The following is a 56196-nucleotide window of genomic DNA, read 5'->3' on the forward strand; positions in this document are numbered from 1 at the left end:
TCCGGCGTGGCCCACCACATGGCCGGCGACGAGAAGGACGCCATCGAGTACGTCAAGCAGCTGCTGTCGTACCTGCCGTCCAACAACCTCTCCGACCCGCCCGCCTTCCCCGAGGAGGCGGACCTGGAGGTCACGGACGAGGACCGCGAGCTGGACGTGATCGTCCCGGACTCGGCGAACCAGCCGTACGACATGCACACCGTCATCGAGCACGCCCTCGACGACGCCGAGTTCTTCGAGACGCAGCCGCTGTTCGCGCCGAACATCCTCACCGGCTTCGGCCGCGTCGAGGGCCGCCCGGTCGGCATCGTCGCCAACCAGCCTATGCAGTTCGCCGGCTGCCTGGACATCACCGCGTCCGAGAAGGCCGCCCGCTTCGTGCGCACCTGCGACGCCTTCAACGTCCCCGTCATCACCTTCGTGGACGTCCCCGGCTTCCTGCCCGGCGTCGACCAGGAGCACGACGGCATCATCCGCCGCGGCGCCAAGCTGATCTTCGCCTACGCCGAGGCCACCGTCCCCCTGATCACGGTCATCACCCGCAAGGCCTTCGGCGGCGCCTACGACGTCATGGGCTCCAAGCACCTGGGCGCCGACCTGAACCTCGCCTGGCCCACCGCCCAGATCGCCGTCATGGGCGCCCAGGGCGCGGTCAACATCCTGCACCGCCGCACCATCACCGAAGCCGGTGACGACGCCGAGGCCACCCGGGCCCGCCTGATCCAGGAGTACGAGGACGCCCTCCTCAACCCCTACACGGCGGCCGAGCGCGGCTACGTCGACGCGGTGATCATGCCGTCCGACACCCGCCGCCACATCGTCCGCGGCCTGCGTCAGCTGCGTACGAAGCGGGAATCCCTCCCCCGAAGAAGCACGGCAACATCCCCCTGTAAGGAGCCGCTGTGATCAAGGTCGTACGGGGCAACCCCACCCCGGAGGAGCTGGCCGCCGCCCTGGCGGTGGTCCGCGCCCGCGCCGCGACGGCAGCCGCCGAGCCGTCCGGCGCCGAGCCCCCGCGCGCCGCGTGGTCCGACCCGTCCCGCATCGCGTCCCACCGGCTCCCTCATCCGGGCCCGGCGTCCTGGGGCCGCACTTACTGGCCGGCCTGAGCGCAGCCAACCCAGGGGCGCGGGGAACCGCGCACAGCACCGCAACCCCGCGCCCCCAAATAAGTACCCGTACTCAAGCGCCGCCCCCAGCCAAGCCCCACGCTAGTGGCATGCTGTGGTCCGACCCCGAGAACGAGCCGCCCGAGGAACTGCGCGACATGCAGGACATGCTGCGGCGGCTCAGCGTTTTCCTGGCGCTGGCCATGGTTCTCGCGATGATCGTGATCGGCCTGGGGTGAACCGCCCCGTCCGGGTGACTAACCTGATCCCATGACTGCTCAGCGCCGCAGGCGACTCGTCCTCGCCTCCCAGTCCCCGGCCCGGCTCGGCCTGCTCCGCCAGGCCGGGCTCGCCCCCGAGGTGCTCGTGAGCGGCGTCGACGAGGACGCCGTCACGGCGCCCACCCCCGCCGAGCTGGCCCTCGCCCTCGCCGAGGCCAAGGCCTCCGTCGTGGCCGCGAAGCCCGAGGTGCACGGCGCCCTGGTGATCGGCTGCGACTCGGTGCTCGACCTGGACGGCCAGGCGCTCGGCAAGCCGGCGGACGCCGAGGAGGCCACCGCCCGCTGGAAGGCGATGCGCGGCCGGGCGGGCACGCTGCAGACCGGCCACTGCGTCTGGGACACCGCCTCCGGCCGCCACGTCTCGGCCACCGCCTCCACCGTCGTCCGCTTCGGCGAGCCGACCGACGAGGAGGTCGCGGCCTACGTGGCCTCCGGCGAGCCCCTCTACGTCGCCGGGGCGTTCACCCTGGACGGCCGCTCGGCCCCGTTCATCGACGGCATCGAGGGCGACCACGGGAACGTGATCGGCATCAGCCTGCCCCTCGTACGCCGACTGCTCGCCGAACTCGGGGTCGGGATCACGGAGTTGTGGGCGCCGGCGGAGGGCTGACGGGGGAGCCGTCGCCACCCTTGCCGTCCTCGGGCCGCTGCCCGGCCGCGGGTTCCTCGCGAGCGTCGTAGGTCATCAGCAGCAGCACGATGAGGGCGAGGGTGAGGATCATGAACAGGAAGGCGTGCCAGCCGACCAGCCCCCAGGTGAAGGCACCCAGCACCCCGTGCACCACGGCCGCGCTGATCAGCAGGACCCGGCCGAGGCCGGCGGGCGCCCGGTCGCGCAACGCCACGAGCAGGGCCACCAGCCCGCACAGCGCGAAGTAGAGCCCGAAGACGACACCGCCGATCTTCGAGGACACGGACATCATGTCCGGGTCGAGACCGGCCAGGGACATGTCCTGCCGGTCGACGACGATCCCGAGGAACCAGTTCAGCGCCGCGACGCCGACCGCCTCCACGAAGAGCACGACCGCCACGATCCACGCCACCGGCCTGCGCACTGACACCGGTCCCCACCCACTTTCGACCGCTGCCCGCACAGGACAGCTGTTACCCCAAGTACGTTCGAGACACCCGGAACGTTACTAACGGGTAAACCTCGCGACAAGAGGTCTGCCGCGAGCAAAGAATCATTGGGCCATTCGTAGGGACTCCACAAAGAAACGGAGTGGCCCGCAGCACCCTCTTACAGAGACCTTGCCCACATCGGAAAGCTAGGGTTTCCCCGAGTAGTCCTGCGTATCGCGGTACGACAAGGACTTTCGCGGGTCGAGCGAGCCTCGAATCACGCTCCGTGTGGGCAAGCTCACCATTGGGGACGGGTCGAAGTGCCGTGTCGGCAGTCCCTAAACTCGGCTTGTTTCAAGGAGGGAGCCTCAATCGTGCGCAAGGTGCTCATCGCCAATCGTGGCGAAATCGCTGTCCGTGTGGCCCGGGCCTGCCGGGACGCGGGGATCGCGAGCGTGGCCGTCTACGCGGACCCGGACCGGGACGCTCTGCATGTCCGCGCCGCTGATGAGGCGTTCGCCCTGGGTGGTGACACCCCCGGCACCAGTTACCTGGACATCGCCAAGGTCCTCAGGGCCGCGCGTGAGTCGGGCGCGGACGCCATCCACCCCGGCTACGGATTCCTTTCCGAGAACGCCGAGTTCGCCCAGGCGGTCCTGGACGCGGGCCTGATCTGGATCGGCCCGCCCCCGCACGCCATCCGTGACCTGGGCGACAAGGTCGCCGCCCGCCACATCGCCCAGCGGGCCGGCGCCCCGCTGGTCGCCGGCACCCCCGACCCGGTCTCCGGCGCGGAGGAGGTCGTGGCCTTCGCCAAGGAGCACGGCCTGCCCATCGCGATCAAGGCGGCCTTCGGCGGCGGCGGCCGCGGCCTCAAGGTCGCCCGCACCCTGGAAGAGGTCCCCGAACTCTACGACTCCGCCGTGCGTGAGGCGGTGGCCGCGTTCGGCCGCGGGGAGTGCTTCGTCGAGCGCTACCTCGACAAGCCCCGCCACGTGGAGACCCAGTGCCTGGCCGACACCCACGGCAACGTGGTCGTCGTCTCCACCCGCGACTGCTCCCTCCAGCGCCGCCACCAGAAACTGGTGGAGGAGGCGCCGGCCCCGTTCCTGTCCCAGGCGCAGGTCGACGAGCTGTACGCGGCCTCCAAGGCGATCCTGAAGGAGGCCGGCTACGTCGGCGCCGGCACGGTGGAGTTCCTCGTCGGCACCGACGGCACGATCTCCTTCCTGGAGGTCAACACCCGCCTCCAGGTCGAACACCCGGTCACCGAGGAGGTGGCCGGCATCGACCTGGTCCGGGAGATGTTCCGCATCGCCGACGGTGAAGAACTCGGCTACGGCGACCCGGTCCTGCGCGGCCACTCCTTCGAGTTCCGTATCAACGGCGAGGACCCCGGCCGGGGCTTCCTCCCCGCCCCCGGCACCGTCACCCTCTTCGACCCCCCGGCCGGCCCGGGCGTGCGCCTGGACGCCGGCGTCGAGTCCGGGTCGGTCATCGGCCCGGCGTGGGACTCACTGCTGGCGAAGCTGATCGTGACCGGCCGTACCCGCGCCGAGGCCCTCCAGCGTGCCTCCCGCGCGCTGGAGGAGTTCACCGTGGAGGGCATGGCCACCGCGATCCCCTTCCACCGGACGGTGGTCCAGGACCCGGCCTTCGCGCCGGAACTGACCGGCTCCACCGACCCGTTCACGGTCCACACCCGGTGGATCGAGACGGAGTTCGTCAACGAGATCAAGCCCTTCGCCGCCCCCGCGGACACCGAGGCGGACGACGAGATCGGCCGGGAGACGGTCGTCGTCGAGGTCGGCGGCAAGCGCCTGGAGGTCTCCCTCCCCTCCAGCCTCGGCATGAGCCTGGCCCGCACCGGTCTCGCGGCCGGCGCCAAGCCCAAGCGCCGCGCGGCGAAGAAGTCCGGGCCCGCCGCGTCCGGTGACACCCTCGCCTCCCCGATGCAGGGCACCATCGTGAAGATCGCGGTGGAGGAAGGCCAGGAGGTCCAGGAAGGCGACCTGATCGTCGTCCTGGAGGCCATGAAGATGGAACAGCCCCTCAACGCCCACAAGTCCGGCACCGTCAAGGGCCTGGGCGCCGAAGTCGGCGCCTCCGTCACCTCCGGCGCCGCCATCTGCGACATCAAGGACTGAGCGAGCGCACGCGACGTCCGGGGCGCCCGGTGGACCACGACGGTCCGCCGGGCGCCCCGCCGTTGGTGCCGGGGACGCGACGGACCGTGCGGTGGCTCAGCGTCGGCGCAGATCCGCGACGCGTGCCCGTTCCGTCCCGGCGTTCTGCTCACCCAGGGCCGTGGCCGACCGCAGGCCCGCCGCCGCGCCCGGGACCTGACGGCGCGGCCCCGGAAGCGGCACGTCCCGACGCTGCTGACGCGCCGGGACGGCATCATTTCCGGAGGCCCCTGAGGCCCCCGGGCCCCCTGATCCGGTCGTCGTCGCACCCCCCGACGCGCCGGTCACGGCGATCTGCACGCCCTGGTCGGCCAGGGCCTGGAGCTCGGTGGCGGCACGGTCGTCGTGTGCGGGCGGCTCGTCCGTGACCAGGCGGGTGATGACGTCCGTGGGCACGGTCTGGAACATGGTGTCCGTGCCCAGCTTGGAGTGGTCGGCGAGGACGACGACCTCGGCGGCGGCCTGCACCAGCGCGCGGTCGACGGACGCCGACAGCATGTTGGACGTGGACAGGCCCCGCTCCGCCGTCAGCCCGCTCCCGGACAGGAAGGCCTTGGAGACGCGCAGCCCTTGCAGGGACTGTTCGGCACCGGAGCCGACGAGGGCGTAGTTGGACCCCCGGAGGGTGCCACCGGTCATCACGACCTCGACCCGGTTGGCGTGGGCGAGGGCCTGGGCAACCAGCAGCGAGTTGGTGACGACGGTCAGCCCGGGCACCCGCGCGAGCCGGCGCGCCAGCTCCTGCGTCGTGGTACCCGCCCCGACCACGATGGCCTCGCCCTCTTCGACGAAGCCCGCGGCGAGGTCGGCGATGGCCGTCTTCTCGGCGGTCGCGAGATGGGACTTCTGCGGAAAGCCGGACTCTCGCGTGAACCCGCCCGGCAATACCGCACCGCCGTGCCGGCGGTCGAGGAGTCCTTCTGCCTCCAGTGCGCGCACGTCCCGCCGTACGGTCACTTCGGAGGTCTGGACGACGCGGGCGAGCTCACGGAGCGACACGGCCCCGTTCGCTCGCACCATTTCGAGGATCAATTGGCGACGTTCTGCAGCGAACACGAAACTGACAGTAACCCCAACGACCGTCTGCTTTCAGCAGTATGCGCCGAATAACAGAAGTTGTTCGCACGCCAGAGCCGGAAGTGGTATACGGGCCTACCCAGTCCGCCTATGCCGCCCGCAAGCTCCGCAACTCCCCGTGACCAGCGGGGAGTCGATTCCAGCCGCAGACAAGAGCGGAGCGCTAGCCCTCTCCGCCGGCCTTCCGCGTGTGCAACTGCCGCGCCACCTCCGCGATCGACCCCGAAAGGGAGGGATACACGGTGAAGGCGTTCGCGATCTGTTCGACCGTCAGGTTGTTGTCGACCGCGATCGAGATGGGATGGATGAGCTCCGAGGCGCGCGGCGCCACGACCACACCACCCACGACGATCTCGGTACCCGGCCGGCAGAAGATCTTGACGAACCCGTCCCGGATGCCCTGCATCTTGGCGCGCGGGTTCCGCAGCAGCGGCAGCTTCACCACGCGGGCGTCGATCTTGCCGGCGTCGACGTCGGCCTGTGAGTACCCGACGGTGGCGATCTCGGGGTCGGTGAAGACGTTGGACGAGACGGTCTTCAGGTTCAGCGGGGTGACCGCGTCCCCGAGGAAGTGGTACATGGCGATGCGCCCCTGCATGGCGGCGACCGAGGCGAGCGCGAAGATACCGGTCACGTCACCGGCGGCGTACACGCCGGGCGCGGAGGTCCGTGAGACCCGGTCGGTCCGGATGTGCCCGGAGTCCTTGAGCTTGACCCCGGCCTCCTCCAGCCCCATCCCGTCGGTGTTGGGGATGGCGCCCACGGCCACCAGACAGTGCGAGCCGGTGATGACGCGTCCGTCGGCGAGCGTCACCTCCACCCGGTCCCCGACACGCTTGGCGGACTGGGCCCGCGACCGCGACATGACGTTCATGCCGCGCCGCCGGAAGACGTCCTCCAGCACGGCGGCGGCGTCCGGGTCCTCGCCGGGCAGCACCCGGTCCCGCGACGACACGAGCGTGACCCGCGACCCGAGGGCCTGGTAGGCGCCGGCGAACTCGGCACCGGTCACACCCGACCCCACCACGATGAGCTCCTCGGGCAGCTCATCCAAGTCGTACACCTGGGTCCAGTTCAGGATGCGCTCCCCGTCGGGCCGCGCGTCCGGCAGCTCCCGCGGATGCCCACCGGTCGCGATCAGCACCGCGTCCGCGGTGAGCGTCTCCTCGCTCCCGTCGGCGGCGCGCACCACGACCTTCCGTGACCCGTCGAGCGCCTGCATGCCCTCCAGCCGCCCGCGCCCGCGCATGACCCGCGCACCTGCACGCGTCACGGAGGCGGTGATGTCGTGCGACTGCGCCAGCGCGAGCCGCTTCACACGCCGATTGACCTTCCCCAGGTCCACGCCGACCACCCGGGCGGCCTGCTCCATGGGCGGGGTGTCGTCGGCGACGATGATCCCCAGCTCTTCGTAAGACGAATCGAAGGTGGTCATCACCTCGGCCGTGGCGATGAGGGTCTTGGACGGCACGCAGTCGGTCAGCACCGACGCCCCGCCCAGACCGTCGCAGTCGACGACGGTCACCTCCGCGCCGAGCTGTGCGGCCACCAGCGCCGCTTCGTATCCGCCGGGTCCGCCGCCAATGATCACGATCCGAGTCACGTACTCCATTGTCCCGCACCCTTCAATCTGGGGCCGCCCGGGGGCACGTCTGTTACAAGAGCGACTCCCGGGAGCCCTGCCGTACCCTCTCCCCCATGTCGCTCTACGCCGCTTACGCCGGCAACCTCGACGCGCGGTTGATGACCCGCCGCGCACCGCACTCGCCGCTGCGCGCCACCGGCTGGCTGAACGGGTGGCGGCTGACCTTCGGGGGCGAGCACATGGGCTGGGAGGGCGCGCTCGCGACCCTCGTCGAGGACCCGATCTCCCAGGTCTTCGTGGCCCTGTACGACATCGCCCCGATGGACGAGGACTCGCTCGACCGCTGGGAGGGCGTGGGTCTGGACATATACCGCCGCACCCGCGTCCGCGTCCACACCCTGGAGGGCGAGGAGAACGCCTGGACGTACGTCCTGAACGCCTACGAGGGCGGCCTGCCCTCCGCCCGCTACCTGGGCGAGGTGGCGGACGCCGCGGAATCGGCCGGCGCGCCGCACGACTACGTCATGGAACTACGCAAGCGCCCCTGCTGAGCCACAAGCCACAGCCCCTCGTCAAAAACAACAAAACAACAATCGCAATCCCGTGAGCTCTGTCATCTACGCGCGTAGGCGTAAACCGGCTACCCTCTTCGGCGTGAACGCATCTCTTCTTCCGGACGACATCCAGGGCGACCCCTACGCCGCCGCCGACGCCGCCGCGGCCCGCCTGCGCGAACTCACCGGCGCCGAGTCCCACGACGTAGCCCTCGTGATGGGCTCCGGCTGGGCACCGGCCGTGGACGCCCTGGGCGCCCCCGAGACCGATCTCCAGGTCACCGACCTGCCGGGCTTCCCCAAGCCCGCAGTGGAGGGACACGGCGGCAAGGTCCGCTCGTACTCCATCGGCGACAAGCGCGCGCTGGTCTTCCTGGGCCGCACCCACTACTACGAGGGTCACGGCGTGGCCGCCGTCTCCCACGGCGTCCGCACGGCCGTCGCCGCCGGCGCCAAGACGATCATCCTGACCAACGGCTGCGGTGGCCTGCGCGAGGGCATGCGCCCCGGCCAGCCGGTGCTGATCAGCGACCACATCAACCTCACAGCCACCTCCCCCATCGTCGGCGCCAACTTCGTCGACCTCACCGACCTCTACTCCCCCCGCCTGCGCGCCCTGTGCAAGGAGGTCGACCCCACGCTGGAGGAGGGCGTCTACGCCCAGTTCCCCGGCCCGCACTACGAGACGCCGGCCGAGATCCGCATGGCCCGCGTCATCGGGGCCGACCTGGTGGGCATGTCGACGGTCCTGGAGGCGATCGCCGCCCGCGAGGCCGGCGCGGAGGTCCTGGGCATCTCCCTGGTGACCAACCTCGCGGCGGGCATGACGGGCGAACCCCTCAACCACGAGGAGGTCCTGCAGGCAGGCCGCGACTCCGCCGCGCGGATGGGTTCGCTGCTGACGCAGGTGCTGGGGCGGCTGTAGCCCGGGGCGCCGGGTGGGGGCGGCGCTCCTTCGGCACCCGGCGTGAGTGCGGGCCGGGGGTGGGTCGCGCGGCCCGGCGCTGCGGGGTGCCGCTGCGCCCACCCGTGCCGCCCCAGCGGCACGACTGCCCGCAGCTGCGCGGGGCGGGGCGGGGCGGGAAGCCGCGAACGGCGAGAAGGGACGTGTCGGGGGGTGTCCGCCCGCAGCGGTTGGCGCGTCAACGGACAGCACTTCCGTGGCCAACCGATTCCGCGCCGTTCCGAGGACGGACACCCCCCGGCGCGGCCCGACCCACCCCACCACCGCACGCGCTACCCGCACCCCCACCCACCCCGCACAGGCCGCCGCAGGCACCCCGCACGACCACACACGAGAGGCTGACCGACGTGCACGACGACCTCCTCGCACGGGCCAGGGCATGGCTGGCCGAGGACCCCGACCCGGACACCCGCGCCGAGCTCGCCAAGCTCATCGACGCCGAGGACCACGCCGAGCTCACCGCACGCTTCTCCGGCACCCTCCAGTTCGGCACCGCCGGCCTGCGCGGCGAACTCGGCGCCGGTCCCATGCGCATGAACCGCGCCGTCGTCATCCGCGCCGCCGCCGGCCTCGCCGGGTACCTGAAGAAGCAGGGCCATACCGACGGCCTCGTCGTCATCGGCTACGACGCCCGCCACAAGTCGCAGGACTTCGCCCGCGACACCGCCGCCGTCATGACCGGCGCCGGCCTCAGGGCGGCCGTCCTCCCCCGCCCCCTCCCCACCCCCGTCCTCGCCTTCGCCATACGGCACCTCGGCGCCGTCGCCGGCGTGGAGGTCACCGCCAGCCACAACCCGCCCCGCGACAACGGCTACAAGGTCTACCTCGGCGACGGCTCCCAGATCGTGCCCCCCGCCGACGCCGAGATCGCAGCGGAGATCGACGCCGTACGCACCCTGGACGACGTCCCCCGCCCCGAAACCGGCTGGCAGACCCTCGACGACACCGTCCTCGACGCCTACCTCGCCCGCACGGACGCGGTCCTCTCCGAGGGCTCCCCCCGCACCGCCCGCACCGTGTACACGGCGATGCACGGCGTCGGCAAGGACCCCCTCCTCGCCGCCTTCGCCCGCGCCGGCTTCCCGGAGCCCGCCCTCGTCACCGAGCAGGCCGACCCCGACCCGGACTTCCCCACCGTCGCCTTCCCCAACCCGGAAGAGCCCGGCGCGATGGACCTCGCCTTCGCGAAGGCCCGCGAGACCGACCCCGACCTGATCATCGCCAACGACCCGGACGCCGACCGCCTCGCCGTCGCCGTACAGGACGGCACCGACTGGCGCATGCTCCGCGGCGACGAGGTCGGCGCCCTCCTCGCCGCCCACCTGGTCACCCGCGGAGCGCACGGCACGTTCGCGGAGTCGATCGTCTCCTCCTCCCTCCTCGGCCGCATCGCCGAGAAGGCGCATCTCCCGTTCGAGGAGACCCTCACCGGCTTCAAGTGGATCGCCCGCGTCGAGGGCCTGCGCTACGGCTACGAGGAGGCCCTCGGCTACTGCGTCGACCCCGAGGGCGTACGCGACAAGGACGGCATCACCGCGGCCCTCCTGATCACGGAACTGGCCTCGTCCCTCAAGGAGGAGGGCCGCACCCTCCTCGACCTCCTCGACGACATCGCGGTCGAGCACGGCCTGCACGCCACCGACCAGCTCTCGGTCCGCGTCGAGGACCTCTCCCTCATCGCCGCCGCGATGCACCGCCTGCGCGAACAGCCCCCCACCCGCCTCGCGGGCCTCGCCGTCACGAAGGCCGAGGACCTCACCCGGGGCACGGACACGCTGCCGCCCACGGACGGCCTGCGCTACACCCTCGACGGCGCCCGGGTGATCGTCCGCCCGAGCGGTACGGAGCCCAAGCTGAAGTGCTACCTGGAGGTGGTCGTCCCGGTCACGGCACACGTCGACCTTCCCGAGGCCCGCGCGAAGGCGACGGACCTGTTGACGGCCCTCAAGCGGGACCTGTCGACGGCAGCGGGCATCTGAGGCAAGGCCGACCACCCGAACCCGAGGCCGACCGAACCCGACGCTGCCCACCCGAACCCGATGGGGTGCCCCCACCCGGAGGCACCCCATCGGGTGATTTCCCCCTGCCCGTTGACCCGCCGTCCCCTCCCGAAGCGGCCCCCCGGGCAACGGTGGACCGGAAAACGCACCGCCGGTACACGCAAGCACCGCCGGTACGCGCACCGCCGAGCCACCAGGGAGCCGCCGCCGTGTCCTCGACCGCCCCCAAGACCACCCCCAGCGGACACATCCCCGGCACCCGGCGCCCCCGGCCCCCCGCGACCACCACCCCACCCCCGCAGAGCAACGCCCGCGCCCACGCCCGGCGCGTCCTGCGCGCCGCACGCCGTGCCGCACGCCACGCCGCCCCCGCCCTCGGCGCCTATCTCGCCGTACGCCTCACGGGTCTGCTCGTGCTCGTGATCTGGGCCCCCCGCCGGCACCAGGACCTCTGGGTGAACCTCGCCGCGCAGTGGGACTCCGACTGGTACCTCGCCATCGCCGACCACGGCTACGACGACGAGCTCGGCACCGCGCACAACACCAACAACCTGGCCTTCTTCCCGCTCTACCCGGTGCTGGTGAAGGCCGTGGCGGTGCTCACCCCGGGCTCACGCGCGTCGACCGGCCTCGGCCTCGCGGTCGTCGCCTCGCTCCTCGCGGCGTGGGGCATCTTCGCGGTCGGCGACCACCTGCACGGCCGCCGCGCCGGCGTGCTCCTCACCACGCTGTGGGCGGCGTTCCCGGTCGGCGCGGTGCAGTGGATGGGCTACACGGAGTCGCTGTTCACGGCGTGCGCGGCCTGGTCGCTGTACGCGGTGCTCACGGGTCGCTGGCTGTGTGCGGCGGCCTTCGCCACGCTCGCCGGGCTGACCCGCCCGACCGGCGTCGCGGTGGCGGCGGCGGTCACCATGACGGCGCTGCTGCACCTGGTCCGCCACCGCGCCCTCGTCCCGCGCGTCCTCGCGGCCGCGCTCCTCGCGCCGCTCGGCTGGTGCGCGTACCTCGGCTGGGTGGGCCTGCGCCTGGGCCGCTGGGACGGCTACTTCGCCGTACAGCGGCTCTGGTACAACGAGCTGGACGGCGGCCTGCGGACGCTGCACCAGATCCGGTGGCTGCTGTGGCGCGACCCGACACCACAGCTGTTCCTGGTGATGGTGACACTCACGCTGATCGCGTCGGTGGTCCTCTTCGGCCTGTCGGCGTGGGACCGCCAGCCCGCCGCTCTGCTGGTCTTCACGGGCGTCATGCTGGCGATCGTCCTGGGCAGTGGCGGCGTGTACTTCTCCCGGGCCCGCTTCCTGCTCCCGGCCTTCCCCCTGCTCCTGCCGCTGGCCCTGCACCTGTCCCGCGCCTCCCGGCGCCACCGCGCCCTGGTGCTGACGGCGGCGGTACTGGGCTCCACGTACTGCGGGGCGTACATGCTCCTGATCTGGTCGGCCGCACCCTGACACACCCGGCGTCCGACCCCACGCACGGACCGGACTGGAACAGACCAGACGAGACCAGACCAGGACCGGAAGGGACCAGACCAGGCCAGACCAGCACCGGAAGGGACCAAACCAGACCAGACCGGACCGTCAGCCCGTCGCCAGCAGCACCGCGAGCAGCACAGCCCCCGCCGCCACCGGCGCGACGACCTCGTACGCCCAGCGCACCGTCACCTCGCCCTGCGACGTGTTGGCGGGCCCCCGCGCCTCCCGCATCTCGCGCAGTTCGTCCATGACCTTGTCGGTCTCCGCCCGCACCGGCCCGTCCGCCGCCGCGGCGGCCCCGGCACCACCCGCGCCGGCCCGCGCACCGCCCCCGCCGAGACCTCCGAGCACGCCACCGCGCCCCCGGCCGCCCCCGGAGGCCCGCCGCGCCTCCTGCCGAGCCGCCTTCTTGCGGCCACGCAGCGAGACGGGGATGGACCACAGCTGGTACTTGTCGCCGGACTCCGTGAAGACCTCGTTGGAGTAGCCGGACCGGAACGAGGCGACCTGTCCCCAGGGCAGCACGATCACGCGGAAGGGATTGCGCACCCGCAGCCGGTCGTCGTTCGCGAAGACGGCGGGCCGCACGGTGTAGGCGGCGATGAGCGGCACGAGGAACAGCAGCGCCGCGAGCGCCATCCAGGGAGTGCGGCCCTCGCCCGCGACCAGGGCGTCGATGCCGAGCCACAGGGCGAGCGCGAGCAGCAGCACGCCGCCGGCGAGGCCCGCGGGCGAGCGGTAGATCCGGTCCTTGGACACGGGTACCGACGGCTGCGGCGAGGGTGACTGGGGCTCCGGGGTCGTCATGGTGCCGATTGTGCCCGACGGCCCCGGGGACGCTCATAGGCGGTGCCGGTCCGCAGAATGAGCGCACGGGACTGTACAGCCGCTACGCGCGTAGATATGCTCGCCTGGTGACCATGCCCACCACTGCATCCGCTGTTCCCGCACACGGACTCGCCGACGTCACCGCGTCCGACAGCACGCTGCGCCGCTTCCTCCACGGGCTGCCCGGCGTCGACACGGTCGGCCTGGAGGCGCGCGCCGCCTCGCTCGGCACCCGTTCCATCAAGACCACCGCGAAGGCGTACGCCATCGACCTCGCCATCTCGATGGTCGACCTGACGACGCTGGAAGGCGCGGACACCCCGGGCAAGGTCCGGGCGCTCGGCGCGAAGGCGGTCCGCCCCGACCCGACGGACCGTACGACCCCCGCCACGGCGGCCGTCTGCGTCTACCCCGACATGGTGCCCGCCGCCAAGGAGGCCGTCGCCGGTTCCGACGTGAAGGTCGCCTCGGTCGCCACGGCCTTCCCGGCGGGCCGCGCCTCGCTCGCCGTCAAGCTGGCCGACGTGCGCGAGGCCGTGACGGCGGGCGCGGACGAGGTCGACATGGTCATCGACCGCGGGGCGTTCCTCGCGGGCGACTACATGAAGGTGTACGACGAGATCACCGCCGTACGCGAGGCCTGCGGAAAAGCGGCCCGCCTCAAGGTCATCTTCGAGACCGGCGAACTGTCGACGTACGACAACATCCGCCGCGCGAGCTGGCTCGGCATGCTGGCCGGGGCCGACTTCATCAAGACGTCCACCGGCAAGGTCGCGGTCAACGCCACGCCCGCCAACACCCTCCTCATGCTGGAGGCGGTCCGCGACTTCCGCGCGCAGACCGGCGTCCAGGTCGGCGTGAAGCCGGCCGGCGGCATCCGCACCACCAAGGACGCGATCAAGTTCCTCGTCCTGGTCAACGAGACCGCGGGCGGGGACTGGCTGGACAACCACTGGTTCCGCTTCGGCGCCTCCTCGCTCCTGAACGACCTGCTGATGCAGCGTCAGAAGCTGGCCACGGGCCGTTACAGCGGCCCCGACTACGTGACGGTGGACTGATCACCATGGCACCTGTTTTCGAGTACGCACCCGCACCCGAGTCCCGCGGGGTCGTCGACATCGCGCCCTCGTACGGCCTGTTCATCGACGGCGAGTTCACCGAAGCCGCCGACGGCAAGGTCTTCAAGACGGTCTCCCCCTCGACCGAGGAGGTCCTCTCCGAGGTCGCCGAGGCGGGCCAGGCGGACGTCGACCGCGCCGTCGCGGCCGCCCGCAAGGCGTTCGAGAAGTGGTCGGCGCTCCCCGGCTCCGAGCGCGCGAAGTACCTCTTCCGCATCGCCCGCATCATCCAGGAACGCAGCCGCGAGCTGGCCGTCCTGGAGACCCTGGACAACGGCAAGCCGATCAAGGAGACCCGCGACGCGGACCTCCCCCTGGTCGCCGCGCACTTCTTCTACTACGCGGGCTGGGCCGACAAGCTCGACCACGCGGGCTACGGAGCGAACCCGAAGCCCCTGGGCGTCGCGGGCCAGGTCATCCCCTGGAACTTCCCCCTCCTGATGCTGGCGTGGAAGATCGCCCCGGCGCTGGCGACCGGCAACACGGTCGTCCTCAAGCCCGCCGAGACGACCCCCCTCTCCGCCCTCTTCTTCGCGGACATCTGCCGTCAGGCGGGCCTGCCCAAGGGCGTCGTCAACATCATCACCGGCGCCGGCCGCGCGGGCGCCGCGCTGGTCGCCCACCCCGACGTGAACAAGGTCGCCTTCACCGGCTCCACGGCCGTCGGCAAGCAGATCGCGCGGACGGTCGCGGGCACCCGCAAGAAGCTGACGCTCGAACTGGGCGGCAAGGGCGCCAACATCGTCTTCGACGACGCCCCGATCGACCAGGCCGTCGAGGGCATCGTCAACGGCATCTTCTTCAACCAGGGCCAGGTCTGCTGCGCGGGCTCCCGGCTGCTGGTCCAGGAGTCGATCCACGACGAGCTGCTGGACTCCCTCAAGCGCAGGCTCTCCACCCTGCGCCTGGGCGACCCGCTGGACAAGAACACCGACATCGGCGCGATCAACTCCGCCGAGCAGCTGGCCCGCATCACCGCGCTGGCAGACCAGGGCGAGGCGGAGGGCGCCGAGCGCTGGTCCCCGTCCTGCGACATCCCGGACAGCGGCTACTGGTTCGCCCCGACGCTCTTCACGAACGTCACCCAGGCGCACACGGTGGCCCGCGACGAGATCTTCGGCCCCGTCCTGTCCGTCCTCACCTTCCGTACGCCCGACGAGGCGGTCGCCAAGGCCAACAACACGCCGTACGGCCTCTCCGCGGGCATCTGGACGGAGAAGGGCTCGCGCATCCTGGCGGTCGCGAACAAGCTCCGCGCGGGTGTGATCTGGTCCAACACGTTCAACAAGTTCGACCCGACGTCGCCGTTCGGCGGCTACAAGGAGTCGGGCTTCGGCCGCGAGGGCGGCCGCCACGGCCTGGAGGCGTACCTCGATGTCTGAGCGACTCAATGTGCTGAAGACCTACAAGCTGTACGTCGGCGGGAAGTTCCCGCGTTCCGAGAGCGGCCGGGTGTACGAGGTGACCGACGCAAAGGGCAAGTGGCTGGCGAACGCCCCGCTCTCCTCCCGCAAGGACGCCCGTGACGCGGTGGTCGCCGCGCGCAAGGCGTTCGGCGGCTGGTCCGGCGCGACGGCGTACAACCGCGGCCAGATCCTCTACCGGATCGCCGAGATGCTGGAGGGCCGCCGCGACCAGTACGTCGCGGAGGTCGCCGACGCCGAGGGCCTGTCGAAGTCGAAGGCGGCGGCGCAGGTCGACGCCGCGATCGACCGCTGGGTCTGGTACGCGGGCTGGACCGACAAGATCGCCCAGGTGGTCGGCGGCGGCAACCCGGTCGCGGGCCCCTTCTTCAACCTCTCCTCCCCGGAGCCGACGGGCGTGGTCGCCGTCCTCGCCCCGCAGGAGTCATCGCTCCTCGGCCTGGTCTCGGTCGTCGCCCCGGTCATCGCGACCGGCAACACGGCGGTCGTGATCGCGAGCGAGAAGTCCCCGCTGCCGGCCCTCTCACTCGGCGAGGTGCTGGCCACCTCCGACCTCCCCGGCGGCGTGGTCAACGTCCTGTCCGGCCGTACGGCCGAGATCGCCACCCCCCTCGCCTCCCACCAGGACGTCAACGCGATCGACCTCGCGGGCGCCGACGAGGTGCTGGCGAAGGAACTGGAGATCGCCGCGGCCGACAACCTCAAGCGCGTCCTGCGTCCACAGCCTGTGGACGACGTGGACTGGTCGGCGGCTCCCGGCACCGACCGCATGACGGCGTTCCTGGAGACCAAGACGGTCTGGCACCCGACGGGCGCGCTGGGCGCGTCCGGCTCGTCGTACTGAGCCGCCACGGGTACGGGCACACCCGCGCCGCACCCACGGGACGAGCCGCGTCTTCCCTCCGTCCGGGGAAGGCGCGGCTCTCGGCATGCGGTCACCGGACCGTCAGCGCACCAGCTCCGTCACCTGCCCCACCACCGGCACGGCACCCAGGGACTGCGCCTGGGCCACCGGCCCGGTCAGGGCGGTGGACGCCAGCGGCTGGAAGTCGGCGACCTTCGTGCCGACGCCGTTGTCCAGCGGGTCGACGCCGGTGCCGGCCAGCGGGTTGGGCTTGAGGTCGGCGACCGGGCCGGTGACGTAGCCGACCATGCCGGTCACCGCCTGGAGACCCGCCTGCGGATCGATGTTGCCCATCGAGGTGGGGCGGGTCTGCGCCAGGCCGGCGATCGTCTCGCCACCGTCCGCGGAGGCCGCCCCCGCTCCTGCTGCCAGGGCGGCTCCGGTGGTCGCGAGGGCGACCAGGGCGCGCTGTGCGTGCGGGGTGCGGGGGGACGCGTGTCGGGCCATCGCTGCTGCCACCTCTTGGTGTGGGTTGCTACGGACTACCGTGCTAACAGTACGGACCGTGATCAGGTCACCGCGTACGGTGACCCAGGTGTGACGCGTGCTGCAAAGTCTCCCCCGAGGGGTCGTGAGGCGGCCGTTCGATGCCTCAGACTGGTGTCCCGTGAGCTCCCATCCGCCCATACCGACGCGAGTCGTGCTGCTCTGCGGCCCTTCCGGCTCCGGCAAGTCCCTCCTCGCCGCCCACTCCGGCCTTCCGGTGCTGCGGCTCGACGACTTCTACAAGGAGGGCACCGACCCGACGCTGCCGCTGGTGCCGCAGAGCTCCGACATCGACTGGGACCACCCCGGCTCGTGGGACGCGGACACGGCCGTCGCCGCCATCGCGGAGCTGTGCCGCACCGGCCGTACGCGGGTGCCCGCCTACGACCTCGCGCTCAGTGCCCGCACCGGCGAGGAGGCGGTCGACATCGGGCGGACCCCGCTGTTCCTCGCGGAGGGCATCTTCGCCGCCGAAATCGTGGCACGCTGCCGGGAGCTGGGCGTTCTCGCCGACGCGCTGTGCCTGAGCCGGGGCCCGCTGACGACCTTCCGCCGCCGCTTCCTGCGGGACCTGCGGGAGGGCCGCAAGTCCGTGCCGTTCCTGGTGCGCCGCGGCTGGCGGCTGATGCGGCAGGAGCGGTCGGTCATCGCCCGTCAGACGGCCCTGGGCGCCCACGCCTGCGACCGGGACGAGGCGATGGGCCGTCTGGCCGCCGCGGCGGCGGGCCGGTGCGCCACGGCGCGTACGGCCGCGTGACGCGCGCCCGCACACAGACCCGCGGACAGAGCAGCCCGTACACAGAGAAGCGGGACTGGACGGACCCCCCGGCCCTCCAGTCCCGCTCTCCTTGTGCTCCCCCGTGCTTCCCCCGTTGTCCCCCCGTGTCCCCCGTTGGGTCCCCCGTGGTGCTTCCCCGTGAGTAAGAGCCCGGCACCCTCCCCCTGATACACCCCGGCTCCTACTTTTTTTCGCGGGCCCCCCGGCCCGCCGTCCTTCAGGCGACCAACTCGCCGAAGGCGTCCTCCCGGTCACGGCCGAAGCTGAGGACCTCGTCCTCGCGCAGCCGGCGGAGCGACCGCCAGATGCTGGACTTCACCGTGCCGACACTGATGTCGAGGATCTCCGCGATCTCCGGGTCCGTGCGGCCCTCGTAGTAGCGAAGGACCAGCATGGTGCGCTGGAGTTCGGGCAGCCGGGCCAGCGCCTGCCACAGGACCGTGCGCAGTTCGGTGCCGCGCATCGCGTCCGTGTCGCCGGCCGTCTCCGGCAGTTCCTCGGTCGGGTACTCGTTGAGCTTGCGGCGCCGCCAGGCACTGATGTGCAGGTTGGTCATGGTGCGGCGGAGGTAACCGCCGACCGCCGCCTTGTCACTGATCCGGTCCCACGCCCGGTACGTCGAGAACAGTGCGCTCTGCAGCAGGTCCTCGGCCTCGAAGCGGTCGCCGGTGAGGTGGTAGGCGGTGGCGTACAGGGAGGCGCGGCGCTCCTGGACGTAGGCGGTGAACTCCGCCTCCGACAGCGAAGCGCGCGCCCCCGAGCCCTCCCCGTACGTCGTTCCCCCGTACGTCGTTCCCCCGTACGTCGTTCCCCCGTGCGCCGACCCCCCGCGCGTCTCCCCCTGACGCGTGTCGACCACCGCGATGTACGCGGTGTGCTGACGCCCGGTGCCGCGAGCGCACCCCCGCCCGCTCACGGCACCGGACTTCTCGGAACCCCGGTGTGTGTGCACGTCGTGCAGACGCGTGACCACTGCGCTGGTGCTGGTGCCCTTCAGCGTGTTCATCTCGCGCCCCCCGTCGTGGACTTCCGGTGCTCGGCCTGCTGTGCTGCGACTTGCCGTACTGCGTGTACCGCGACTCGCTGTGTTGCCTGTGACGAAAAGCTTGCCGCGGCGACTTCATGGCCGTGTCCGCCGACTGTCACAGACCTGTCACAGGGGTCCGTCACGGCTGGACCACCGTTCCTTCACAGGGTCCGGCGGCGTGGCGGGGCCCCATCCGGACCCACAGGTCGAACCCCACCCCCTCCATGGGCCAGAATGAGCCCGTGCCTTCCCTGTTGCTGATCGAGGACGACGACGCCATCCGTACGGCCCTGGAGCTCTCCCTGACCCGCCAGGGCCACCGGGTGGCCACCGCTGCCAGCGGTGAGGACGGTCTGAAGCTGTTGCGCGAGCAGCGGCCGGACCTGATCGTGCTGGACGTGATGCTGCCCGGCATCGACGGTTTCGAGGTGTGCCGTCGCATCCGGCGCACCGACCAGCTGCCGATCATCCTGCTGACCGCGCGCAACGACGACATCGACGTGGTCGTCGGTCTCGAGTCGGGCGCCGACGACTACGTCGTCAAACCCGTCCAGGGCCGGGTCCTTGACGCCCGTATCCGGGCCGTGCTGCGGCGCGGGGAGCGGGAGTCGACCGACTCGGCGAGCTTCGGCGGCCTGGTCATCGACCGGTCGGCGATGACCGTGACGAAGAACGGCGAGGATCTCCAGCTCACGCCGACCGAGCTGCGGCTGCTGCTCGAACTGAGCCGGCGGCCGGGGCAGGCGCTGTCCCGGCAGCAGTTGCTGCGGCTGGTGTGGGAGCACGACTACCTCGGTGACTCCCGGCTGGTGGACGCCTGCGTGCAGCGGCTGCGCGCGAAGGTCGAGGACGTGCCGTCGTCCCCGACCTTGATTCGCACCGTGCGCGGAGTCGGCTACCGACTGGATCCGCCTCATTGAACCCTCCCCCGGCAAAAGCAGGGGGATTCCTGGCTCAAGCAGCTCATCTGCTCTGCGAGCGGATGAGACTGACGCTCTCAGCACCAGCCGGGACGGAACCTGCCCGGTTGCCCGAAAGGACAAGGGAGTCGCGCGCCGCTTGGCTCTCGCAACGCACGATGGTCAGCCTACCCAACCGCGTGGGCGGTTTCCCGCCTTTGGGGCGAATGCCCTCTTCCTTGCTCCGCAGAAGCTCGATTCCCTCCCCGGCTGCCCAACCGGGAGCGTCCCCGGAGGTACCGTGACACAGAAGCCCCAGGGGGGTTCACGCGGCTGGGTCGCGGCTCGCAAGGGGGTCTGGTCCTGGCTGCGCTTCACCAGCCTGCGGCTGCGGCTGGTCCTCGTCTTCGGTCTCGTCGCGCTCACCGCCGCCGTGTCCGCGTCCGGCATCGCCTACTGGCTGAACCGGGAGGCGGTGCTCACCCGCGCCCAGGACGCCGTGCTGCGCGACTTCGAGCGGGAGATGCAGAACCGGGCGGGTGCGCTGCCCGAGCGCCCCAGCCAGGACGAGTTGCAGCACACCGCGGGTCAGATGGCCAACAGCAGCCAGCGGTTCAGCGTGCTGCTGGTCGCCGAGAACGCCGCCGGCGAGACCGTGTACGGCAGTTCCGGCGGCCTGGGCGGCTTCGCGCTCTCCGCCGTGCCCGAGTCGCTGCGCACGGCGGTGAACAAGGAACAGAAGGTCACCCCGGCCAACAAGCACCCGTACCACCTGTACTGGCAGCGGATCACCGAGGACGACACCCCCTACCTGGTGGCCGGCACGAAGGTGATCGGCGGCGGGGCCACCGGCTACATGCTGAAGTCGCTGGAACCGGAGGCCAAGGACCTGAACTCGCTCGCCTGGTCGCTGGGGATCGCCACCGCGCTCGCCCTGCTCGGCTCCGCGCTGCTCGCGCAGGCGCTGGCGACGACCGTGCTGAAGCCGGTGCACCGGCTCGGGGTCGCGGCGCGGCGCCTCGGCGAGGGCAGGCTGGACACCCGGCTGCGAGTGTCCGGCACCGACGAACTGGCCGATCTGTCCCGGACGTTCAACAGCGCCGCCGAGGCGCTGGAGAAGCGGGTCGCGGACATGGCGGGCCGGGAGCAGGCCTCGCGGCGCTTCGTGGCGGACATGAGCCATGAGCTGCGCACCCCGCTGACGGCGATCACCGCCGTCACGGAGGTGCTGGAGGACGAGCTGGAGTTCGAGGGCGAGGGCGGGAGTTTTGACCCGATGGTCGAGCCCGCCGTGCGGCTGGTGGTCAGCGAGACGCGGCGGCTGAACGATCTGGTGGAGAACCTGATGGAGGTCACCCGCTTCGACGCGGGCACCGCCCGGCTGGTCCTGGACGACGTCGACGTCGCCGACCAGATCACCGCCTGCATCGACGCCCGCGCCTGGCTGGACGCCGTCGACCTGGACGCCGAGCGCGGCATCCACGCCCGGCTCGACCCGCGCCGCCTGGACGTGATCCTGGCCAACCTGATCGGCAACGCGCTCAAGCACGGCGGGTCACCGGTGCGGGTGTCGGTGGCGCGGGCGGACGACGAGGTGGTCATCCGGGTGCGGGACCACGGGCCCGGCATCCCCGAGGACGTCCTGCCGCACGTCTTCGACCGCTTCTACAAGGCGAGCGCTTCCCGGCCGCGCTCCGAGGGCAGCGGGCTCGGCCTGTCCATCGCCCTGGAGAACGCGCACATCCACGGCGGTGGGATCACCGCCGAGAACTCCCCCGAGGGCGGTGCGGTGTTCACGCTGCGGCTGCCGCAGGACCCGCCGGCGGACGAGGACGCCGAAGACGTCGGGGGTACCTCGGGTGACGGGAGCACGGGCAAGGACGCGAAGGGACAGGTCTGATGACCGAACGCCGCCTGTCGGCACTCCCCGGGCTGGCCGTGCTGGCCGCGCTGCTCGCCGGGTGCGGCATCCGGGCCACGGAGGTGCCCACGGACTACGGTCCGGCACCCTCGCGGGTGCGCTGCTCGCTCGCCGAGCCGGACGTGTCGACGCAGGCCGCGCCCGGCGTGCCGGTGCAGGTCTTCCTGCTGTGCGGCTCGTCGCTGGTGGCCGTGGACCGGACGGTACGGGTGCCGGACGGCGTGGACTCCGGGCGGCGGGTACTGGTGGCCCAGGGGCTGCTGAACGAGCTCGCGGCGCCGCCGTCGGCCGCGGAGAAGGAGGCCGGGTACACCACGGACGTACGCCGCGGGGTCACCGTGACCGGCCCGCGCCCCGGTGACCCCGAGGACACGCTGCGGCTCGACACCGCCCCCGACGACCTCACCTCGTACGCCCTCGCCCAGGTCGTCTGCACCCTCTCCGACTCGGCCGCGGGTGAGGGCGACGGCTCCGTCGTCCTGGCCGGCCCCGGCGAGCGGTCCGCACGCCGCTACGTCTGCACGGACGAGGTCCGCGCCCGGCCGGGCAGCAACGAACCGCCGGCCGGCGAGGTCACGGACGGCTGACGAGCCGCAACGCGGCAGGGGGCGGGGCGGGCGCGGGGACAGTCCCGGGGGCCATGTGGCGCAAGCCTCACCCTTGCGGAGGAGAGGCCGGAACCGAGTGCGGCGGCGGCCGCGTCTAGGGGGACGTGCAGCGTCATGGGTTCCTCGGCGGCAGCGCCGCGCTCCGCATCCGTGTGACAGGAAGTGTCCTCCTGGTCGCACATCTCGCGTTCGTCGCCTGGTACACGCTGCGGCCGCTGGACGTCCCCTGGGTGCTGCCTCCCAACCTGGAGCCGGGCGCCGGGATCCGCTCCGACCTCGCGCTCGGCTGGCCCGCGGCGGCTCGCGCCCTCGGTGGGTCGCTCGCCCTGCTGGCGCCGCTGGGCGTGCTGCTGCCGATGGCGGGCGGCAGGCTGACCGTCTCGCCGCTGGCCTCCCTGTTGCGCACCATGGCGGCGGCGGCCCTGCTGTCACTGGGCATCGAACTGTTGCAGACCGGGGTGCCCGGTCAGGTCGTCGACGTCGACTCGCTGCTGCTGAACACGGCGGGCGTGGCCCTCGCGCATCTCGCCCTCGTCCCCGCGGGCCGGGCTCGGCTCCGTCGCAGGTCCGAGCGGGGGCGCCGGGAGGACGTCCCCCGGGATGAGCCCACTCAGGGTCGGACCCCGACGATTCCCAGGGTCGGTATCGCCCCGTAGAGCGACGCTTTGTTCCGTTCGTCTCCGTAGCGTGGAAGGCGGATGAAGGGGAAGCCGATCGGCAGTCCCCACCACACGCTCACGAAGGAGCCGCGATGTCCCGCCTCGCCCGCCCCACCAACGGCCGCATGATCGGCGGAGTGTGCGCCGCGCTGGCCCGGCGCTTCGGCACCTCCACCACCACGATGCGGACGATCTTCGTGGTCTCCTGCCTGCTGCCCGGCCCGCAGTTCCTGCTCTACCTCGCGCTGTGGCTGCTGCTGCCGTCCGAGGAGAAGGCCGCCCGTACGGCCTGGTGACGGGCCCGTACGGGCCGTGACGGCGGCCCGATGGACGTACCTCCCCTCTGGTACACCGATGGGGCGCACCCGGAACACCGGGTGCGCCCCGTCGGCGCGTGGGGAGAGGCGGAGAGGCGGGCTCAGCCGTCGATCGGGCTCAGCCGCCGATCGGGAGGCCGTTGACCGGCAGGCCCTGGGTGGGCAGGCCCTTGGCCGGCAGGCCGCCGAGCAGGCCGGCGACCGGCTTGGTCGGGCCCTCGGAGAGCTGCTGTTCGACTACCTGCTCGACGACCGGCTGCGCGGCGGTCAGACCCACGCCGGAGACGTGGCGGCCCTGCTCCAGGATGTTGCCCGCGCCGGGCACCACCTGGGAGACGGTCTCCGCGGGGAGCGTGCGGGCGACCGAGTCCACCGTCTGGGCGGTGTCCGGGAGCTCCGGGGCCGCGGTGGCCGCACCCGCGCCGGCGGCGGCGAAGGCGGCACCGAGGGCGGCGACACCGAGGGTCTTGGCAGCAGACTGCTTCATGAAATGCGTCCTCGAAATGGGATGACGGGGATGTGAGCGGTCCATGAACGTAAACACGCGGCACCCCTCGCGGCAAACATCGAAATGCGGACGGATTGTGAAAGCCCGTCCGCATTTCCGTATTACCGTCGGCTCCCGCTCAGCCCTCGATCTGGGAAGAACCGCTGGTGGAAGCCGTCTACTGGAACAGCCATTCGGACTTCAGCTCCGCGTATCCGGGCTTGATCACGTCATTGATCATGGCCAGTCGTTCATCGAAAGGAATGAACGCTGATTTCATCGCATTGACGGAGAACCACTGGATGTCGTCGAGCGTGTAACCGAACGCGTCGACAAGGTGCTCGAATTCCCGGCTCATGCCGGTGTGGGACATCAGCCGGTTGTCCGTGTTGACGGTGGCCCGGAAGTGCAGCCGGCGCAGCAGCCCGATCGGGTGCTCGGCATAGGAGTCCGCGGCCCCGGTCTGGAGGTTGGAGCTGGGGCACAGCTCCAGCGGGATGCGCTTGTCCCGGACGTACGAGGCGAGGCGCCCGAGCTTGACCGTGCCGTCCTCGTGGACCTGGATGTCGTCGATGATGCGCACGCCGTGCCCGAGCCGGTCGGCACCGCACCACTGCAGGGCCTGCCAGATGGACGGCAGCCCGAAGGCCTCGCCGGCGTGGATCGTGAAGTGGTTGTTCTCGCGCTTGAGGTACTCGAAGGCGTCCAGGTGCCGGGTGGGCGGGTACCCGGCCTCGGCGCCCGCGATGTCGAATCCGACGACGCCGAGGTCGCGGTAGCGGTTGGCCAGCTCGGCGATCTCCAGGGCGCGGGCGGCGTGCCGCATGGCGGTGAGCAGGGCGCCGACGCGGATGCGGTGACCGCCCGCCCGCGCGCGCCGCTCGCCCTCCCGGAAGCCCTCGTTGACGGCCTCGACGACCTCTTCGAGGCTGAGCCCGCCCTCCAGGTGCTGCTCGGGGGCGTACCGCACCTCGGCGTAGACGACGCCGTCCTCGGCGAGGTCCTCGGCGCACTCGGCGGCCACCCGGACCAGGGCGTCGCGGGTCTGCATGACGCCGACGGTGTGCGAGAAGGTCTCCAGGTACCGCTCCAGCGACCCGGAGTCGGCGGCCTGGCGGAACCAGACGCCGAGCCGGTCGGCATCGGTCTCGGGGAGTTCCGAGTAGCCGGTCGCGCGGGCGAGTTCGACGACCGTGCCGGGACGCAGCCCGCCGTCGAGATGGTCGTGCAGCAGAACCTTCGGCGCCCGGCGGATCTGGTCCGGCGTCGGAGTCTTCGCGGTGGTCTTCGCGGTGCTCTGGCTCGTCATTTCCGCACTCTAACTCCTACGCGCGTAGAACGTGGGGTGAACGCACGGACACGGAATGCGGACCTGATACGGGGCCGCGGTGTACGTACTCGTCGATATGTAACGGTGACTGCGATGACGGGTGGCGTGCACCCGGTCTTCTGAGAATGTTCTGCCATGGCACAGCAAGCGACGCCGGTCCGCCAGGCCCGGCTGGGGCGAACGCTCGGTCCGGAGGGGACGGCGGTGAGCGGCGTGGTGCTGCTGCTCCCCGGCGGCGACGAGGTGTCCAGCCGCAAGCCGTCTCCGCTGCTGGCGGCCGCGTCCGTACGCGCGTTGGGGCGCCGGCTCGCGCGCGCGGGACGCGACGAGGGCCTGGCCGCGCACGTCGTGCACTACCGCTACCGGGGCTGGAACGGCGCCGAGGCCCACCTCGCCCGGGACGCCGACTGGGCCGCCGACGAGGCCGTACGGCTCTACGGCGACGTACCCGTCTGCCTGGTCGGCATCGACATGGGCGGGCGGGCCGCCCTGCGCGCCGCCGGACACGAGGCCGTCAACTCGGCGCTGGCGATCGCCCCTTGGCTGCCCGACGAGGACATGGCCGCCCCACCCGAACCGGTGAAGCAGCTCGCCGGGCGCCGGGTGCTGATCGTGCACGGCACGAACGACGAGCGCAGCGACCCCGAGCTGTCGTTCCGGCTGGCCTCCCGGGCGAAGAAGGCGAACCGTGCGGTGTGCCGGTTCGAAGTGCACTCCGACGGCCACGGCTTGCGGCACTACCGGGAGGAAGTCGCCGCGCTCACCGAGGACTTCGTGATGGGTGTGCTGTTCGGGCACGCGTTCTCGCGGCCGGTGGAGGACGCGCTGGCCGCTCCCCCGCCGCTGGGGCTGCGGATGCCGCTGGCGGTGGGGTTCGGGAAGTCGCTGCGGCGGTAGGGACCGCGTGTGCGGGAGGGCCGGGGTCAGGACGGGAGCGGGCGGGCCGGGGTCATGACGGGAGCAGGTGGCCCCGCCTCGACAGCAGGAACTTCTTGAACGCGGCCACCGGGGGTGTGTCCGTACGCCCCGCCAGCCAGGCCACGCCGATCTCGCGGGCCGCGCGCGGGGCCGTCACCGTCAGTTCGACCACGCCGGGGCGGGGCACCGCGGGCGGCGGCAGCAGGGCGACGCCGAGGCCGGCCGCGACCAGGCCGCGGAGCGTCTCCGCCTCCTCCCCCTCGAAGGCCACCTTGGGCCGGAAACCGGCCTCCTTGCACAGGGCGTCGGTGATGCGGCGCAGGCCGTAGCCGGGCTCCAGGGTCACGAAGACCTCGTCGGCGGCCTCGGCGAGGCGGATGCGCCTGCGGCCGGCCAGGGAGTGGTCGGCCGGCACGACCAGGCGCAGCTTCTGCTCGTCGAGGCGGCGGGCGACCAGGTCGGGGGCGTCCGGGACCGGGGAGGTCAGGCAGAGGTCCAGCTCACCGGCGCGCAGGCGCTCCAGCATGGCCTCGCCGTAGTTCTGGACGAGGCTGAAGCGGACGCGGGGGTGGTCGGCGCGGAAGGCGTGCAGCAGGCCCGGGACGGTTTCGGCGCCCATGGTGTGCAGGAAGCCGAAGGCGACCTTGCCGGTGGCCGGGTCGGCGTCCGCGCGGACCTCGTCGGCGGCCCGCTCGACCTCGGCGAGGGCGCGTTCGACGGAGCCGAGGAAGGTGCGTCCGGCGACGGTCAGCGCGAGGGTGCGGCCGCGGCGGACGAAGAGGTCGACGCCCAGGTCCGCTTCGAGGCGGACGAGGGCGCGGGAGAGGGTCGACTGGGGGACGTTCATCTCCTGGGCGGCCCGGGTGACGTGCTCGGTGCGGGCGACGCCGGCGAAGTGCGCGAGGCGGGGCGCGAGCAGCGCGACGATGTCTTCTGTGTCACCGGACGGTGACAGACGGGCCTGTGAGCTTTGCTGATGCACCATGGGAACGATTATGGCCATTCCATGCATTGGACGGATGAGCGGCGCTCTCCGTACCGTCGCTGCATGACTCCCGCCGATACCGGGGCGTCCACCACCGTGGGCGCCGCTGCATCCGTCTCCGTCCCCGACGCCCCCGACGCCCCCCGCGGCCCCGACGCGACCGGCACCTCCGACTCGCGCATGACCCCGGGCGGGCCCGGTTACCGCCGGATGAGTCTCGCCCTCTTCCTCGCGGGCGTCGCGACCTTCGCGCTCCTGTACTCCACCCAGGCGCTGCTGCCGCTGATCTCGGGCGACATGGGCGTCACCGCGAGCGACGCGAGCTGGACGGTGGCCGCCGCGACCGGCGGCCTCGCGGTGTTCGTGCTGCCGATGAGCGCGCTGTCGGAGCGCTTCGGACGGCGTACGGTCATGACGGCGTCGCTGGCGGTCGCGGTGACCGTCGGTCTGCTGGTCCCCTTCGCCCCGTCACTGTCGGCGCTCGTCGCGCTGCGCGCGGTGCAGGGTGCGGCGCTGGCCGGACTGCCGGCCTCGGCGACGGCGTACCTGGCGGAGGAGGTCACCCCGCGGGCGCTGGTCACCGCGATCGGTCTGTTCGTCGCGGGCAACAGCGTGGGCGGGATGAGCGGCCGGGTGATCACCGGCTGGGTGGCCCAGGAGTGGGGCTGGCGGGTCGCCGTCGGCGTGGTCGGAGTCCTGGCGGTGGCGTGCGCGGTGGCCTTCCGGCTGCTGCTGCCGGCGCCGAAGCACTTCACGCCGGGCTCGCTGCGCCCGCGCGTCCTGGTCCGCACGGTCCGCGACCACCTCGCCAACCCGCTGCTGCGCCGCCTCTACGCCATCGGCGCGCTGTTCATGACGGTGTTCGGCGGCGTCTACACGGTGATCGGCTACCGCCTGGCGGAGGCGCCGTTCTCCCTGCCGCAGGGTCTCATCGGCTCGATCTTCCTGGTCTACCTGGTGGGCACGGTCTCGGCGTCGACGGCCGGCCGGCTGGTGGGCCGCCTCGGCCGCCGAGGGGCGCTGTACCTGGGCGGCGGTACGACGGCGGCGGGCCTGCTGCTGTCCCTCGCCCCCTCCCTGCCGCTGGTCCTGCTGGGCCTGGTGCTGATCACGGCGGGCTTCTTCGCCGGGCACGCGGTGGCCTCGTCGGCGGTCGGCAAGACGGCCACGCACGGCCGCGCCCAGGCCTCGGCGCTGTACCAGTCCGCCTACTACGTCGGCTCCAGCGCGGGCAGCACGGTCGGCGCGGTGGCCTTCCACTCCGGCGGCTGGGCCGGAACGGTCGGCGTCGGGCTGCTGGCGGTGCTGGGCGTCGTGGCGATCACGGTGCTCGGGTCCCTCGCGGCGCGCCGACAGGCCGCGGACACGCCGGTGCGGGTCTTCGGCCTCACTCGCTGACCTGCGCCTTTCTTGACTGCACAGGCCATTGTCAGTCCCCTGCGGTAGCTTCCGAAGTGCGAGGCGCGAAGACGCGCACGAAGGACGCCACAGGGGTGGGTGGACGATGACCAACGGCACCGTGACGACGGAGCTGGACTCCGCGCTGGAGAAGCACCGCACCGAGCTGACGGGGTACTGCTACCGGATGCTCGGCTCCTCCTTCGAGGCCGAGGACGCGGTCCAGGACACCCTGGTCCGCGCCTGGCGGAGCTACGACAAGTTCGAGGGCCGCTCCAGCCTCCGTTCCTGGCTGTACCGGATCGCGACAAACGTCTGCCTGGACATGCTGACCGCGGGCAACAAACGGGCCCGCCCGATGGACCTCACGGACTCCACGCCGCTCGCCCAGGCCGCCCTGTCCCCCCGCCCGGACCACACCTGGCTGGAGCCTATGCCGGACGCCCGCGTACTGCCCTCGACCGCCGACCCGGCCGAGGCCGCGGTCGCCAAGGAATCCGTGCGGCTCGCCTTCATGGCCGCCCTCCAGCAGCTGCCGCCCAAGCAGCGGGCGGTGCTGATCCTGCGCGAGGTGCTCGCCTGGAAGGCGAGCGAGGTCGCCGAGCTGCTCGGCACCTCCGTCGCCTCCGTCAACAGCGCCCTGCAGCGCGCCCGTGCGACCCTCGCCGAGCGGGCGGACCAGGGGGACGGCGCGGCGGTGTCCGACCCCCTGGACGAGGAGCAGCAGAAGCTCCTGGACCGCTATGTCGCGGCCTTCGAGGGCTACGACATGACGGCGCTGACGGCGCTGCTGCACGAGGACGCCGTCATGACGATGCCGCCGTTCGACCTGTGGCTGTCGGGTTCGGCGGACATCACCGGCTTCATGACGACCCTCGGCGCCGCGTGCGCGAACTCGCGGCTGGTGCCGGTCGAGGCCAACGGACTGCCGGCCTTCGCGCACTACAAGCCGGACGAGGAGGCGGGCGGCTTCGCGCCGTGGGCGGTCCAGGTGCTGGAGATCTCAGACGGCCGCATCACCGGGTTCCACTGCTTCCTGGACACCAAGCGGTGGTTCCCGCTGTTCGACCTGCCGCTCCGTCTCGAAGCGGAGACCGACGAGGTCCAGTAGCGCGTGCAGGGCGGGGTCGGGGTCGCGCAGCCGGATCCGGCCCCCGGCCCGCCGGGCGGTGAGCTCCAGGCGGGCCAGCAGGTCGACGACGGCGAGCCCCGGCGGTCCCAGCCCGCCCACGTCGCAGACGACCACCCCGGCCCGGGTGCTTTCCATCAGCGCGCGCACCTCGTCGCAGAGCCGGGGTGTCTCCCCTCGGGAGACAGGCCCCGGCAGCACGAGTACGGCGGGTGTCACGGCGTCCACGTGCGGTAGACCCGGGGTGGGCCGGGAACTCATCGGTGCCCGTCATCAGAGATCACATTGACGTGCGCGCACCCTCACCCGGAGGGTTTGCTGCATGCCCCACGTATCCCCTCCCCGCGCCCTGCCGTTCCAGGTCCGTCCGCTCGGCCTGCTTGGCGGGGAGGTGCCGTGCAGGGGGTGCTGACCGGCTTCGCGGTCATCGCGGTCGTCATCGGCGTGGGCTATGTGCTGGGGCTGCGGGGTCATCTCGGTCCGCAGGGTCGTGAGGTACTGACCAAGCTCGCCTTTCACGTCGCGTCCCCGGCCCTGCTGTTCACGACCCTCGCGACGGCCGACCTGTCGGTGGTCTTCTCCAGCCGGCTGCTCGTCACGGCGCTGTCGACGGTCGCGGTGGCGGGGGTCTTCGTCGCGGTGGGTGTCGTACGGGGCTGGGGCGTGGGCCGGACGACGATCGGCGCCCTGTGCTCCGGCTACGTCAACGCCGGCAACCTCGGCATCCCGATCGCCGTGTACGTCCTGGGCGACGCCTCGCTGGTGGCGCCGGTGCTGCTGTTCCAGCTGGTGCTGGTGACGCCGGTGGCGGTGACGATCCTGGACCTGTCGGGAGGGGGCGGGAAGGGCTCGCTGTGGCGGCGGCTGCTGACGCCGGTGCGCAATCCGATAGCGCTGGGCTCGCTGGGCGGGGTCGCGGTTGCCGCGAGTGGGCTGCGGGTGCCGGACGCGGTCATGGATCCGGTGACCTTGATCGGCAACATGTCGGTCCCTGCGGTCCTGCTGGCCTTCGGCATCGGTCTGTGCGGTTCCACGATGCCGTTGCGGGGTGCGGAGCGGCAGCCGGTGCTGCTCGCCGTGGCGTTGAAGGCGGTGGGGCAGCCGGCGGTGGCCTGGGCGCTGGCGTCCGGGGTGTTCGGGCTGCGGGGCGCGCAACTGCTCGACGTGGTGGTGACGTCGGCGCTGCCGGCGGCGCAGAACCTGTACACGTACGCGTCGACGTACGGGGTGGGCGAGCGGCTGGCGCGGGACGCGATCCTGGTGTCGACGGTGGTTTCGGTGCCGGTGTTGGTGGGGGTGGCGGCGGTTTTGGGGTGAGTCAGGCTCCAGGGAACTCGCTGGTGTGCAGCGTGTATCGGAAGGGCGCCGGCAGTTCGACCGGGTCGCCGATTCTTCCTGCGTACAGGATGCGGTAGGTCTCGCCGTCTGGTTCTCCGTAGAGCGTGACCGTTGGGCCGCCCGGTGCCAGGCTGTCGATCAGGAGGTACAGCGGGGTGCCTGCCTGAGCGTAGCCCGCACGTTTGTGGGTCCGGTCATTGGTCGCCGTGGCCGCGGAGACGATCTCCCCGACGAGTTCGGCCTTGGAGGCGGGGATCAGTTGCTCGTCTCCCGCACGCAGCAGCCCCTCCGGCACCACGGCCAGGTCCGGCTCGAAGAGACCGAGTCGGCCGGGTACGGCGAGGGGGAGCCGCTGGTAGATGCCCCAGTCTTGCGGAATCACGTCGTAGAGGCGTCGTTGTACGCGTTCGGCGATGCCGTTGTGCGCGACGGAGGAGAGAGGTGTGACCGTGATGAGCCCTTCGACGATCTCCACCTTGCAGCCTTTGGGTGCCTCTGTCCGGCGCCAGACCCAGACGGTCTCGTCCCACACGTTGTCGGCCAGGATGTAGTCACCCTCGATTTCCCGCATCCCGTCAGTGAACATGCCGAACGGGACCGGTAGAGGTCTACCGATCCCGTTCACCCGATCGAGAAAGCCCCTGCTCAGGCGATACGTTCCAGCACCACCGGCGACGCCGTGAAGGCCGTGCCCGCCGGGGCGACGTCGTACGAACCCTCCACCGCCGCGAGGGCGTACTCGAAGCGGTCCGGGGTGTCGGTGTGCAGGGTCAGGAGGGGCTGGCCCTCCGCCACCGTGTCGCCGGGCTTGGCGTGCAGCTCGACGCCCGCACCCGCCTGCACCGGGTCCTCCTTGCGGGCGCGGCCCGCGCCCAGGCGCCAGGCGGCGACGCCGATGTCGTAGGCGTCGAGGCGGGTCAGGACGCCGGAGGCGCCCGCCTTGATCACGTGCTGCTCCTTCGACGTGGGCAGGGCCGCGTCCGGGTCACCGCCCTGGGCCGCGATCATGCGGCGCCAGACGTCCATCGCGGAGCCGTCGGCGAGGGCCTTCGCCGGGTCGGCGTCGGGCAGGCCCGCAGCGTCGAGCATCTCGCGGGCCAGGGCCAACGTCAGCTCGACCACGTCCGCCGGGCCGCCGCCGGCCAGGACCTCGACCGACTCGCGGACCTCCAGGGCGTTGCCCGCGGTGAGGCCGAGGGGTGTCGCCATGTCCGTGAGGAGCGCGACGGTCTTCACGCCGTGGTCGGTGCCGAGGCCGACCATCGTGGACGCCAGCTCACGGGCGTCGTCCAGGGTCTTCATGAAGGCGCCCGAGCCGACCTTCACGTCCAGGACCAGGGAGCCCGTACCCTCCGCGATCTTCTTGGACATGATGGAGGAGGCGATGAGCGGGATCGCCTCGACCGTGCCGGTGACGTCCCGGAGGGCGTACAGCTTCTTGTCCGCCGGGGCGAGGCCGTCGCCCGCCGCGCAGATCACCGCACCGGTGCCGTCCAGGACGTTCAGCATCTCCTCGTTGGAGAGGAGGGCGCGCCAGCCGGGGATGGACTCCAGCTTGTCCAGGGTGCCGCCGGTGTGGCCGAGGCCCCGGCCGGACAGCTGCGGGACGGCCGCGCCGCAGGCCGCCACCAGGGGCGCCAGCGGCAGGGTGATCTTGTCGCCGACGCCGCCCGTGGAGTGCTTGTCGGCGGTCGGGCGGGACAGGGACGAGAAGTCCATGCGCTCGCCGGATGCGATCATCGCGGCCGTCCAGCGGGCGATCTCGCCGCGGTTCATGCCGTTGAGCAGGATCGCCATCGCGAGCGACGACATCTGCTCGTCGGCCACCTCGCCGCGCGTGTACGCGTCGATGACCCAGTCGATCTGCTCGGCACCGAGTTCGCCGCGGTCCCGCTTGGTGCGGATGACGGAGATGACGTCCATGGCCATGAAGGCTCGCTTCCTTACGTGGTGAGGTGGTCGGGGCCGAAGGCCTGCGGGAGCATCTCCGAGAGGGGGACGATCCCCGCCGGGGTCTCCAGCAGCAGCTCCGGGCCGCCGAACTCGTACAGCAGCTGCCGGCAGCGGCCGCACGGCACGAGGATCTCGCCGTGGCCGTCGACGCAGACGAAGTGCGTCAGCCGGCCGCCGCCGGTGAGCTGGAGCTGGGAGACGAGCCCGCACTCGGCGCACAGGCCGATGCCGTAGCTGGCGTTCTCGACGTTGCAGCCGGTGACGGTGCGGCCGTCGTCGACCAGGGCGGCGGCGCCGACGGCGTAGCCGGAGTACGGGGCGTAGGCCTGGGCCATCGCCTCGCGGGCCGCCGTGCGCAGCGCGCCCCAGTCGACGTCGGTCACTTGCCCCGTCCCTTCCGGTACTGCATGCCGTTCGCCTTGGGCATGCGCAGCCTTTGTGCGGACAGCGCGAGTACGACGAGGGTGACGACGTACGGGGTGGCGGAGACGACCTGGTTGGGGACGTCGTCGGTGCCGGCGTACCAGGCGAAGACCAGGGCGCCGATCACCACGGTGATCGCGGCCTTGACGTACTTCTTGCGGATCGCCAGCCAGATGGCACCGGCGACCAGCAGCAGCGCGCCGAGCAGCAGCAGGGCGTGCACGTTGGCGGAGCCGCCGCGCAGGTTGAGGCTGTCGGTGTAGCCGAAGAGGCCGGCGCCGATGGCGAGGCCGCCCGGCATCCAGTTGCCGAAGATCATCGCCGCGAGGCCGATGTAGCCGCGGCCGCTGGTCTGGCCCTCCAGGTAGAAGGGGTTGGCCACGATGGAGAGGAAGACGCCGCCGAGGCCGGCCAGACCGCCGGAGATGATCACGGCGAGGTACTTGTACTTGTAGACGTTGACGCCGAGGGACTCGGCGGCGATCGGGTTCTCGCCGCAGGAGCGCAGGCGGAGGCCGAACGGGGTGCGCCACAGGATGTACCAGCTGGCGGGGATCAGGGCGACCGCGATCAGGGTGAGCCAGGAGACGTCGGTGACCAGGCCGCCGAGCAGGCCGGCGATGTCCGAGACGAAGAACCAGTGCTGGTCGTTGAGGCTCTCCAGGCCGCTGGAGAGTCCTGGCACCGTGAAGTGGCCCAGCGACTCGACCGGCGGGGACTGCTTGGCGGAGCCGCCCTGGTGGCCCTCGAAGGCGAGCGGGGCGAGGTAGCGGGTGGCGCCGAGGGCGAGGATGTTGATGGCCACGCCGGAGACGATGTGGTTGACGTTGAAGGTGATCGTCACGATGGCGTGCAGCAGGCCGCCGAGGGCGCCGCCGACGATGCCCATCAGGACGCCGGTCCACGGGCCCCACTGGAAGCCGGCCCAGGCACCGAACCAGGTGCCGAGGATCAGCATGCCTTCGAGGCCGATGTTGATGACGCCCGCGCGTTCGGCCCACAGGCCGCCGAGACCGGCGAGGCCGATCGGCACGGCGAGCTGGAGCGCGGTGGACATCTGGCTGACGTTGGTGATGCCGTTGGCGCCGGTGATCAGGCGGACGATGGAGGTCAGTGCCAGGGCACCGGCGATGATCAACAGCAGGACGGGCAGCGAGATACGGCGGCCGGCCGGCGCCCCGTGCTCCAGCGTGGGCTGGTTGAGGTCGGTTGCGGTGGTCATCGGCCAGCCACCTCCTTCTTGGTGTTGTCGGTGGCGCCGAGGACGTGACCGGCGGCCAGCTCCGCGCCGACGCGGCGCTGCTGGCGGCGCAGGCCCCACTCGCGGACGGCCTCGTAGGAGACGACGACGGAGAGGACGATCAGGCCCTGCATGATGACCGCGATCTCCTTGTCGTAGCCGTGGAAGTCCAGTTCGGGCGAGGCCTTGTCGAGCCAGGCCCACAGGAGGGCGGCGAAGGCGATGCCGACCGGGCTGTTGCGGCCGAGCAGGGCGATGCCGATGCCGAGGAAGCCGATGCCGGTGGGGAAGTTGAGGCTGTAGGTGTGGGTGTCGCCGAGGAGGATCGGCAGGCCCGCGAGGCCGGCGAGGCCGCCGGAGATGAGCATCGCGGTGAGCACCATGCGCTTGGGGTTGACGCCGCTGGCGGCGGCGGCGGACTCGGAGGCGCCGGAGGCGCGCAGGTCGAAGCCGAAGCGGGTGCGGTTGAGGACGATCCAGTAGCCGATGCCGAGCAGCACGGCGAGGACGACCAGGCCGTAGATCTCGCCGGCCGCGCCCATGTCGATGCCGGGGACCCAGCCGGACTCGTGCATCTCGCCGGTGGTGTTGTTGTTGCCGATCTTGACGCCGAAGACGTCCGGCAGCCACAGGTAGCCGATGACGGAGGTGGCGATGGCGTTCAGCATGATCGTCGCGACGACCTCGCTGACGCCTCGGGTGACCTTGAGGACACCGGCGATGCCGGACCAGAAGGCGCCGGTGAGGACGGCGGTCAGGAGGAGCAGCGGGATCTGGAGGGCCACCGGGAGGTTGGCGTGGGCGCCGACGATCGCGGCCATCATGGCGGCGAGCTGGTACTGGCCGTCGACGCCGATGTTGAACAGGTTCATCCGGAAGCCGATGGCGACCGCGAGGGCCGCGATGTAGTACATCGACGCCTGGTTGATGATCAGGACCTGGATGTCGGAGAATCCGGCCTGCTCGAACATCAGGGCGAACGGTTCGACCGGGTTCTTGCCCGAGGCGATCAGGACGATCGCGCTCAGCACGAAGGCCACGGCGAGCGCGATGACCGGACCGGCCACCGCGAGGAGCACGCGCTCCTTGTCGAACTTCTTCATCAGCGGGCCTCGTCTTCCGCACCCGGGCCGCCGTCGGCCGGGGTCTCTTCGTGTTCGAGGTGTCCGGAGGCGGCGCCGGTCATCGCCGAGCCCAGTTCCTCGGGGGTGATGGTGGCCGGGTCGGCGTCCGCGACCAGCCTGCCGTCGTAGATCACCCGGAGGGTGTCGGACAGGCCGATCAGCTCGTCCAGGTCGGCGGAGATCAGCAGCACGGCGAGTCCCTCGCGGCGCGCCTCGCGGATGTGGTCCCAGATCGCGGCCTGTGCGCCGACGTCCACACCGCGGGTGGGGTGGGCGGCGATCAGGAAGCGCGGCTTGTGGCTCATCTCGCGGCCGACGATCAGCTTCTGCTGGTTGCCGCCGGAGAGCGAGGCGGCGGTGACGTCGATGCCGGGGGTGCGGACGTCGTACGTCTCGACGATGCGCCGGGTGTCCTCCTGGGAGCCCTTGGGGTCCAGCCAGACGCCCTTGCTGTTGGGCTTCTCGGTGACGTGGCCGAGGATGCGGTTCTCCCAGAGGGGGGCCTCCAGGAGCAGGCCGTGGCGGTGGCGGTCCTCGGGGATGTAGCCGACGCCCTGCTCGCGGCGCTTGCGGGTGGGCAGCGCCGTGATGTCCTCGTCGATGAAGCGGATGGTGCCGGAGTCGGCGTGCCGCAGGCCGATGAGGGCGTCGACCAGTTCGGTCTGGCCGTTGCCCTCGACGCCGGCGATGCCCAGCACCTCACCGGCGTGGATGGTGAAGGAGATGTCGTCGAGCAGGGCCTTGCCGCCCGGGGCCGCGAGGCGCAGCGTGTCGACGGTGAGCACCGGGCGGTCGGTGACCGTGGACTCGGCGGTCTCCGGGGTGGGCAGCTCGCTGCCGACCATCAGCTCGGCGAGCTGACGCGGCGTCGTCTCGGCGGGGACGGCCGTGCCGACCGTCGTACCGCGGCGGATGACGGTGATCTCGTCGGCGACGGAGAGCACCTCGCCCAGCTTGTGGGAGATGAAGATGACCGAGAGACCCTCGGCCTTCAGCTCGCGCAGGTTGTCGAAGAGCGCGTCGACCTCCTGCGGGACCAGGACAGCGGTCGGCTCGTCCAGGATCAGCGTGCGGGCGCCGCGGTAGAGGACCTTGAGGATCTCCACGCGCTGGCGGGCGGCGACGCCGAGCTCCTCGACCAGGACGTCGGGGCGCACGCCGAGGCCGTACCGCTCGGAGAGCTCCTTGATCTTCCGGCGGGCCTTGGCGCCGATGCCGTACAGCTTCTCGCTGCCGAGCACCACGTTCTCGAGGACCGTGAGGTTGTCGGCGAGCATGAAGTGCTGGTGGACCATGCCGATGCCGCGGGCGATGGCGTCGGCGGGCGAGGAGAAGGCCACCTTCTCGCCGTCGATCGCGATGGTGCCCTCGTCCGGCTTCTGCATGCCGTAGAGGATCTTCATCAGCGTCGACTTGCCGGCGCCGTTCTCGCCGACGAGGGCGTGGACGGTGCCCTTGTGGACGGTCAGGTGGATGTCGTGGTTGGCCACGACACCCGGGAATCGCTTGGTGATCCCGGCGAGTTCGACGGCGGTCACCGATTCGTTGACCGCCGCTCCGGCCGGAGGGCTGCTGGACGCGTTGATGACGCACTCTCCTGGGGACGGGGGCCGTCTACGCGCGTAGCGCCCCTACGGCATCTAAAGCGGCGACGGCACATCGACACGACGGGGTACGAGGAGGACTTGGAGGCGTCCTCCCCGTACCCCGCCGAGCGGTGCGACCACCGCGGTCACACGCTGTTCGAGGTGTTGCTCGGCTCAGCTGCTCTTGACCTTGATCTCGCCGCTGATGATCTTCTCCTTGGCCGACTTGATGGCTGCCTGGAGCTCGGCGTTGTCCGCGAACTTCGGGTTGGAGTCCGAAAGGCCGACCTCACCGGACTTCAGATCGCCCCGAACGATACCGGTCTCGGGCTTGCCGTCCTCGACCGACTTCGCGAGGTTGTACACCGCCTTGGCGACGTCCTTGGTGGCCGAAGTCAGGATGGAGTCCTTGTACTTCGCGAGGGCTTCCTGCTTGTACTGGTCGGAGTCGACGCCGATCGCCCACACCTTGTTGGCGGCGGCGGCCTCGATGACACCCTGACCGGAGAGACCGGCCGCCGCGTAGACGACGTCGGCCTTCTTCTCGATCTGGCCCTCGGCGGCGGTCTTGCCCTTGTCGGGGCTGGAGAAGCCGCCCTCCTCCGCGGTCTGCGTCAGGTACTGCGAGATCACCTTGACCTTGGGGTCGGTGTCCTTGACGCCCTGCTCGTAGCCGGCCTGGAACTTGTGGATCAGCGGGATGTCCACGCCACCCACGAAGCCGACCGTGTTGGTCTTGGTGCTCTTGGCGGCGGCGACACCGGCGAGGTAGGAGGCCTGCTCCTCGTTGAAGACCAGGTCGGCCACGTTCTTCGCCTCGATCGTGGCGTCGTCCACGATGCCGAAGGTGGTGTCCGGGTACTTCTCGGCGGCGCTCTTCAGCGCGGCGGCGTACGCGTAGCCGACGCCGACGACCGGGTTGTAGCCCTGCTTGGCCAGGGAGACCAGGCGCTGCTCCTTGTCGGCGTTGGTCTCGCCGTCGGTGGGCTCGATGGCGGCGGTCTCGTAGCCGAACTCCTTCTCCGCCTTCTTGAGGCCCGCGTGGGCGGCGTCGTTGAAGGACTGGTCGCCCTCGCCGCCGACGTCGTACGCGATGGCGAGGCCCTTGTCCCCCTTGGACTCCGACGACCCGGAGGAGGTCGAGGTACCACCGCAGGCGGAGAGGGCGAGGGCCAGGGAGGCGGTCGCTGCGCCTGCGACCGTGATCCGGGAAATCCGGCGCATGTCTGGTGCTCCTGTCGTACAAGCGCCGGGGACGGTTCGAGTACGGCGCTGGCTTCGCCGCAGATTAACGCGCGTAGACCTGCCTGAAAACCCCTTCTGTCCTTCTTGTTATCCGCCCGTGAGCAAGGCGCCGTGTGCGGGTGCCCGAGGCTTGCCGGACGCAAACGGAGGGTGGCGCAGGGTGACGCCGGGCGGCCGGTCGGGGGCATGCCGAAGCGGGCGGGCGCCTCCGGGCGCCCGCCCGCTTCATCCGGTTCTGTGCGGTGCCGCCGAGGCTACTCCGTCTTGACCTTGATGGAGCCGGAGATGATGCCCTCCTTGGCCTTGGCCACCGCGTCCGTCAGGCCCGGGACCTCGGCGTACTTCGGGTTGGCGTCGGACAGGCCCACACCGTCGGACTCGAGGTCGAAGGTCTGGGTGCCGGTCAGCGGCTTGCCGTCCTCGACCGACTCGGCCAGGGCGAACACCGCGCCGTCGATGTCCTTGAGGGCGGAGGTCAGGATGTAGTCCTTGTACGCCGCGAGCGCTTCCTGCTTGTACTGGTCGGAGTCGACCCCGATCGCCCAGACCTTCGCCTTCGCGGCGGCCTCGATCACGCCCTGACCGGAGAGACCGGCCGCCTGGTAGACGACGTCGGCCTTCTTCTCGATCTGGCCCTCGGCGGCGGCGCGACCCTTGTCCGGGCTGGAGAAGCCGCCCTCCTCCGCCGTCTGCGTCAGGTACTGCGAGATCACCTTGACCTTGGGGTTGGTGTCCGTGACGCCCTGCTTGTAGCCGGCCTCGAACTTGTGGATCAGCGGTACGTCCACGCCGCCCACGAAGCCGACCGTGTTGGTCTTGGTGGCCTTCGCCGCGGCGACGCCCGCGAGGTAGGAGGCCTCGTTCTCGGCGAAGACGAGGGACGCCACGTTCTTGCCCTCGACCACGGAGTCCACGATGCCGAAGGTGGTGTCCGGGTACTTCTCGGCGACGGCCTTCATCGCCGGGGCGTAGGCGAAGCCGACGCCGATGACCGGGTCGTAGCCCTGCTTGGCCAGCGAGGAGAGCCGCTGCTCCTTGTCGGCGTTGGTCTCGCCCTCGGTGGGCTCGATGTCGGCGGTCTTGTAGCCGAACTCCTTCTGGGCCCGCTCCAGCCCCGCGTACGCGGCGTCGTTGAAGGACTGGTCGCCCTTGCCGCCGATGTCGTAGGCGATGGCGAGGCCCTTGTCGTCCTTGCCCTCGTCGCCGCTGCCGCTCTCGCCGCTGGTGCCGCCGCAGGCCGTGGCGGCGAGTGCGAGCGACGCGACCCCCACCGCGGCACGGGTCAGTCTCGATATCCGACGCATCTGAAGTTCCCCATTCTCCAAAGCCCCGCAGCGGGCGCTCGGTTCGGCGCACAGTAACGCGCGTAGAAACTCCTGGGAACGGGGTTCCACGGGGCCGTTACCCATTCGTGCCGCGGGCTGTTCGGGGCATGCCGCGCGGCCTCGTGCGCTTGTGCATCAGGCTGCCCCCGGCCCGCCGCGGCCGCAACCGCAGCGGGCGGGGCGATCGGTGCCGCGCTACACCGCGTCGATCAGCGCCGCCGCGGTGAACATCTCCACGCCGACGGTGATGGCGTGCTCGTCCACGTCGAAGTCGCCCTGGTGCAGGTCGCGGACCGTGCGCTCGCCGGGCGGGCGGACGCCGAGGCGGGCCATGGCGCCGGGCACGTGCTCCAGGTACCAGGAGAAGTCCTCGCCGCCGAGGCTCTGCTCGGTGGTCTCGACGGAGTCCGTACCGCGCCGGGCGACCATGGCGGCCTGGAGCAGTTCGGTGCTGGTGACCTCGTTGACGACCGGGGGCACGCCGCGGACGTAGGTGATCTCGGACTTGGCGCGGTACAGGTTGGCGATCTCGTCGATGGCGCCGACCACGAGGTCGGGCGCCTGCCGCCAGGCGTCGAGGTCGAGGCAGCGCACGGTCCCCGCGAGTTCGGCGTGCTGCGGGATGACGTTCGGGGCGTGGCCGGACTCGATCCGCCCCCAGGTCAGGGCGAGCCCGCTGCGGCTGTCCACGCGCCGGGCGACCAGCGAGGGCACGTCGGTGACCACGCGGGCGGCGGCGGTGACCAGGTCGGTGGTCAGGTGCGGGCGGGCGGTGTGTCCGCCGGGGCCGTTCAGGGCGATCTCCAGCCGGTCGCAGGCGGAGGTGATGGGCCCGACCCGCAGCCCGATCCGCCCGGCGTCCACCCGGGGATCGCAGTGCACGGCGAGGATGCGGCGCACCCCGTCGAGCGCGCCGCCCTCGATGGCGTCGGCGGCGCCGCCGGGCAGCACCTCCTCCGCCGGCTGGAAGACCAGCCGCACGGGCCGGGGCAGCAGGCCCTGTTCGTGCAGGGCGGCGAGCACCAGACCGGTGCCGAGAACCACGGTGGTGTGCACGTCGTGCCCGCAGGCGTGGGCGCGGTCGGGCACGCGGGAGTGGTACGGGCAGTCGCTCTTGGTGTCCGGGATGGGCAGCGCGTCGATGTCGGCCCGCAGGGCGAGCATGCGCGGCCCGCCGGCCCACCGTCCCGAGTCGGTGTTGGTGCCGATGTCGCAGACGAGCCCGGTTCCGACGGGAAGCACCCGCGGCTTCAGGCCGGCCCGCTCCAGCCGTTCCTTGATCGCGGCGGTGGTGCGGAACTCCTGGTTGCCCAGCTCGGGGTGCATGTGCAGGTCGCGGCGGAAGGCCACGAGCTCCGCGCGGAGCGCCTCCGGCAAGCTACCGGGGAGCAGCGCTTCCCCTGACGGATCGGCCTCGGTCTCTCGGGACATCAGTTGCTTCACCCTCTGAAGGGTAGGACGCCGGGGCGGTCAACTGTCCCACGATCAACAAAAGTTCAGCCCGTTAGGGGAAGAAAAGTTGGCCGCACGGCGCATGGCTCTCAACGGGGGTGGGTACACTCACCCGTCTTTGGCCTCGGCACCCGACTCCGTTTTCCTTGCTCCCCTCACGGATACCACGGTACGGCCGAGCCACGCCGGGGGCGTCCGCCGGACGAGCCCAGGACTCCCCCGGACGTGCCCGGGACCACCTACCCGGCGCCCACGACCGCCGACAGCCGGTGCACGTCCCGTGCCGAGCCCGTCACGCCGCTGAGGAAGCCCCGGGCGCGGGGGGAGGCGTGCTGGGTGAGCCAGGCGGGGTCGATGTCGCAGACGGAGACGCGGACCTCGGTGCCGGCCAGGGCCAGCGGGAGGGTGTGGACGACGGTGGACGGGAAGCTGAGGACGGTGCGGCCGATCGGGCCCCGCCGGGCGATCAGCTCCAGGGGCAGGTCGGGGCGGACGATCTCCAGGCCCGTCTCCACGGCCAGCCGGTGGAGCTTCTCGGCGCTCTCTCGGCGGTGGGCGAAGTAGCGGGCCGCGCCGTGGGTCCTCGCCAGGCCGCGTACGGCGTCCACGTAACGGTCGGCGTCCACGACGCCGGTCTCCACCAGGGACGTACCGACCATGTCGGCTCCCTTGGTGATACGGGGCGGGCCGAAACGGGAGCGGGTCCAGGCGAAGTCGTTCGCGGTGACGGTCACGCCGTCCGGGGTGTCCTCGATGGGCATGGAGGAGAAGACCGAGACCTGACGGTCCGGGGTCGGCGTCAGACGGTGCCGGGCGGATCTGGAGACGGGGGCGAAGAGCAGGTCGCGGGGGCCGGGGCGGCTGCCCTTGCGGTGCCAGCGCACCAGGCGTTCGCCGTGGGCCAGCTGGGTGACGAACTCCATCGTGGCCGTGCCGTCGTCGACGACGACCAGGTCGTGGGCGCGGGTGATGGTGAGGAGCAGTTGTACGTAGCGGGAGAAGGGGTCGCCCATGACGACCCGGTCCGCGTGGCGCAGGGCGGTCGTCAGTCCGCCCACCGTGCGGAAAGGGGCCGTGGCGCCGCCGCGCGCCTCCTCCCAGCGGATCTCGTGGCCCTCCTTGCGGGCCAGTTCCGCCATGCGGCGCAGCTGGCCGCGGGTCATCGGGTCCACGGGCGAGAGGACCACGAGGGTGAGCTCCGCGCCGGGTGCGCACGTGTGCGCCCACTCCAGCACGTTCAGCAGTTGTACCGGGCTCTCGACGAAGGCGAGAGTGTGGGGGCCGGCATTCCCGGCGCGGGGGCTCATCTGCGTACGACCGTCCCGTGGTGAGGGCGTGGTGGGGGTGTCAGACGGTGACGGGCTCGCCCGCGGCGGCGGCGATCTCCGCCTCGGCGACGACACCGGGGACGCGGCGCAGCTTCTTCATCGGGCCGAGCTCCGAGTCGTAGACCTTCTTGACGCCGTCGCCGAGGGAGGCCTCGATGGTGCGGATGTCGCGGACCAGGCGGGTCAGGCCCTGCGGCTCGACGGAGGCGGCCTGGTCGGAGCCCCACATGGCGCGGTCGAGGGTGATGTGGCGCTCGACGAAGGTGGCGCCGAGGGCGACGGCGGCCAGGGTGGTCTGCAGGCCCGTCTCGTGGCCGGAGTAGCCGATCGGGACGTTCGGGAACTCCTGCTGGAGGGTGTTGATGACGCGGAGGTTGAGCTCCTCGGCCTGCGCCGGGTACGTCGACGTGGCGTGGCACATGAGGATGTTGTCCGAGCCGAGGACCTCGACCGCGTGACGGATCTGCTTCGGGGTCGACATGCCGGTGGAGAGGATGACCGTGCGGCCGGTGGCGCGCAGGGCGCGCAGCAGCTCGTCGTCGGTCAGCGAGGCGGAGGCGACCTTGTGGGCGGGGACGTCGAACTTCTCCAGGAAGGCGACGGCCTCGGTGTCCCACGGGGAGGCGAACCAGGCGATGTTCTTGGACTTGCAGTAGTCGTCGATCTGGCGGTACTCGTCCTCGCCGAACTCCACGCGGTGGCGGTAGTCGATGTACGTCATCCGGCCCCAGGGGGTGTCGCGCTCGATGTCCCACTGGTCGCGCGGGGTGCAGATCTCGGGGGTGCGCTTCTGGAACTTGACCGCGTCGCAGCCGGCCTCGGCGGCGGCGTCGATCAGCTTGAACGCGTTCTCCAGCTCACCGTTGTGGTTGATGCCGATCTCGCCGGTGATGTAGACGGGGCGGCCGGGGCCGGCCTCGCGGGAACCGAAGGCGCGGATGCGGGAGTTGGTGCTCATGGCAGGGGGTTCCTTACTTGGGCTGGGTGATCGTGGGGGATTCGAGGGAGTCGGGTACGTCGGGGGAGTCGGGTACGTCGAGGGAGTCGGGTACGTCGAGCGAGGGGCCGAGGATCCAGCTCGCGATCTCCCGGATGGCGCCGTCACCGCCGGGGACGGTGGTGACCGCGCGGGCCGCGCCGCGTACGGCGTCGTGGGCGCTCGCGACCGCCACGGGCCAGCCGACGAGGGCGAAGCACGGGAGGTCGTTGACGTCGTTACCGACGTAGAGCACGCGTTCGGGCGCGATGCCCTGCTCCTCGCACCACTGCTTGAGTGCGAGGTCCTTGCGGTCGATGCCGTGCAGCACCGGGAGCTTGAGCTTCCGGGCGCGGGCGGCGACGACCGGGTTCACTTCCGTGGACAGGATCAGCATCGTCAGACCGCTGCGGCGCAGGGCGGCGATGCCGAGTCCGTCGCCACGGTGGACGGAGACGAACTCCCGTCCGTCGGAGTCGATCAGCACCCGGTCGTCGGTCTGGGTGCCGTCGAAGTCGAGGACGACCGCGTCGATGTCGGCCGCGGTCGGAAGCGCGCCGGGCCGGGCGGCGTCGAAGAAGGGCGCCAGGGCGCGGGCCCGGGCCAGGTCGTGCGGGTCGTCGATCTCCAGGACGCGGGCCGGGTCGGTGCGGACCAGTTCGGTGCGGCCGAAGAAGCGGTGCTGGTGCTTGCGGAAGCCGGGCGCGGCCATGGCGTAGGCGGCACCGGTCTCCAGGAGGTCCTGGGGCCGGTCCTGGCGGCGGGGGCGGTGGGACTTGTCGTGGTTGACGCCGTAGCCGCCCTCTTCCCCCTCGCCCTCGTCGGCGCCGTCCCGCCATACGAAGCCGTGGAACGGTGCCACGGTCACGGCGGTGTCGGCGCCGCCCTCGGCGACCGCGCCGGCCACCCCGTCGATGTCCTCGCGGACGATGAAGGGGCTGGTGCACTGCACGAGCAGCACCACGTCGACGGCCGCGCCGTGCAGGGTCTCGTGGGCGTCCATCGCGTGCAGTACGGCGGCCTCGGAGGTGGCCGTGTCCCCGGCGATGGCGGCGGGCCGCAGTACGACCTCGGCGCCGGCCTCGCGGGCCGCGGTGGCGATGGTCTGGTCGTCGGTGGAGACCACGACGTCCGTCACCAGCCGGGTGGCCCGGCACTCGCGCACCGCGCGGGCCACCAGGGGGACGCCGCCGACGGCGGCGAGGTTCTTCGCGGGCACTCCCTTGGAGCCGCCGCGCGCGGGGATCACCGCGAGCACCCGGCGCACCGAAGCGCCCTGGCCCGCTTGCGGGTTGGACATGGGTTTGGCTCCTTGCGCAGGGGACGCGGGGGTCTCGGGTATCGGTGCGCGGGACTCGGGGGCCGGGGCGCGGGTCCCGGGTGCCGGTGCGCGGGTCCCGGGTGCCGGGGCGCGGGTCCCGGGTGCCGATGCACGGGACTCGGGGGCCGGTGCGCGGGTCCCGAGTGCCGGGGCGCGGGTCCCGGGTGCCGATGCACGGGACTCGGGGGCCGATGCACGGGACTCGGGGGCCGATGCACGGGACTCGGGGGCCGATGCGCGGGTCTCGGATGCCGATGCGCTCACAGCTCCCCCATCCGCCGGATGACCGGAGCGACCCGCTGGACGCCGTGCCGGTAGGCGCCGCGGGCGGCTCGGCGTACGACCTGCCGGACCGGGCCTGGTGCCTTGTCCGCGGCCGGCGCGCCGGGCAGCGGTGTGCCGTCGGGGCCGAGGTGGTGGCGGGCGAGGATGCCGGGCAGGTAGCCGGGGGCGGTGACCGGTGTGTAGTACGGGGCGAGCGGGGGCAGGCCGCCGGGCCGGCCGAGCAGCTCCGTGATGCGCTTCCGGGCCGCGTCGAAGGCGGTCTCGTAACCGCCGTCCGCCGCCACGCCCTGCCGGGCGACCCACTCGGGGTCGGGTGCCGGGCGGTGGGCCTCGTCGAGCTGGTCCCAGGAGGCGAGGCAGCCGGAGCCGACGAAGTGGTGGTTGCCGAGCGCCTCACGCACGCCCAGGTCGGACAGTACGACCGTGGGGATGCGGCGGTGCAGGGATTCCAGGGCCGCCGTGGAGCTGATGGTGACCAGCAGGTCGGTGCGGTCGAGTACCTCGCCCATGTGCCCGTAGACCAGGCGGAAGTTGGGCGGCGGGTCGGCCCGCTGCACCAGCTTCTGGTAGGGCAGCTCCTCGATGTGCGTGGTGTGCTCGCCGGGCTTGGAGCGCAGCTTGAGCAGCACCTCGCGCTCGGGGTGCCGGCGGGCGTGCCGGATCAGCCGTTCGAGGAGGTACGTACGGTCCTTGCGATTGTCCGGCACGGAGGGCTGGGCCGCGAAGACGACCGTGTAGGGACGCTCCCGCCCGTCCGGCTCGCCCCCGTAGGCGGCTCCGCCCAGGAAGGGCAGCGCGACCTCGGTCACCGCGGCGGCGTCGGCGCCGACCCCCTCGTACACGTCCCGGAAACGGTCCGCGTCCTGCCGGGAGTTGGCGAGGACGAGGTCGGCGCCGTGGCGCAGGAGCAGGCCGTCGGCGAGCTTCTCGTAGACGACGCCGACGTAGCCGGTGACGACCACGGGCCGGTCGGCGCGGTCCTGCCAGACCCGCCCGAGGCCGTGCAGCATCGCCTGGACGCCGCCGCCGACCAGGGCGAGGACGAGGATGTCGTAGGACTCCTCGCCCGTCGCGTCGCCCATGGCGCGCAGGAACTCGACGGCGGTCACCTCGCGGAGCGAGTCCGCGGTGACGCCGACTTCCCGCAGCTGGCGGGCGGTGGGGGTGGCTCGGCCGCGCAGGAGGTAGCCGTCGAGGTGGATGTCCGCATCCTCGGAGGAGATGCGGGTCGCGGTGAGCGCGCCCCATTTCCACCGGGTGTCGGAGTCCGCCAGGACGGCGACTCGCAGGGCCTTCGTTGCACTTGCTGGCACGTCGTAGACGCTAGGAAGCCATTTCTAGGAACGGCCCAACCGGAATCCAACAAAGGGTGAACAGCACATCGCCGAATGGGGAATCGGGCCCGGAACGGGCCGGAATACCCTCGGATTCACTGCTTCGCCACACTTGGTTCACCCGAAGTAATTTCGTAGGTTGAAGTCCGGGCCGGACCGCCTTCTAGCGTGTAGGGGTGACCAAGCTCTCCGTCATCGTGCCGTTCTACAACGTGCAGCGATATGCGACAGACACCCTGAAGAGCCTGCGCGCGAACGCCGGCACGAACGTCGAGTTCATTCTCGTCGACGACTGTTCACAGGACGGGACGCCGGAGATCGTCGAGCGTGCGGCGCACGAGCTGCCGGGCGCTGTGTACGTTCGGCACGAGCGGAACGGAGGGCTGGCGACCGCCCGCAATACCGGCATCGACGCGGCGCGCGGCGAGTACCTGACGTTCCTGGACGGCGACGACTGGCTGGCCCCGGACTACTACCCGCGGCTCGTCGCCGCCATCGAGGAGCTGGGGTGCGACTTCGTGCGCACGGACCACGTGCAGTGCACCGGACGGGCACGCAGCATCCAGCGCGTACCAGTGGGCCGGCGCGGCGTCGTGCTGCGGCCCCGAGACGCGATCCTGCCGACCGACCGGAGCACCTCCGTGGACTATGCGTACGCGTGGGCGGGGGCCTATCACCGGAGGCTCGTGGACCGGGGACTGCTGCACTTCACCGACGGTCTGCGCACGGCCGAGGACCGGCCCTGGATCTGGCGGCTGCACCGGGAGGCGGAGTCCTTCGCGGTGGTGGGACTGCTGGGGGTCCACTACCGGCGCGGGATCGCCTCCTCACTCACTCAGATCGGAGATGTGCGGCAACTCGACTTCATCCGGGCGTTCGACCAGGTGATCGAGGAGACGGCGGCTGACCCGGACGCGGGGGACCTGCTGCCCAAGGCCGTGCGCACGTACTGCGCCGTCATGGCGCACCATCTCGGTTCCGCCTCAAGGTTCGAACCCGCCGTGGCCCGGAAACTGCGCTCCGTGACGGCTGCCGCCATGAGACGCCTGCCCCAGTCCGTCCTGACGGACGTGCTGGACTCGATGGACGCGCGGCGGGCGAACCGGTTGCGCAGACTGCGCCGACGGCCCGCGTCGCCGCGGACGGTGGCCACCTGATGCGCCGTACCACCCGGATCTTCTGCGCGTCGTCCCTGCGCGGCGCCGCGACGCTCGCCGCCGCCCTCGACGCCGGCCTGTTCACACCCACCAACCGGCGCTTGCTGCTGGTCGCGAACAGCGCGGTGAACCCGGAGACCACCCCTGCCGTCGACACGATGCCGGGGTTCTCGCGCATCGGCGAACGCTTCGACGAGGTGCTGTCCTGGAACGAGACCATCGCGCCCTTCCACCCCGGCGGCTGGAGCCCCCGGGCCGACGACGTCCCCCTGTGGGAGCGGTATGTGCGGCGCCTGTGGGGGCTTGCCGACGACGAGGTCCGGCTGGTCGTCGAGTCCGTGCAGGCGAATCCGTCCCTCGCGCTGTGCCAGTTGTTCACCGGCGCCCCCGTGGACGTGTATGCGGACGGCCTCATGAGCTACGGTCCCACGCCCGACAAGGTCCCTCCCTTGGTCGGCACCCGCATCGACCGGCTGCTGTACCCGGACCTGGTGCCGGGGCTCGTCCCCCTGCTGCTGACCGAGTACGGGGTTCCGCCACAGCCGGTGCCGGCCGAAGCGGTCGCGAAAATCCTCGGTGAACTCGCCGAGGACGACGGGGAGTCGCCGTCCCCGGCCGGGGAACAACCGGCCCTGCTATTCGGGCAGTGCCTGTCGGCGCTGGACGTCCTCACCGCGGCAGAGGAGACCGAGCTGCACGTGAGCATGGTGCGCGGGGCGGCCGAGCTGGGCCACCGGTACGTTGTGTTCAAACCGCACCCGGCGGCGCCCGCGCTCCGGTCGCCGGCCCTGGAGGAGGAGGCCTCGCGCCTCGGTGTGCGCCTCACCGTGCTGGACCCGGCCGTGCCGGACGAGACCGCCGTCCAGCGGTTGCGGCCTGCGCTCGCCGTGGGCTGCGTCTCCACCGGGCTACTGACTGCCGCGAGCCTGTACCGGGTGCCGGCGGCCCGGGCCGGCACCGGCACCGTCCTCGCCCGGCTGGACCCCTACGAGAACGAGCTCCGGGTCCCGCTGACCGTCGTGGACGCGCTGTTGCCCGACGTGGGGGACCGGTCCGCGGTGGCTGGCCCGGGCTTCCCCTCGGAGGAACGGGTGGCCGAGCTGGGCGCCCTGCTCCAGGCCGTGGCGTTCGCCATGCGGCCCAGGGTTTTGGCCAGCCTGCGAGCGGCGGCCGAGGAGTACCTCGCGCACCGCCTCGACGCGCACAGCTGGCGCTATTTCAAGCGCCGCCGGCTGACCGCGCTGGGCCTGCCGGGCGGCGTACCGGCGCGGCTCGCCTTCCTTCCGCGCAACGCGGTCGTCCGACGCGTCGCCCGCCGGGCCCAGGCGCTGGCGAGGCGCTGACCCGGCCGGTCGGGGCCGTGCCAGGCGTCGGCCCGTGCCGGGCGTCGGGCCCCGACCCCGGCATTCACCCGGACGCCATCTGCGCGACCGCCCCCGCGTCGCCACCGAATCCCCTGCCGTCTGCCGGGGATTCTTGGCGTCCCGTCCGTTGACTCCGGGAACACGATTCCCTCCGGTTGAGAAAGGCCTCAGATGAAAGCGGCCGACCAGGCCCTGGCTCCGAGGAGCCCCGAGCCGATACCCGCCCCGTCCATACGGATAGCGGACGAACCACCCGGCTCCCCACGCCGGCGACCGGGCGGTGACCGGCTGCGCTCGCTGGACGGGCTGCGACTGCTCGCCGCGCTGATGGTGTGCCTCTACCACCTCGCGGGCAAGAACGGCGAGGTCGCCGAGTCATGGAGTCAGTCCCCGGGGCAGATGTTCCCCACCCTGTCGCAGGCTGCCGTGTACGGCTGTCTGGGCGTGCAGTTCTTCTTCGTCATCAGCGGGTTCGTCATCTGCATGAGCAGCTGGGGCCGGAGCCTGGGTGACTTCTTCCGGTCCCGCGTGGCCCGCCTCTACCCCGCCTACTGGGCGGCGTTGCTGCTGGTGGGCGCCGCGTCGCTCGTCCTGCCGGTGGTCTTCGCGCCGCTGCGGTCGGACGAGTTCCTCATGAACTTCACCATGCTGCAGCAGCCCATGGGCGTGCCCCGCGTGCTCGGCGTGTGCTGGACACTCTGGGTCGAGATGCGGTTCTACGTACTTTTCGCCCTGTTCGTAATCTGGAAGGGCGTCACCTACCGCCGGGTGGTGATCTTCTGCATCCTGTGGTCACTGGCCGGGGTCCTCGCCCGGGTCGCCGACACACCGCTCAGCGACGAGCTGGTGATGCGCGACCACGCCCCGTTCTTCATCGGCGGGCTGGCGCTGTACCTGATCCATCGGTTCGGCAGCGACCTGCTGCTCTGGGGGATCGTGGGCATGTCCTTCCTGATGGGGCAGCGCTACTCCGTCACCGCGCTGTGGCACCCCGGTATGAGCGGCGACTTCCACCGCAATCCGTACGTCATCCAGGCGATCGTCTTCCTCACCTTCGCCGCCGTCGCGGTGGTGGCCCTGGGCTGGGCCCGCTGGGCGAACTGGCGGTGGCTGACGGTGGCGGGGGCGCTGACCTACCCGTTCTACCTGATCCACGAGCACCTGGGCTGGTTCGTCATCCGGGTGCTGCACCGGGGATTCGGGATGGGCCCGTACGCGACACTGGCCGTGTCCGTGGCCTGTCTGCTGGTTGTGGCGTGGCTGATGCATCGCTTTGTGGAGAAGCCGTTCGGTCCGAGGCTCAAGCGAGCGATGGCCCTGCAGGCGGCCCGGCTCGGGGCCCGCACCAGGACATGAGCGTGTCGCCGGGATGCTTCGGTGCGCGCGTGGGTCGTCGTCGCACCGAAGCATCCCGGCCCGTGACCGGCGCCGCGGTCAGGACTGCGCGGCGCGGACGCGGCGTACCACGCGGCGCACCGTGGGGTTGCGGCGCAGGGCCTGCGCCCGTACCGGGCTGCCCCCGGGCAGTCGCAGGCTGGTCAGCCGGCGCTTTTTGAAGTACTGCGGGTACTCGGTCAGGTGGGTGGTGAGCCAGGCGGCCGTCTCGTCGCGCAGCTCGTGGTACGTACGCGCTTGCATGCAGTAGCCCACGGCCCGCACCAGGGGCGCGAGCCGGTCCGCGAGTCCGGCCAGTTCGAGGGGTTCACCGACCTGCTCCCGCTCGGCGTCGGGCAGGGCCGCGTCGATGACCGTGAGGGGCACGCGGTTGCTGTTCTCGTACGGCGCGATGCGTTCGAGGAGCAGGTCGGTGCCGACTCTGGCCACGGGGATGCCGTAGAACGCGGCGGCGGTCATCAGGCCCGTAGAGAAGCAGCCGATGACCAGCTTCGGCCGCAGACGGGAGAACACGGTCTCGGCGAGGACGGGCTCGCTGAGGACGGACAGCCGCACACCGAGTGCGTCCGCGGCCGTCTCCAGGGACCGGTTGTACACGGCGGGCGCGCTGGGGTGGGGCTTGAACAGGACGGACCGGTGCCCGGCGCGGGCCGCGGCACGCAGCATCCGCAGGTGGAGGTGTTCCTCCTCGTCCTGCGTGATGAGGTCGATGGCCGACAGGTACTGGCCGAGGAGGACGGCCGTGGGCGGGTCGTCGGCGGGCAGGCGCTCGGCGAGGATGTCCGCTCCGTCCTCGCCCAGCTCGGCGAGGACGGCGGTGATCGCCTCGTTGGGGACGGCCTCGGGCTCGACGCCGTACTCGGACAGGAGCATGGGGCGCAGCCCCGGCACCAGATCGAGGTGGAGCACTCGCACGATGCGGCTGTTCAGGGGCAGGGGGATGCGGTTGCGGGTGGGCCCGTAGCTCATCAGGCCGTCGGCGTAGACGTGGACGGGGCTGTCGGCGAAGATGTCGGCGACCGCCCGCGAGGGGTTGGCCTGGATCGACTCGCAGGCGATCTCCACCGGCTCGTCCCCGAGGTCCCACGCGAGGCGGACCGCCTTCTCCCACAGCCGTGTGTCCTGGGCGCGCGGCGACCATCCGGCGGGATGGTGGGGACTGATGAACTCGTTCCACGAGCGCACCTCGTCGAATTCCGGGCGCAGCTTCTCGAACCCGGCCATCCGGTCCAGTGGTGTGCCGACCTCGGGTACCGGGGCGGTGTTGCTGACGACGAGGATGCGGCGGTGGGCGGCACGCGGCCCGAACTGACCGGCGCGCAGGGCCGCGGTGACGGTCGCGGCCGCGTACTGCGTGGCCGAGAAGAACAGCTGGATCACGCCGCCACTCCCTTCATACCGCCGCGTATGCGCCGCAGCGTGTGCACGCGTTCCTCGCCCATGCCGACAAGGGCTTCGCCGAGTTCCCGCTCGGTCATCCTGCCCAGGGCCTCGGCGGCCATCTCCCGCAGCCTGGCGTGGACACTCCGCTCGAACCTGTCCCGGGCGAGCAGTTGGTGGGCGATGACGACGCAGTAGTTGCGCAGCGCCTTCTTCCGCAGCTTGTCCTCCTCGGGGTCGCTCGTGAGTTCTTCGAGGACGAGGTCGAAAGAACGGAAGAAGTCGAGCTGGCGCACGTCGCCGATCTGGGTGAGGGAGGTCGTCACGCCCCGCCGGTAGAAGACGCCGTGCAGACTGGCGACGGCGTAGGACTCGGCCCTGCGGTGCAGCTCCCAGACCCAGGGCCGGTCCTCGGCGGTGCGCAGTCCGTCGTGGAAGCGCAGCATGCCCCGGTCCAGGAGGCGCCGGTGGTAGACGCCGGCCCAGGCGTACGGGTAGTCGACCATGGTGGTGTCGTCGACGGGGAGGATCGAGCCTCTCGGGTCGAGCACCGTGTTGCGGCGCCCTTCGGGTGCGCGGTGGATCTTGCGTTCGAGGCCGGTGACCTGCACGTGGTCGGTCCGCACGAAGTCGACGTCGAGCCGTTCGGCCGTCTCCACCAGCCGCGCCAGGTAGCCCGGCGCCAGCCAGTCGTCCCCGTCGAGGAAGGTGAGCCAGCGGCCCTCGGCCACGTCGATCCCGGTGTTGCGGGCGGTGGCCAGGCCGCCGTTGGTCTCGTGCCGGATCACCCTGCTGTGCTCCAGCGGCTCGGTCAGGGCCAGCAGTGCCTCATAGGTGTCGTCCTTCGTGGACCGGTCCTCCACGAAAATGAACTCGAAGTCGTCCCGGGCATTGTTGCGGAGACTGGTCACGGTTTCCGGGACATAGGCCTCGATGTTGAAGCAGGGGACGATCACGGAAAGTTTCGGGGGGCGTCGGGTCACGCGGGCACCTAGCTTCTCTCACGGGCGGAGCCCCCTGACTCTAGGAGCCGCCCGAAACCGGTGACCGAACACACCGGGGCCGTGAGGTGAACGCGAAATGACGTCACGGCGCCGCACCCGGCTGGCGCCCGGCGGCGATCCCGGAACGACGCCCGCAGTTCGCCAGGAATGCCCCCACTGTCCCACCCGGCCGCTCCGCGCTCGGCCGACTGTCTGCCCAGCCTGCGCCCCACTCGCCGCATGCACGTTCCTCGCACTCGCGTTCAACTCTGCATTAACAGCCCTACCATGCTGCGCAGTCCGGCTTTCTGGCGCCTGCTGCGCCCGGTGACCGCCGCCGAATGACGACATCCTGGAGATCGGCAAGCGGTACGGCATGTTCTCCGCAGGACTGCTGCGGACGATGGAGCGCGACGGCCGCAGTCCGAGCCTGACCATCGTCGACCGTTCCTATTCAGTGAGTAGGAGTGAGTCTTGGACCCATTCCCGGTCACTGCGGACATCCCGAACGGTGTTGGGTGTCCTGGTCGCCCGCGTTCGCTCCGTGTCCGGTGGCACGGATCGTGTCCGTGATCCGGGAATACGGGGGCGGGGTCCCTCACGCCCGGGGCTGTCCAGGCCGGCCTGGACGGTCCGATGCCCGTGCACATCGCTCTGGTGTGCACGGGGCGGTGCCGTCCGACGCCGGACCGGATAGCCCTGGGCGCGTCGCCCGATCGCGATGCTCGCCGCATCGTGACGGGTGGTCTTACGGGTGGTGCTGGTGAGTGGTTTCTGCCAGTGCTGGGCCCCCCACTTGCTGGTGTAGGCGGGGTCGACGGCGATGACCGTGATGCCGGTCTGGTCGGCCATGGAGGTCAGGCGGGCGCGGAGCCGTCCGGTGGGCATGCCGGAGATCAGCTGCCGGAACCGTTTCCTGCCGCCGTGCTTCTCCCGGGTCTTCTCCGCCGTGAAGTCCAGGTCCTCGACGGCGATCGCCTTCACGCCGCGGGACGTGGCCCAGTGCAGGAGCCGGGTCAGGGCGTGGCGGACCTGCGCGTCGCGATGGGCGGCGGAGCCGGTGAGGTCGTAGAAGAAGCGGCGCGGGTGCCCGGTGGGGTTGCCGTGGACGTCGAGGTGCCAGACGGCGAGGTGATCGGCGTTCATGTCGACCCCGATCACCCCCTGAGCCAGCGCCGCAGACAGAGGGGTCGTGCGGGTGACGGGCTTCTGCCAGGAGCCGGTCACATACCAGCGGCCACGGTCCACGTCATGGTGGATGCGGTAGGCGACGGCCCGGTTCACCGCGACACGGTCGGCCCATTCCTGCCCCCGGTGCGCGAACCGGACCCGGCCGGTCAGGACGTACCGGCCGTGCGGGGCGTTGGCCAGATGCTGAAGCGGGGCGGGGAGCCTGATGGACACCTCACCGTCCGGGCTGATGCGGATCGTCTCGTTCCCGAAGCGTTTCCCGGACTCCCCGTCCGCCTGCAGAAACGACCGTTCGGCTTCCCAGCGCTCACGCCACCGGGCCTCGGTGCACCGGGCGGCGGGCAGGTGGTGCCGGGTGCGGGCCAGCCGCTTGCCGCCCCGTACGACGTGCACGGTCCCGGACGCCCAGTCCGCGCGTGCCCGTGCCAGCCGGTCCTCCAGGACGTGCAGGCGCCGGGCCTTTGCGTGCCACTCCCGCCGACTGCGGTACCCACCCGGCGCGTGCTTCGACCCCTTCTCGCCGACCGGCATTGACAGGCGGTGACGCAGGGCCCGCACCCCCACTTCCAGCGACTGAAGGTGCGCGTGCGCACTGCGGCGGGCCAGCGCCCACTGATCGTGCGTGGCCTTGGTGATCGCGCCCGCCCACCGGGCCGACGACTGCGGCGTCAGCTCCCGCTTGCGCACCGCCCACGCCCCGGCATCGTGGTCCAGTCCGTCGCGGCAGCGCGCCTTCAGGTCGCGGGAAGCCAAGGCGCCCAAATGCGCGCCCACCCGCCGCAGCACCTCCACGTCCACGCCGGTGAGCCGCTTAAGCCGGGTACGGACCGCCACCCCCGACGGGCCCAGCGCGACGAACGGCGCCGCAACCTTCCGCAGACCACCCACCCCACACCCCCCGCACAGCCGCGACGACCCTCTCGCTCCACTCAACGACGACCACCCGCCACAGGTCACGCACTCGACAGGCGAACTCCCGTTCCCGCTGGCCACAGAGCCCCGGGGCCTCATCCTCGTACTCACTCATCCACGCCAGAGCACACTCATACGCAGTCAACGACCAGCAGTTCCCAACCCCTTCGCCGGCGTCCTGCTCCAGCCCGGCACCAGCCAGCCCCCGGACCCCACCGGGACTCCGGTCGACGAGCACGCCGTACGCACCAACCTCTCCCTGGCCGGTCCGGCGCGGGAGGCGGCACGGATCCGGCAGAGGTACTCCGAGGACCCCGGGACCCGGGCGGCCTCGTCGGACGGCGCCTACGGCGTGATCATTGTGGCGACTCGCAGTGGCCGAGCGTCAAGAACGCCCTGGACGACCACCTGAAGGGCGCGACCCGTTTCGCCTTTTTGGGCAAAAAGGCACATTCAGCATACCTGCGCGCGCCACCGGAATCTCCCCTTCTAGCGAAGAATAAATGAACAGGACTCAAAATAACAGTTCCGGGAGCTGCAATTCGAACGGTTCCATGGCTTCATATTGAGCGGACCGCAGACCCATCTCGAGGAAATGGAGTCACGCATGCGCGTACGACGGGCGTTCTCGGCCGCCGCGCTTTCCGCCACCATGGCCGCCACCTTCCTGGCCGGCTCCGGCGGGACCGCATCCGCCGCGGCATCGGACTGCAAGAGGGGCTGGGTGTGCCTCTGGGAATATCCCGGCTACGAGGGTGCGGCGTGGTCCGCGGCGAGCGGGTCGGGCTACTACACAGTGGGCTCGAAGGTGCGAAACAAGGTGTCGAGCATCTGGAACAACACCGATCATTACGTTGTCCTGTACTCGGAGTGCGAGGAATACGCCATCCTCGGCCCCGACGCCTACGTGTACGACTTTTCCACATGGCGCTGCGGCGGAACTACCTACAACACCTGGAACAACAAAATCGACGCCATCAACATTGAGCCCTGACGTCGGAGTTTCGTAACGGCCCGCCGACAGTGTCGGCGGGCCGTGGTCGGGGGCTCATCGTCCTGGGACGGGGGCCGACGACGTCCGGGGTTACGCGGTGCCGTATTCGGGAGGTGTACGCCCGGACACGTTGGGCGATTTGTGTGATGTTACGTCGATGAGATCGCGCGTGCCGCTTACACGGCGAGCGTCGAGAGTGCATCCTCCCCTCATGGCCACTGCGCAAGAGACGCACAAGTACCCCGGTGAGCTGAACGACGTCCCCGGCTGGTTCTGGCCGCTCGACCAGGTGCTGTTCTCCTGGTTCCTGGAGCGGCAGGAGCGGCGGGGCACCCCTGGCGACCTGCTCGAACTGGGCGCCTACCTGGGCAAGAGCGCGAT

General features: G+C 71.3%; 52 protein-coding genes and 1 pseudogene (1 of these 53 only partly in view). 27 read left to right on the top strand and 26 right to left on the bottom strand.

All coding sequences use genetic code 11. The features are described 5' to 3' along the window. From ACFCZF_RS29670 to ACFCZF_RS29685, 4 genes and pseudogenes are all read left to right on the top strand, one after another. A pseudogene (locus ACFCZF_RS29670) lies at nucleotides 1-893 on the top strand (acyl-CoA carboxylase subunit beta); the annotation flags it as partial. Between the two features lie 9 nt (nucleotides 894-902). Next, nucleotides 903-1109: an acyl-CoA carboxylase epsilon subunit gene (locus ACFCZF_RS29675; protein ID WP_376674240.1), complete on the top strand. Its 207-nt coding sequence runs from the start codon at nucleotides 903-905 to the stop codon at nucleotides 1107-1109. Nucleotides 1110-1219: 110 nt separating this feature from the next. Next, complete coding sequence (gene mmpB / locus ACFCZF_RS29680; RefSeq protein WP_376674241.1) at nucleotides 1220-1348, top strand: morphogenic membrane protein MmpB; 129 nt, start codon at nucleotides 1220-1222, stop codon at nucleotides 1346-1348. Nucleotides 1349-1379: 31 nt separating this feature from the next. Then, entirely contained in the window at nucleotides 1380-2000 is a 621-nt protein-coding gene (locus ACFCZF_RS29685; RefSeq protein ID WP_210957754.1) for a nucleoside triphosphate pyrophosphatase, read from the top strand. On the opposite strand, the gene ACFCZF_RS29690 is transcribed toward ACFCZF_RS29685, so the two are convergent. Next, complete coding sequence (locus ACFCZF_RS29690) at nucleotides 1969-2451, bottom strand: hypothetical protein (protein WP_376674242.1); 483 nt, start codon at nucleotides 2449-2451, stop codon at nucleotides 1969-1971. The two genes, ACFCZF_RS29685 and ACFCZF_RS29690, sit on opposite strands and share 32 nt — an antisense overlap. 375 nt (nucleotides 2452-2826) lie before the next feature. Here ACFCZF_RS29690 and ACFCZF_RS29695 point away from each other — a divergent pair, with 375 nt between their 5' ends. Further along, nucleotides 2827-4599 carry an acetyl/propionyl/methylcrotonyl-CoA carboxylase subunit alpha gene (locus ACFCZF_RS29695; RefSeq protein WP_376674243.1) on the top strand — a complete coding sequence of 591 codons (1773 nt, stop codon included), beginning with the start codon at nucleotides 2827-2829 and terminating at the stop codon, nucleotides 4597-4599. 96 nt (nucleotides 4600-4695) lie between these two features. On the opposite strand, the gene ACFCZF_RS29700 is transcribed toward ACFCZF_RS29695, so the two are convergent. Together ACFCZF_RS29700 and ACFCZF_RS29705 are read right to left on the bottom strand one after the other, a co-directional pair. Beyond that, complete coding sequence (locus ACFCZF_RS29700) at nucleotides 4696-5694, bottom strand: DeoR/GlpR family DNA-binding transcription regulator (protein ID WP_375921243.1); 999 nt, start codon at nucleotides 5692-5694, stop codon at nucleotides 4696-4698. Nucleotides 5695-5878: 184 nt separating this feature from the next. Then, nucleotides 5879-7327: an NAD(P)H-quinone dehydrogenase gene (locus ACFCZF_RS29705; RefSeq protein ID WP_310871565.1), complete on the bottom strand. Its 1449-nt coding sequence runs from the start codon at nucleotides 7325-7327 to the stop codon at nucleotides 5879-5881. Nucleotides 7328-7413: 86 nt separating this feature from the next. Here ACFCZF_RS29705 and ACFCZF_RS29710 point away from each other — a divergent pair, with 86 nt between their 5' ends. From ACFCZF_RS29710 to ACFCZF_RS29725, 4 genes are all read left to right on the top strand, one after another. Beyond that, nucleotides 7414-7851, top strand: coding sequence for a gamma-glutamylcyclotransferase (locus tag ACFCZF_RS29710; protein WP_310871566.1), 438 nt, complete (start codon nucleotides 7414-7416; stop codon nucleotides 7849-7851). A 103-nt stretch (nucleotides 7852-7954) separates the two neighbouring features. Beyond that, nucleotides 7955-8779: a purine-nucleoside phosphorylase gene (locus tag ACFCZF_RS29715; protein WP_376674244.1), complete on the top strand. Its 825-nt coding sequence runs from the start codon at nucleotides 7955-7957 to the stop codon at nucleotides 8777-8779. Nucleotides 8780-9165: 386 nt separating this feature from the next. Then, nucleotides 9166-10797 (top strand): phospho-sugar mutase, encoded by a 1632-nt coding sequence (locus ACFCZF_RS29720; RefSeq protein WP_376674245.1) that lies wholly within the window; start codon nucleotides 9166-9168, stop codon nucleotides 10795-10797. A gap of 230 nt (nucleotides 10798-11027) precedes the next feature. Next, nucleotides 11028-12269 (top strand): hypothetical protein, encoded by a 1242-nt coding sequence (locus ACFCZF_RS29725; RefSeq protein ID WP_376674246.1) that lies wholly within the window; start codon nucleotides 11028-11030, stop codon nucleotides 12267-12269. A gap of 129 nt (nucleotides 12270-12398) precedes the next feature. Here ACFCZF_RS29725 and ACFCZF_RS29730 read toward each other — a convergent pair whose 3' ends face one another. Further along, complete coding sequence (locus tag ACFCZF_RS29730; protein ID WP_375921230.1) at nucleotides 12399-13100, bottom strand: PH domain-containing protein; 702 nt, start codon at nucleotides 13098-13100, stop codon at nucleotides 12399-12401. 113 nt (nucleotides 13101-13213) lie between these two features. Between ACFCZF_RS29730 and deoC the strand changes: the two genes are divergently transcribed. The 3 genes from deoC to ACFCZF_RS29745 are packed head-to-tail and all read left to right on the top strand — an operon-like array spanning nucleotide 13214 to nucleotide 16507. After that, nucleotides 13214-14179, top strand: coding sequence for a deoxyribose-phosphate aldolase (gene deoC / locus ACFCZF_RS29735; RefSeq protein ID WP_376674247.1), 966 nt, complete (start codon nucleotides 13214-13216; stop codon nucleotides 14177-14179). Between the two features lie 5 nt (nucleotides 14180-14184). Further along, a complete protein-coding gene (locus tag ACFCZF_RS29740; RefSeq protein ID WP_376674248.1) occupies nucleotides 14185-15621 on the top strand; it encodes an aldehyde dehydrogenase family protein in 1437 nt (478 codons plus the stop codon). Continuing rightward, nucleotides 15614-16507 carry an aldehyde dehydrogenase family protein gene (locus ACFCZF_RS29745; protein WP_376674249.1) on the top strand — a complete coding sequence of 298 codons (894 nt, stop codon included), beginning with the start codon at nucleotides 15614-15616 and terminating at the stop codon, nucleotides 16505-16507. The genes ACFCZF_RS29740 and ACFCZF_RS29745 overlap by 8 nt, the downstream gene beginning before the upstream one ends. Nucleotides 16508-16609: 102 nt before the next feature. Here the strand turns inward: ACFCZF_RS29745 and ACFCZF_RS29750 are convergent, their stop codons facing one another. Then, on the bottom strand, nucleotides 16610-17014 hold the full coding sequence (locus ACFCZF_RS29750; RefSeq protein ID WP_376674250.1) for a hypothetical protein: 405 nt from the start codon (nucleotides 17012-17014) through the stop codon (nucleotides 16610-16612). Between the two features lie 160 nt (nucleotides 17015-17174). Between ACFCZF_RS29750 and ACFCZF_RS29755 the strand changes: the two genes are divergently transcribed. Next, nucleotides 17175-17810, top strand: a complete 636-nt coding sequence (locus tag ACFCZF_RS29755; protein ID WP_376674251.1) for a uridine kinase — start codon at nucleotides 17175-17177, stop codon at nucleotides 17808-17810. A gap of 238 nt (nucleotides 17811-18048) precedes the next feature. Here ACFCZF_RS29755 and ACFCZF_RS29760 read toward each other — a convergent pair whose 3' ends face one another. Next, nucleotides 18049-18837, bottom strand: coding sequence for a SigE family RNA polymerase sigma factor (locus ACFCZF_RS29760; RefSeq protein WP_376674252.1), 789 nt, complete (start codon nucleotides 18835-18837; stop codon nucleotides 18049-18051). Nucleotides 18838-19100: 263 nt separating this feature from the next. On the opposite strand from ACFCZF_RS29760, the gene afsQ1 reads away from it, so the two are divergent. The 5 genes from afsQ1 to ACFCZF_RS29785 all read left to right on the top strand — a co-directional run bounded on the left by afsQ1 (nucleotide 19101) and on the right by ACFCZF_RS29785 (nucleotide 23241). Continuing rightward, the gene (gene afsQ1, locus ACFCZF_RS29765) at nucleotides 19101-19778 is read left to right on the top strand and encodes a two-component system response regulator AfsQ1 (protein WP_375921214.1); all 678 of its coding nucleotides are present in this window, start codon (nucleotides 19101-19103) and stop codon (nucleotides 19776-19778) included. A gap of 280 nt (nucleotides 19779-20058) precedes the next feature. Continuing rightward, the gene (locus ACFCZF_RS29770; protein WP_376674253.1) at nucleotides 20059-21657 is read left to right on the top strand and encodes an ATP-binding protein; all 1599 of its coding nucleotides are present in this window, start codon (nucleotides 20059-20061) and stop codon (nucleotides 21655-21657) included. Further along, the gene (locus tag ACFCZF_RS29775) at nucleotides 21657-22265 is read left to right on the top strand and encodes a hypothetical protein (RefSeq protein ID WP_376674254.1); all 609 of its coding nucleotides are present in this window, start codon (nucleotides 21657-21659) and stop codon (nucleotides 22263-22265) included. Before ACFCZF_RS29770 ends, ACFCZF_RS29775 begins: the two co-directional genes overlap by 1 nt. 125 nt (nucleotides 22266-22390) lie before the next feature. Further along, nucleotides 22391-22942 carry a VanZ family protein gene (locus tag ACFCZF_RS29780; RefSeq protein WP_376674255.1) on the top strand — a complete coding sequence of 184 codons (552 nt, stop codon included), beginning with the start codon at nucleotides 22391-22393 and terminating at the stop codon, nucleotides 22940-22942. Between the two features lie 95 nt (nucleotides 22943-23037). After that, entirely contained in the window at nucleotides 23038-23241 is a 204-nt protein-coding gene (locus ACFCZF_RS29785; RefSeq protein WP_210957772.1) for a PspC domain-containing protein, read from the top strand. Nucleotides 23242-23380: 139 nt separating this feature from the next. Here ACFCZF_RS29785 and ACFCZF_RS29790 read toward each other — a convergent pair whose 3' ends face one another. Together ACFCZF_RS29790 and ACFCZF_RS29795 are read right to left on the bottom strand one after the other, a co-directional pair. Continuing rightward, nucleotides 23381-23749 (bottom strand): ATP-binding protein, encoded by a 369-nt coding sequence (locus ACFCZF_RS29790; RefSeq protein WP_310871579.1) that lies wholly within the window; start codon nucleotides 23747-23749, stop codon nucleotides 23381-23383. Between the two features lie 178 nt (nucleotides 23750-23927). Further along, complete coding sequence (locus ACFCZF_RS29795; RefSeq protein ID WP_376674256.1) at nucleotides 23928-25058, bottom strand: adenosine deaminase; 1131 nt, start codon at nucleotides 25056-25058, stop codon at nucleotides 23928-23930. A gap of 156 nt (nucleotides 25059-25214) precedes the next feature. Between ACFCZF_RS29795 and ACFCZF_RS29800 the strand changes: the two genes are divergently transcribed. Then, nucleotides 25215-25976, top strand: coding sequence for an alpha/beta hydrolase (locus tag ACFCZF_RS29800; RefSeq protein ID WP_376674257.1), 762 nt, complete (start codon nucleotides 25215-25217; stop codon nucleotides 25974-25976). 52 nt (nucleotides 25977-26028) lie between these two features. On the opposite strand, the gene ACFCZF_RS29805 is transcribed toward ACFCZF_RS29800, so the two are convergent. Continuing rightward, complete coding sequence (locus ACFCZF_RS29805; RefSeq protein WP_376674258.1) at nucleotides 26029-26982, bottom strand: LysR family transcriptional regulator; 954 nt, start codon at nucleotides 26980-26982, stop codon at nucleotides 26029-26031. A 63-nt stretch (nucleotides 26983-27045) separates the two neighbouring features. Here ACFCZF_RS29805 and ACFCZF_RS29810 point away from each other — a divergent pair, with 63 nt between their 5' ends. Continuing rightward, on the top strand, nucleotides 27046-28380 hold the full coding sequence (locus ACFCZF_RS29810) for an MFS transporter (RefSeq protein WP_376674259.1): 1335 nt from the start codon (nucleotides 27046-27048) through the stop codon (nucleotides 28378-28380). 106 nt (nucleotides 28381-28486) lie between these two features. Then, complete coding sequence (locus tag ACFCZF_RS29815) at nucleotides 28487-29491, top strand: sigma-70 family RNA polymerase sigma factor (protein ID WP_376674260.1); 1005 nt, start codon at nucleotides 28487-28489, stop codon at nucleotides 29489-29491. Here ACFCZF_RS29815 and ACFCZF_RS29820 read toward each other — a convergent pair. Then, a complete protein-coding gene (locus ACFCZF_RS29820; protein WP_376674261.1) occupies nucleotides 29384-29770 on the bottom strand; it encodes an STAS domain-containing protein in 387 nt (128 codons plus the stop codon). The two genes, ACFCZF_RS29815 and ACFCZF_RS29820, sit on opposite strands and share 108 nt — an antisense overlap. Before the next feature lie 135 nt (nucleotides 29771-29905). Here ACFCZF_RS29820 and ACFCZF_RS29825 point away from each other — a divergent pair, with 135 nt between their 5' ends. Beyond that, nucleotides 29906-30826 (top strand): AEC family transporter, encoded by a 921-nt coding sequence (locus ACFCZF_RS29825; protein WP_376674262.1) that lies wholly within the window; start codon nucleotides 29906-29908, stop codon nucleotides 30824-30826. A gap of 1 nt (nucleotide 30827) precedes the next feature. Here the strand turns inward: ACFCZF_RS29825 and ACFCZF_RS29830 are convergent, their stop codons facing one another. The 13 genes from ACFCZF_RS29830 to ACFCZF_RS29890 all read right to left on the bottom strand — a co-directional run bounded on the left by ACFCZF_RS29830 (nucleotide 30828) and on the right by ACFCZF_RS29890 (nucleotide 46418). Beyond that, nucleotides 30828-31418 carry a Uma2 family endonuclease gene (locus tag ACFCZF_RS29830; protein ID WP_376674263.1) on the bottom strand — a complete coding sequence of 197 codons (591 nt, stop codon included), beginning with the start codon at nucleotides 31416-31418 and terminating at the stop codon, nucleotides 30828-30830. A 74-nt stretch (nucleotides 31419-31492) separates the two neighbouring features. Beyond that, nucleotides 31493-32776: a thymidine phosphorylase gene (locus ACFCZF_RS29835; protein ID WP_376674264.1), complete on the bottom strand. Its 1284-nt coding sequence runs from the start codon at nucleotides 32774-32776 to the stop codon at nucleotides 31493-31495. A 14-nt stretch (nucleotides 32777-32790) separates the two neighbouring features. Further along, entirely contained in the window at nucleotides 32791-33183 is a 393-nt protein-coding gene (locus tag ACFCZF_RS29840; protein WP_121748840.1) for a cytidine deaminase, read from the bottom strand. Beyond that, a complete protein-coding gene (locus ACFCZF_RS29845; RefSeq protein WP_376674265.1) occupies nucleotides 33180-34445 on the bottom strand; it encodes an ABC transporter permease in 1266 nt (421 codons plus the stop codon). Before ACFCZF_RS29845 ends, ACFCZF_RS29840 begins: the two co-directional genes overlap by 4 nt. Beyond that, nucleotides 34442-35566, bottom strand: coding sequence for an ABC transporter permease (locus ACFCZF_RS29850; protein ID WP_376674266.1), 1125 nt, complete (start codon nucleotides 35564-35566; stop codon nucleotides 34442-34444). The genes ACFCZF_RS29845 and ACFCZF_RS29850 overlap by 4 nt, the downstream gene beginning before the upstream one ends. Further along, nucleotides 35566-37125 (bottom strand): ABC transporter ATP-binding protein, encoded by a 1560-nt coding sequence (locus ACFCZF_RS29855; RefSeq protein WP_376674267.1) that lies wholly within the window; start codon nucleotides 37123-37125, stop codon nucleotides 35566-35568. The genes ACFCZF_RS29850 and ACFCZF_RS29855 overlap by 1 nt, the downstream gene beginning before the upstream one ends. 222 nt (nucleotides 37126-37347) lie before the next feature. After that, the gene (locus ACFCZF_RS29860; RefSeq protein WP_376674268.1) at nucleotides 37348-38397 is read right to left on the bottom strand and encodes a BMP family protein; all 1050 of its coding nucleotides are present in this window, start codon (nucleotides 38395-38397) and stop codon (nucleotides 37348-37350) included. Nucleotides 38398-38672: 275 nt separating this feature from the next. After that, nucleotides 38673-39722, bottom strand: coding sequence for a BMP family protein (locus ACFCZF_RS29865; RefSeq protein ID WP_376674269.1), 1050 nt, complete (start codon nucleotides 39720-39722; stop codon nucleotides 38673-38675). A 216-nt stretch (nucleotides 39723-39938) separates the two neighbouring features. Further along, a complete protein-coding gene (locus tag ACFCZF_RS29870) occupies nucleotides 39939-41174 on the bottom strand; it encodes a M20 family metallopeptidase (protein WP_376674296.1) in 1236 nt (411 codons plus the stop codon). A 260-nt stretch (nucleotides 41175-41434) separates the two neighbouring features. Next, nucleotides 41435-42502: a hypothetical protein gene (locus ACFCZF_RS29875; protein WP_375922228.1), complete on the bottom strand. Its 1068-nt coding sequence runs from the start codon at nucleotides 42500-42502 to the stop codon at nucleotides 41435-41437. Nucleotides 42503-42542: 40 nt separating this feature from the next. Next, complete coding sequence (locus ACFCZF_RS29880; RefSeq protein ID WP_375922231.1) at nucleotides 42543-43481, bottom strand: N-acetylneuraminate synthase family protein; 939 nt, start codon at nucleotides 43479-43481, stop codon at nucleotides 42543-42545. A 13-nt stretch (nucleotides 43482-43494) separates the two neighbouring features. Beyond that, nucleotides 43495-44799: a cytidylyltransferase domain-containing protein gene (locus tag ACFCZF_RS29885; RefSeq protein WP_376674270.1), complete on the bottom strand. Its 1305-nt coding sequence runs from the start codon at nucleotides 44797-44799 to the stop codon at nucleotides 43495-43497. 281 nt (nucleotides 44800-45080) lie between these two features. Beyond that, the gene (locus tag ACFCZF_RS29890; protein ID WP_376674271.1) at nucleotides 45081-46418 is read right to left on the bottom strand and encodes a DUF6716 putative glycosyltransferase; all 1338 of its coding nucleotides are present in this window, start codon (nucleotides 46416-46418) and stop codon (nucleotides 45081-45083) included. A 197-nt stretch (nucleotides 46419-46615) separates the two neighbouring features. On the opposite strand from ACFCZF_RS29890, the gene ACFCZF_RS29895 reads away from it, so the two are divergent. The 3 genes from ACFCZF_RS29895 to ACFCZF_RS29905 all read left to right on the top strand — a co-directional run bounded on the left by ACFCZF_RS29895 (nucleotide 46616) and on the right by ACFCZF_RS29905 (nucleotide 50316). Beyond that, nucleotides 46616-47596 carry a glycosyltransferase family 2 protein gene (locus ACFCZF_RS29895; RefSeq protein WP_376674272.1) on the top strand — a complete coding sequence of 327 codons (981 nt, stop codon included), beginning with the start codon at nucleotides 46616-46618 and terminating at the stop codon, nucleotides 47594-47596. Continuing rightward, a complete protein-coding gene (locus ACFCZF_RS29900) occupies nucleotides 47596-48939 on the top strand; it encodes a polysialyltransferase family glycosyltransferase (protein WP_376674273.1) in 1344 nt (447 codons plus the stop codon). Before ACFCZF_RS29895 ends, ACFCZF_RS29900 begins: the two co-directional genes overlap by 1 nt. A 192-nt stretch (nucleotides 48940-49131) precedes the next feature. Beyond that, a complete protein-coding gene (locus ACFCZF_RS29905; RefSeq protein WP_376674274.1) occupies nucleotides 49132-50316 on the top strand; it encodes an acyltransferase family protein in 1185 nt (394 codons plus the stop codon). A 78-nt stretch (nucleotides 50317-50394) separates the two neighbouring features. Here ACFCZF_RS29905 and ACFCZF_RS29910 read toward each other — a convergent pair whose 3' ends face one another. The 3 genes from ACFCZF_RS29910 to ACFCZF_RS29920 form a co-directional block, all read right to left on the bottom strand. Then, nucleotides 50395-51735 carry a polysialyltransferase family glycosyltransferase gene (locus tag ACFCZF_RS29910; protein ID WP_376674275.1) on the bottom strand — a complete coding sequence of 447 codons (1341 nt, stop codon included), beginning with the start codon at nucleotides 51733-51735 and terminating at the stop codon, nucleotides 50395-50397. After that, nucleotides 51732-52718 carry a glycosyltransferase family 2 protein gene (locus ACFCZF_RS29915; RefSeq protein ID WP_376674276.1) on the bottom strand — a complete coding sequence of 329 codons (987 nt, stop codon included), beginning with the start codon at nucleotides 52716-52718 and terminating at the stop codon, nucleotides 51732-51734. Before ACFCZF_RS29915 ends, ACFCZF_RS29910 begins: the two co-directional genes overlap by 4 nt. Nucleotides 52719-53168: 450 nt before the next feature. Next, the gene (locus ACFCZF_RS29920; protein WP_376674277.1) at nucleotides 53169-54797 is read right to left on the bottom strand and encodes an IS200/IS605 family accessory protein TnpB-related protein; all 1629 of its coding nucleotides are present in this window, start codon (nucleotides 54795-54797) and stop codon (nucleotides 53169-53171) included. Nucleotides 54798-55428: 631 nt separating this feature from the next. On the opposite strand from ACFCZF_RS29920, the gene ACFCZF_RS29925 reads away from it, so the two are divergent. Next, nucleotides 55429-55815, top strand: coding sequence for a peptidase inhibitor family I36 protein (locus tag ACFCZF_RS29925; protein ID WP_376674278.1), 387 nt, complete (start codon nucleotides 55429-55431; stop codon nucleotides 55813-55815). 211 nt (nucleotides 55816-56026) lie between these two features. Then, nucleotides 56027-56196: the start of a class I SAM-dependent methyltransferase gene (locus ACFCZF_RS29930; protein WP_376674279.1), read on the top strand. The gene runs 820 nt beyond the window's last position; 170 of the gene's 990 nt are visible here — the first part of the coding sequence; the start codon lies at nucleotides 56027-56029; its stop codon lies beyond the right edge, outside the window.

The organism is Streptomyces sp. NPDC056296 (genome assembly GCF_042268605.1).
GTDB lineage: Bacteria > Actinomycetota > Actinomycetes > Streptomycetales > Streptomycetaceae > Streptomyces.

What these genes read in the sequence shown, in the direction of transcription:
- mmpB (WP_376674241.1), top strand. Translation starts at nt 1,220, where the DNA reads ATGCTGTGGTCCGACCCCGAGAACGAGCCGCCCGAGGAACTGCGCGAC.
- ACFCZF_RS29685 (WP_210957754.1), top strand. Translation starts at nt 1,380, where the DNA reads ATGACTGCTCAGCGCCGCAGGCGACTCGTCCTCGCCTCCCAGTCCCCG.
- ACFCZF_RS29705 (WP_310871565.1), bottom strand. Translation starts at nt 7,327, where the DNA reads ATGGAGTACGTGACTCGGATCGTGATCATTGGCGGCGGACCCGGCGGA.
- ACFCZF_RS29710 (WP_310871566.1), top strand. Translation starts at nt 7,414, where the DNA reads ATGTCGCTCTACGCCGCTTACGCCGGCAACCTCGACGCGCGGTTGATG.
- ACFCZF_RS29730 (WP_375921230.1), bottom strand. Translation starts at nt 13,100, where the DNA reads ATGACGACCCCGGAGCCCCAGTCACCCTCGCCGCAGCCGTCGGTACCC.
- deoC (WP_376674247.1), top strand. Translation starts at nt 13,214, where the DNA reads ATGCCCACCACTGCATCCGCTGTTCCCGCACACGGACTCGCCGACGTC.
- ACFCZF_RS29740 (WP_376674248.1), top strand. Translation starts at nt 14,185, where the DNA reads ATGGCACCTGTTTTCGAGTACGCACCCGCACCCGAGTCCCGCGGGGTC.
- ACFCZF_RS29745 (WP_376674249.1), top strand. Translation starts at nt 15,614, where the DNA reads ATGTCTGAGCGACTCAATGTGCTGAAGACCTACAAGCTGTACGTCGGC.
- ACFCZF_RS29750 (WP_376674250.1), bottom strand. Translation starts at nt 17,014, where the DNA reads ATGGCCCGACACGCGTCCCCCCGCACCCCGCACGCACAGCGCGCCCTG.
- ACFCZF_RS29760 (WP_376674252.1), bottom strand. Translation starts at nt 18,837, where the DNA reads ATGAACACGCTGAAGGGCACCAGCACCAGCGCAGTGGTCACGCGTCTG.
- ACFCZF_RS29775 (WP_376674254.1), top strand. Translation starts at nt 21,657, where the DNA reads ATGACCGAACGCCGCCTGTCGGCACTCCCCGGGCTGGCCGTGCTGGCC.
- ACFCZF_RS29785 (WP_210957772.1), top strand. Translation starts at nt 23,038, where the DNA reads ATGTCCCGCCTCGCCCGCCCCACCAACGGCCGCATGATCGGCGGAGTG.
- ACFCZF_RS29790 (WP_310871579.1), bottom strand. Translation starts at nt 23,749, where the DNA reads ATGAAGCAGTCTGCTGCCAAGACCCTCGGTGTCGCCGCCCTCGGTGCC.
- ACFCZF_RS29795 (WP_376674256.1), bottom strand. Translation starts at nt 25,058, where the DNA reads ATGACGAGCCAGAGCACCGCGAAGACCACCGCGAAGACTCCGACGCCG.
- ACFCZF_RS29800 (WP_376674257.1), top strand. Translation starts at nt 25,215, where the DNA reads ATGGCACAGCAAGCGACGCCGGTCCGCCAGGCCCGGCTGGGGCGAACG.
- ACFCZF_RS29805 (WP_376674258.1), bottom strand. Translation starts at nt 26,982, where the DNA reads ATGGTGCATCAGCAAAGCTCACAGGCCCGTCTGTCACCGTCCGGTGAC.
- ACFCZF_RS29810 (WP_376674259.1), top strand. Translation starts at nt 27,046, where the DNA reads ATGACTCCCGCCGATACCGGGGCGTCCACCACCGTGGGCGCCGCTGCA.
- ACFCZF_RS29815 (WP_376674260.1), top strand. Translation starts at nt 28,487, where the DNA reads ATGACCAACGGCACCGTGACGACGGAGCTGGACTCCGCGCTGGAGAAG.
- ACFCZF_RS29820 (WP_376674261.1), bottom strand. Translation starts at nt 29,770, where the DNA reads ATGAGTTCCCGGCCCACCCCGGGTCTACCGCACGTGGACGCCGTGACA.
- ACFCZF_RS29830 (WP_376674263.1), bottom strand. Translation starts at nt 31,418, where the DNA reads ATGCGGGAAATCGAGGGTGACTACATCCTGGCCGACAACGTGTGGGAC.
- ACFCZF_RS29835 (WP_376674264.1), bottom strand. Translation starts at nt 32,776, where the DNA reads ATGGCCATGGACGTCATCTCCGTCATCCGCACCAAGCGGGACCGCGGC.
- ACFCZF_RS29845 (WP_376674265.1), bottom strand. Translation starts at nt 34,445, where the DNA reads ATGACCACCGCAACCGACCTCAACCAGCCCACGCTGGAGCACGGGGCG.
- ACFCZF_RS29850 (WP_376674266.1), bottom strand. Translation starts at nt 35,566, where the DNA reads ATGAAGAAGTTCGACAAGGAGCGCGTGCTCCTCGCGGTGGCCGGTCCG.
- ACFCZF_RS29860 (WP_376674268.1), bottom strand. Translation starts at nt 38,397, where the DNA reads ATGCGCCGGATTTCCCGGATCACGGTCGCAGGCGCAGCGACCGCCTCC.
- ACFCZF_RS29865 (WP_376674269.1), bottom strand. Translation starts at nt 39,722, where the DNA reads ATGCGTCGGATATCGAGACTGACCCGTGCCGCGGTGGGGGTCGCGTCG.
- ACFCZF_RS29870 (WP_376674296.1), bottom strand. Translation starts at nt 41,174, where the DNA reads ATGTCCCGAGAGACCGAGGCCGATCCGTCAGGGGAAGCGCTGCTCCCC.
- ACFCZF_RS29875 (WP_375922228.1), bottom strand. Translation starts at nt 42,502, where the DNA reads ATGAGCCCCCGCGCCGGGAATGCCGGCCCCCACACTCTCGCCTTCGTC.
- ACFCZF_RS29880 (WP_375922231.1), bottom strand. Translation starts at nt 43,481, where the DNA reads ATGAGCACCAACTCCCGCATCCGCGCCTTCGGTTCCCGCGAGGCCGGC.
- ACFCZF_RS29885 (WP_376674270.1), bottom strand. Translation starts at nt 44,799, where the DNA reads ATGTCCAACCCGCAAGCGGGCCAGGGCGCTTCGGTGCGCCGGGTGCTC.
- ACFCZF_RS29900 (WP_376674273.1), top strand. Translation starts at nt 47,596, where the DNA reads ATGCGCCGTACCACCCGGATCTTCTGCGCGTCGTCCCTGCGCGGCGCC.
- ACFCZF_RS29905 (WP_376674274.1), top strand. Translation starts at nt 49,132, where the DNA reads ATGAAAGCGGCCGACCAGGCCCTGGCTCCGAGGAGCCCCGAGCCGATA.
- ACFCZF_RS29925 (WP_376674278.1), top strand. Translation starts at nt 55,429, where the DNA reads ATGCGCGTACGACGGGCGTTCTCGGCCGCCGCGCTTTCCGCCACCATG.